59 protein-coding genes and 1 tRNA gene (1 of these 60 only partly in view) are annotated in these 55,167 nt (G+C 65.6%); 45 read left to right on the forward strand and 15 right to left on the reverse strand.

Features of this window, described 5'->3' with window-relative positions; all coding sequences use genetic code 11:
• On the forward strand, positions 1–1,021 hold a 1,021-nt coding region (locus ACREB4_RS11950; protein WP_431588447.1), incomplete at its 5' end, for a helicase-related protein.
• Here the strand turns inward: ACREB4_RS11950 and ACREB4_RS11955 are convergent.
• Both ACREB4_RS11955 and ACREB4_RS11960 read right to left on the reverse strand, forming a co-directional pair.
• Entirely contained in the window at positions 987–2,141 is a 1,155-nt protein-coding gene (locus ACREB4_RS11955; RefSeq protein ID WP_431588448.1) for a GGDEF domain-containing protein, read from the reverse strand. The genes ACREB4_RS11950 and ACREB4_RS11955 overlap by 35 nt on opposite strands.
• Positions 2,138–3,280 carry a diguanylate cyclase gene (locus ACREB4_RS11960; protein WP_431588449.1) on the reverse strand — a complete coding sequence of 381 codons (1,143 nt, stop codon included), beginning with the start codon at positions 3,278–3,280 and terminating at the stop codon, positions 2,138–2,140. The genes ACREB4_RS11955 and ACREB4_RS11960 overlap by 4 nt, the downstream gene beginning before the upstream one ends.
• Before the next feature lie 148 nt (positions 3,281–3,428).
• Between ACREB4_RS11960 and ACREB4_RS11965 the strand changes: the two genes are divergently transcribed.
• The 10 genes from ACREB4_RS11965 to ACREB4_RS12010 all read left to right on the forward strand — a co-directional run bounded on the left by ACREB4_RS11965 (position 3,429) and on the right by ACREB4_RS12010 (position 10,548).
• Positions 3,429–3,968 (forward strand): low molecular weight protein-tyrosine-phosphatase, encoded by a 540-nt coding sequence (locus tag ACREB4_RS11965; protein WP_431588450.1) that lies wholly within the window; start codon positions 3,429–3,431, stop codon positions 3,966–3,968.
• 205 nt (positions 3,969–4,173) lie between these two features.
• Positions 4,174–4,710 carry a Fe-S cluster assembly transcriptional regulator IscR gene (gene iscR / locus ACREB4_RS11970; RefSeq protein ID WP_304790112.1) on the forward strand — a complete coding sequence of 179 codons (537 nt, stop codon included), beginning with the start codon at positions 4,174–4,176 and terminating at the stop codon, positions 4,708–4,710.
• A gap of 104 nt (positions 4,711–4,814) precedes the next feature.
• Positions 4,815–6,035: an IscS subfamily cysteine desulfurase gene (locus ACREB4_RS11975; RefSeq protein WP_431588451.1), complete on the forward strand. Its 1,221-nt coding sequence runs from the start codon at positions 4,815–4,817 to the stop codon at positions 6,033–6,035.
• A 45-nt stretch (positions 6,036–6,080) separates the two neighbouring features.
• Positions 6,081–6,467: a Fe-S cluster assembly scaffold IscU gene (gene iscU / locus ACREB4_RS11980; RefSeq protein ID WP_431588452.1), complete on the forward strand. Its 387-nt coding sequence runs from the start codon at positions 6,081–6,083 to the stop codon at positions 6,465–6,467.
• 88 nt (positions 6,468–6,555) lie between these two features.
• Complete coding sequence (gene iscA / locus ACREB4_RS11985) at positions 6,556–6,873, forward strand: iron-sulfur cluster assembly protein IscA (RefSeq protein ID WP_431588528.1); 318 nt, start codon at positions 6,556–6,558, stop codon at positions 6,871–6,873.
• Positions 6,874–6,946: 73 nt separating this feature from the next.
• Complete coding sequence (hscB, locus tag ACREB4_RS11990; protein WP_431588453.1) at positions 6,947–7,471, forward strand: Fe-S protein assembly co-chaperone HscB; 525 nt, start codon at positions 6,947–6,949, stop codon at positions 7,469–7,471.
• Positions 7,472–7,492: 21 nt separating this feature from the next.
• Complete coding sequence (hscA, locus tag ACREB4_RS11995) at positions 7,493–9,361, forward strand: Fe-S protein assembly chaperone HscA (RefSeq protein ID WP_431588454.1); 1,869 nt, start codon at positions 7,493–7,495, stop codon at positions 9,359–9,361.
• A gap of 4 nt (positions 9,362–9,365) precedes the next feature.
• Positions 9,366–9,704, forward strand: coding sequence for an ISC system 2Fe-2S type ferredoxin (fdx, locus tag ACREB4_RS12000; protein ID WP_431588455.1), 339 nt, complete (start codon positions 9,366–9,368; stop codon positions 9,702–9,704).
• Positions 9,704–10,426: a DNA polymerase III subunit epsilon gene (gene dnaQ, locus ACREB4_RS12005; protein ID WP_431588456.1), complete on the forward strand. Its 723-nt coding sequence runs from the start codon at positions 9,704–9,706 to the stop codon at positions 10,424–10,426. The genes fdx and dnaQ overlap by 1 nt, the downstream gene beginning before the upstream one ends.
• Positions 10,427–10,473: 47 nt before the next feature.
• Positions 10,474–10,548 (forward strand) — tRNA-Val (locus tag ACREB4_RS12010).
• An 82-nt stretch (positions 10,549–10,630) separates the two neighbouring features.
• On the opposite strand, the gene ACREB4_RS12015 is transcribed toward ACREB4_RS12010, so the two are convergent.
• Complete coding sequence (locus ACREB4_RS12015) at positions 10,631–11,497, reverse strand: CPBP family intramembrane glutamic endopeptidase (protein ID WP_431588457.1); 867 nt, start codon at positions 11,495–11,497, stop codon at positions 10,631–10,633.
• Positions 11,498–11,590: 93 nt separating this feature from the next.
• Here ACREB4_RS12015 and ACREB4_RS12020 point away from each other — a divergent pair, with 93 nt between their 5' ends.
• From ACREB4_RS12020 to ACREB4_RS12030, 3 genes are all read left to right on the forward strand, one after another.
• The gene (locus ACREB4_RS12020) at positions 11,591–13,048 is read left to right on the forward strand and encodes an ammonium transporter (RefSeq protein ID WP_431588458.1); all 1,458 of its coding nucleotides are present in this window, start codon (positions 11,591–11,593) and stop codon (positions 13,046–13,048) included.
• 48 nt (positions 13,049–13,096) lie between these two features.
• Entirely contained in the window at positions 13,097–13,435 is a 339-nt protein-coding gene (locus ACREB4_RS12025; protein ID WP_431588459.1) for a hypothetical protein, read from the forward strand.
• Positions 13,436–13,520: 85 nt separating this feature from the next.
• Positions 13,521–14,894 (forward strand): esterase-like activity of phytase family protein, encoded by a 1,374-nt coding sequence (locus tag ACREB4_RS12030; protein ID WP_431588460.1) that lies wholly within the window; start codon positions 13,521–13,523, stop codon positions 14,892–14,894.
• Here ACREB4_RS12030 and ACREB4_RS12035 read toward each other — a convergent pair.
• Positions 14,888–15,478, reverse strand: a complete 591-nt coding sequence (locus ACREB4_RS12035; RefSeq protein ID WP_431588461.1) for a hypothetical protein — start codon at positions 15,476–15,478, stop codon at positions 14,888–14,890. The genes ACREB4_RS12030 and ACREB4_RS12035 overlap by 7 nt on opposite strands.
• A 284-nt stretch (positions 15,479–15,762) precedes the next feature.
• Here ACREB4_RS12035 and ACREB4_RS12040 point away from each other — a divergent pair, with 284 nt between their 5' ends.
• Positions 15,763–17,241: a flavin monoamine oxidase family protein gene (locus tag ACREB4_RS12040; RefSeq protein ID WP_431588462.1), complete on the forward strand. Its 1,479-nt coding sequence runs from the start codon at positions 15,763–15,765 to the stop codon at positions 17,239–17,241.
• Positions 17,238–18,365 carry a flavin-containing monooxygenase gene (locus tag ACREB4_RS12045; RefSeq protein WP_431588463.1) on the forward strand — a complete coding sequence of 376 codons (1,128 nt, stop codon included), beginning with the start codon at positions 17,238–17,240 and terminating at the stop codon, positions 18,363–18,365. The genes ACREB4_RS12040 and ACREB4_RS12045 overlap by 4 nt, the downstream gene beginning before the upstream one ends.
• A gap of 7 nt (positions 18,366–18,372) precedes the next feature.
• Here the strand turns inward: ACREB4_RS12045 and ACREB4_RS12050 are convergent, their stop codons facing one another.
• From ACREB4_RS12050 to ACREB4_RS12060, 3 genes are all read right to left on the reverse strand, one after another.
• Positions 18,373–18,582 carry a hypothetical protein gene (locus ACREB4_RS12050; protein ID WP_431588464.1) on the reverse strand — a complete coding sequence of 70 codons (210 nt, stop codon included), beginning with the start codon at positions 18,580–18,582 and terminating at the stop codon, positions 18,373–18,375.
• Between the two features lie 109 nt (positions 18,583–18,691).
• Complete coding sequence (locus tag ACREB4_RS12055; protein ID WP_431588465.1) at positions 18,692–19,114, reverse strand: hypothetical protein; 423 nt, start codon at positions 19,112–19,114, stop codon at positions 18,692–18,694.
• Positions 19,115–19,218: 104 nt separating this feature from the next.
• Positions 19,219–19,932: a ComF family protein gene (locus ACREB4_RS12060; RefSeq protein ID WP_431588466.1), complete on the reverse strand. Its 714-nt coding sequence runs from the start codon at positions 19,930–19,932 to the stop codon at positions 19,219–19,221.
• A 73-nt stretch (positions 19,933–20,005) separates the two neighbouring features.
• Here ACREB4_RS12060 and ACREB4_RS12065 point away from each other — a divergent pair, with 73 nt between their 5' ends.
• From ACREB4_RS12065 to ACREB4_RS12100, 8 genes are all read left to right on the forward strand, one after another.
• Positions 20,006–20,938: a methyltransferase domain-containing protein gene (locus ACREB4_RS12065; RefSeq protein ID WP_431588467.1), complete on the forward strand. Its 933-nt coding sequence runs from the start codon at positions 20,006–20,008 to the stop codon at positions 20,936–20,938.
• 213 nt (positions 20,939–21,151) lie between these two features.
• Positions 21,152–21,706 carry a DUF2244 domain-containing protein gene (locus ACREB4_RS12070; RefSeq protein ID WP_431588468.1) on the forward strand — a complete coding sequence of 185 codons (555 nt, stop codon included), beginning with the start codon at positions 21,152–21,154 and terminating at the stop codon, positions 21,704–21,706.
• 175 nt (positions 21,707–21,881) lie between these two features.
• The gene (gene coxB / locus ACREB4_RS12075; protein WP_431588529.1) at positions 21,882–23,006 is read left to right on the forward strand and encodes a cytochrome c oxidase subunit II; all 1,125 of its coding nucleotides are present in this window, start codon (positions 21,882–21,884) and stop codon (positions 23,004–23,006) included.
• 43 nt (positions 23,007–23,049) lie between these two features.
• Positions 23,050–24,675: a cytochrome c oxidase subunit I gene (gene ctaD / locus ACREB4_RS12080; protein WP_431588469.1), complete on the forward strand. Its 1,626-nt coding sequence runs from the start codon at positions 23,050–23,052 to the stop codon at positions 24,673–24,675.
• Between the two features lie 13 nt (positions 24,676–24,688).
• Complete coding sequence (locus tag ACREB4_RS12085) at positions 24,689–24,820, forward strand: cytochrome oxidase small assembly protein (RefSeq protein ID WP_431588470.1); 132 nt, start codon at positions 24,689–24,691, stop codon at positions 24,818–24,820.
• Between the two features lie 7 nt (positions 24,821–24,827).
• A complete protein-coding gene (locus ACREB4_RS12090) occupies positions 24,828–25,433 on the forward strand; it encodes a cytochrome c oxidase assembly protein (RefSeq protein ID WP_431588471.1) in 606 nt (201 codons plus the stop codon).
• The gene (locus tag ACREB4_RS12095; protein WP_431588472.1) at positions 25,430–25,639 is read left to right on the forward strand and encodes a DUF2970 domain-containing protein; all 210 of its coding nucleotides are present in this window, start codon (positions 25,430–25,432) and stop codon (positions 25,637–25,639) included. Before ACREB4_RS12090 ends, ACREB4_RS12095 begins: the two co-directional genes overlap by 4 nt.
• A 54-nt stretch (positions 25,640–25,693) precedes the next feature.
• Complete coding sequence (locus ACREB4_RS12100; protein ID WP_431588473.1) at positions 25,694–26,578, forward strand: cytochrome c oxidase subunit 3; 885 nt, start codon at positions 25,694–25,696, stop codon at positions 26,576–26,578.
• A gap of 76 nt (positions 26,579–26,654) precedes the next feature.
• On the opposite strand, the gene ACREB4_RS12105 is transcribed toward ACREB4_RS12100, so the two are convergent.
• Positions 26,655–26,870, reverse strand: a complete 216-nt coding sequence (locus ACREB4_RS12105) for a DUF2909 domain-containing protein (protein WP_431588474.1) — start codon at positions 26,868–26,870, stop codon at positions 26,655–26,657.
• A 48-nt stretch (positions 26,871–26,918) separates the two neighbouring features.
• Between ACREB4_RS12105 and ACREB4_RS12110 the strand changes: the two genes are divergently transcribed.
• From ACREB4_RS12110 to ACREB4_RS12130, 5 genes are read left to right on the forward strand one after another with little or no spacing between them, the layout of a single operon-like run.
• Entirely contained in the window at positions 26,919–27,707 is a 789-nt protein-coding gene (locus ACREB4_RS12110; protein ID WP_431588475.1) for an SURF1 family protein, read from the forward strand.
• Complete coding sequence (locus ACREB4_RS12115; protein ID WP_431588476.1) at positions 27,661–28,365, forward strand: SCO family protein; 705 nt, start codon at positions 27,661–27,663, stop codon at positions 28,363–28,365. The genes ACREB4_RS12110 and ACREB4_RS12115 overlap by 47 nt, the downstream gene beginning before the upstream one ends.
• A 17-nt stretch (positions 28,366–28,382) precedes the next feature.
• Positions 28,383–29,513, forward strand: coding sequence for a COX15/CtaA family protein (locus tag ACREB4_RS12120; protein ID WP_431588477.1), 1,131 nt, complete (start codon positions 28,383–28,385; stop codon positions 29,511–29,513).
• A 28-nt stretch (positions 29,514–29,541) separates the two neighbouring features.
• Entirely contained in the window at positions 29,542–30,456 is a 915-nt protein-coding gene (gene cyoE, locus ACREB4_RS12125; RefSeq protein ID WP_431588478.1) for a heme o synthase, read from the forward strand.
• Positions 30,457–30,462: 6 nt separating this feature from the next.
• Positions 30,463–31,134, forward strand: a complete 672-nt coding sequence (locus ACREB4_RS12130) for an SCO family protein (RefSeq protein WP_431588479.1) — start codon at positions 30,463–30,465, stop codon at positions 31,132–31,134.
• Here the strand turns inward: ACREB4_RS12130 and ACREB4_RS12135 are convergent.
• The 5 genes from ACREB4_RS12135 to ACREB4_RS12155 all read right to left on the reverse strand — a co-directional run bounded on the left by ACREB4_RS12135 (position 31,123) and on the right by ACREB4_RS12155 (position 34,937).
• Positions 31,123–31,980 carry a D-hexose-6-phosphate mutarotase gene (locus tag ACREB4_RS12135; RefSeq protein ID WP_431588480.1) on the reverse strand — a complete coding sequence of 286 codons (858 nt, stop codon included), beginning with the start codon at positions 31,978–31,980 and terminating at the stop codon, positions 31,123–31,125. The genes ACREB4_RS12130 and ACREB4_RS12135 overlap by 12 nt on opposite strands.
• Positions 31,977–32,948 (reverse strand): DUF429 domain-containing protein, encoded by a 972-nt coding sequence (locus ACREB4_RS12140; protein ID WP_431588481.1) that lies wholly within the window; start codon positions 32,946–32,948, stop codon positions 31,977–31,979. Before ACREB4_RS12140 ends, ACREB4_RS12135 begins: the two co-directional genes overlap by 4 nt.
• Entirely contained in the window at positions 32,948–33,376 is a 429-nt protein-coding gene (locus tag ACREB4_RS12145; protein WP_431588482.1) for a BLUF domain-containing protein, read from the reverse strand. Before ACREB4_RS12145 ends, ACREB4_RS12140 begins: the two co-directional genes overlap by 1 nt.
• 10 nt (positions 33,377–33,386) lie before the next feature.
• On the reverse strand, positions 33,387–34,124 hold the full coding sequence (gene folE, locus ACREB4_RS12150; RefSeq protein WP_431588483.1) for a GTP cyclohydrolase I: 738 nt from the start codon (positions 34,122–34,124) through the stop codon (positions 33,387–33,389).
• A gap of 114 nt (positions 34,125–34,238) precedes the next feature.
• On the reverse strand, positions 34,239–34,937 hold the full coding sequence (locus tag ACREB4_RS12155; protein ID WP_431588484.1) for a hypothetical protein: 699 nt from the start codon (positions 34,935–34,937) through the stop codon (positions 34,239–34,241).
• Positions 34,938–35,048: 111 nt separating this feature from the next.
• Here ACREB4_RS12155 and ACREB4_RS12160 point away from each other — a divergent pair, with 111 nt between their 5' ends.
• From ACREB4_RS12160 to ACREB4_RS12185, 6 genes are all read left to right on the forward strand, one after another.
• Entirely contained in the window at positions 35,049–35,807 is a 759-nt protein-coding gene (locus ACREB4_RS12160; RefSeq protein ID WP_431588485.1) for a M15 family metallopeptidase, read from the forward strand.
• A gap of 110 nt (positions 35,808–35,917) precedes the next feature.
• Positions 35,918–36,184, forward strand: a complete 267-nt coding sequence (locus tag ACREB4_RS12165) for a PAAR domain-containing protein (protein ID WP_431588486.1) — start codon at positions 35,918–35,920, stop codon at positions 36,182–36,184.
• Between the two features lies 1 nt (position 36,185).
• Positions 36,186–37,709: a hypothetical protein gene (locus tag ACREB4_RS12170; RefSeq protein WP_431588487.1), complete on the forward strand. Its 1,524-nt coding sequence runs from the start codon at positions 36,186–36,188 to the stop codon at positions 37,707–37,709.
• Positions 37,710–37,725: 16 nt separating this feature from the next.
• Positions 37,726–41,544 (forward strand): type VI secretion system membrane subunit TssM, encoded by a 3,819-nt coding sequence (gene tssM, locus ACREB4_RS12175; protein ID WP_431588488.1) that lies wholly within the window; start codon positions 37,726–37,728, stop codon positions 41,542–41,544.
• The gene (gene tagF / locus ACREB4_RS12180; protein ID WP_431588489.1) at positions 41,541–42,527 is read left to right on the forward strand and encodes a type VI secretion system-associated protein TagF; all 987 of its coding nucleotides are present in this window, start codon (positions 41,541–41,543) and stop codon (positions 42,525–42,527) included. Before tssM ends, tagF begins: the two co-directional genes overlap by 4 nt.
• 5 nt (positions 42,528–42,532) lie before the next feature.
• Positions 42,533–43,327: an OmpA family protein gene (locus ACREB4_RS12185; protein ID WP_431588490.1), complete on the forward strand. Its 795-nt coding sequence runs from the start codon at positions 42,533–42,535 to the stop codon at positions 43,325–43,327.
• 24 nt (positions 43,328–43,351) lie between these two features.
• Here the strand turns inward: ACREB4_RS12185 and tssA are convergent, their stop codons facing one another.
• Positions 43,352–44,443 (reverse strand): type VI secretion system protein TssA, encoded by a 1,092-nt coding sequence (tssA, locus tag ACREB4_RS12190; protein WP_431588491.1) that lies wholly within the window; start codon positions 44,441–44,443, stop codon positions 43,352–43,354.
• A gap of 206 nt (positions 44,444–44,649) precedes the next feature.
• Between tssA and ACREB4_RS12195 the strand changes: the two genes are divergently transcribed.
• From ACREB4_RS12195 to ACREB4_RS12225, 7 genes are read left to right on the forward strand one after another with little or no spacing between them, the layout of a single operon-like run.
• On the forward strand, positions 44,650–45,327 hold the full coding sequence (locus ACREB4_RS12195; RefSeq protein WP_431588492.1) for an energy transducer TonB: 678 nt from the start codon (positions 44,650–44,652) through the stop codon (positions 45,325–45,327).
• 2 nt (positions 45,328–45,329) lie between these two features.
• Positions 45,330–46,112, forward strand: a complete 783-nt coding sequence (locus ACREB4_RS12200; protein WP_431588493.1) for a MotA/TolQ/ExbB proton channel family protein — start codon at positions 45,330–45,332, stop codon at positions 46,110–46,112.
• Positions 46,113–46,122: 10 nt separating this feature from the next.
• Complete coding sequence (locus ACREB4_RS12205) at positions 46,123–46,557, forward strand: ExbD/TolR family protein (protein ID WP_431588494.1); 435 nt, start codon at positions 46,123–46,125, stop codon at positions 46,555–46,557.
• A gap of 28 nt (positions 46,558–46,585) precedes the next feature.
• Positions 46,586–47,794 carry a CaiB/BaiF CoA transferase family protein gene (locus tag ACREB4_RS12210; protein WP_431588495.1) on the forward strand — a complete coding sequence of 403 codons (1,209 nt, stop codon included), beginning with the start codon at positions 46,586–46,588 and terminating at the stop codon, positions 47,792–47,794.
• Positions 47,791–47,985, forward strand: a complete 195-nt coding sequence (locus ACREB4_RS12215; RefSeq protein ID WP_431588496.1) for a DUF1289 domain-containing protein — start codon at positions 47,791–47,793, stop codon at positions 47,983–47,985. The genes ACREB4_RS12210 and ACREB4_RS12215 overlap by 4 nt, the downstream gene beginning before the upstream one ends.
• Before the next feature lie 34 nt (positions 47,986–48,019).
• On the forward strand, positions 48,020–49,879 hold the full coding sequence (gene sppA / locus ACREB4_RS12220) for a signal peptide peptidase SppA (protein ID WP_431588497.1): 1,860 nt from the start codon (positions 48,020–48,022) through the stop codon (positions 49,877–49,879).
• A 22-nt stretch (positions 49,880–49,901) separates the two neighbouring features.
• A complete protein-coding gene (locus ACREB4_RS12225) occupies positions 49,902–50,576 on the forward strand; it encodes a YceH family protein (protein ID WP_431588498.1) in 675 nt (224 codons plus the stop codon).
• 6 nt (positions 50,577–50,582) lie between these two features.
• On the opposite strand, the gene ACREB4_RS12230 is transcribed toward ACREB4_RS12225, so the two are convergent.
• Positions 50,583–51,335, reverse strand: coding sequence for a helix-turn-helix domain-containing protein (locus tag ACREB4_RS12230; protein WP_431588499.1), 753 nt, complete (start codon positions 51,333–51,335; stop codon positions 50,583–50,585).
• Positions 51,336–51,530: 195 nt separating this feature from the next.
• On the opposite strand from ACREB4_RS12230, the gene ACREB4_RS12235 reads away from it, so the two are divergent.
• The 3 genes in view from ACREB4_RS12235 to ACREB4_RS12245 are tightly spaced (at most 30 nt apart) and all read left to right on the forward strand, a layout consistent with a single transcriptional unit that may run on beyond the window.
• The gene (locus ACREB4_RS12235; RefSeq protein WP_431588500.1) at positions 51,531–53,447 is read left to right on the forward strand and encodes an MFS transporter; all 1,917 of its coding nucleotides are present in this window, start codon (positions 51,531–51,533) and stop codon (positions 53,445–53,447) included.
• Complete coding sequence (locus ACREB4_RS12240) at positions 53,444–54,802, forward strand: MFS transporter (RefSeq protein WP_431588501.1); 1,359 nt, start codon at positions 53,444–53,446, stop codon at positions 54,800–54,802. Before ACREB4_RS12235 ends, ACREB4_RS12240 begins: the two co-directional genes overlap by 4 nt.
• A gap of 30 nt (positions 54,803–54,832) precedes the next feature.
• Positions 54,833–55,167, forward strand: the 5' portion of a protein-coding gene (locus tag ACREB4_RS12245; protein ID WP_431588502.1) for a CAAX prenyl protease-related protein. Its footprint extends 373 nt past the window's final position; only the first 335 of its 708 coding nucleotides appear in the window; its start codon is at positions 54,833–54,835; its stop codon lies off the right edge, out of view.

Raw genomic sequence — 55,167 nt, forward strand, 5'->3', positions numbered from 1 at the left:
GCTTGGCGCCATGTACAACGGCGACCGCTCGCGCAAGACCACATTGGTGGAGTACGGATTCCGCCTGCCTTCGGCCCTGGACAACCGCCCGCTGAAGTTCGAGGAGTTCGAACGCAAGATGCGCCAGGTCGTGTTCGTGTCGGCCACGCCGGCCGATTACGAAAAGCAGCACACCGGCCAGGTGGTCGAGCAAGTGGTCCGCCCCACTGGCCTGGTCGATCCGATCGTGGAAGTGCGCCCCGCTGCGCACCAGGTGGATGACGTGCTGCAAGAGATCCGCATTCGCGTCGAGAAGAACGAGCGCGTGCTGATCACCACGCTCACCAAGCGCATGTCCGAGCAGCTCACCGACTACCTCAGCGACAACGGCGTGAAGGTGCGCTACCTGCACTCCGACATCGACACCGTCGAGCGTGTCGAAATCCTGCGCGACCTGCGCCTGGGCACCTTCGACGTGCTGGTAGGCATCAACCTGCTGCGCGAAGGGCTGGACATCCCCGAGGTGTCACTGGTGGCGATCCTTGATGCCGACAAGGAAGGCTTCCTGCGTTCGGAGCGCAGCCTGATCCAGACCATCGGCCGGGCGGCGCGCAACCAGAACGGGCATGCCATCCTCTACGCCGACAAAGTCACCGAATCCATGCGCAAGGCCATGGGCGAAACCGAACGCCGGCGCAACAAGCAGATCGAGCACAACCTGGCGCATGGCATCACGCCGCGCACGGTGAACAAGAAGGTCAAGGAATTGATCGACGGTGTGATGTCCAATGCCGCCAAGGACGACTTGCGCGCGGCCGAGGCCTTGAGCGCGTCCATGGCCGATGCCGAAGTGCTGAGCGAAAAAGACCTGGGCAAGCGCATCAAGCAGCTTGAAAAGCAGATGCTGGAGCACGCCCGCAACCTGGAGTTCGAGAAAGCGGCGCGCCTGCGCGATCAACTCGGTTTGCTGAAGGAGCAGGCCTTTGGCGCCGTTGTCGGCGACCACGTCACGCCGACGCCACCGGTTGCCCGGCCGAAGTGATGCCCCGGGTCAGCGGTGGCTGCAGTTCGGTGCGGTCTCGGCCGCCGCTCTTGGCCCGGTAAAGGGCCTGGTCGGCGCGCTCGATCACTTGTTCGATCGAATCCCGGGCGCTCCAGGTGGCCACGCCACAGGAAAAGTTCACCCGAAGGTCTGGCAGGCTGCGGCTCACCTGGGTGGACCGCAATTGCTCGCGCAGGCGCGTCATCGCGATCTGGGCCTGGTTGGCCTCCTCGGTTTCGGGCATCAGGACCAGGAATTCCTCGCCGCCCCACCGGCCGATCACGTCGGTCTCGCGCAGCACCGCGCCCCCTTGCAGCGCGAAGTTGACCAACACCTCGTCGCCCACCGCGTGGCCGTGGTGGTCATTGATGGCCTTGAAGTGGTCCAGGTCGATCAAAGCGACCGAGAAGTGGTGCCCATTCAACTGCGCCCGCTGCACTTCTGCCTGCAAACGCTCCTGCATGTGGCCCCGGTTGTACAGGCCGGTCAGTCCATCCCGCACGGTGATGCGGCGAAGCTCTTCGGCCGCCGCGGCCAAGGACTGCTTGGCGTGAAAAGCGCGCTCGCGCATCAGCCCGAAGCTGCGCGACTGGATCGTCATCAGCACCAGCACGAAGCAGGAGCCTGCGATCTTCAAAGCTTCGGCGCGCGGATCAGCGTCGCTCAGGCCCAGCACCGTCATGGCGACCCAGGCGGCGATCAGCATGGCGGTGGTGAGTCCGCCGGTCCAGGCTGCCACCTTGGGGCGCAAGCTCAGAAAGCCGAAGACCTGGATCAAGCACAAAGTTTGGAAGGCGACCGAGCGAACCACCGGTGCCACCGCGTAGCTGATGATCATCGCGCCGCTGGCCCAAAGGATCTGGGGCGCCACCAGGCCAGGGTCAGGCCAGGAGCGCGTGATGCCGCTGCGCACCAGCGGGTAAAACACGCACAGCGCCACGGAGATGTAGCCCATGAAGAAATGGGCCGTGCTTTCCGTGATCAGGTGCCGAGGCAAGGCATAGCCGAGCAAGACGAAGATCCAGCACACATAGATGACCATGGACAGCAGGCACAGGCCAAGCCGGGCCCGCATGCGGGGATCCTGGCCCACGACCAGTTCGGACAGCGCGCGAATCATGCGGTCACCGCCACGACCTGGTCACGCCCGCCATGCTTGGCTTGGTACAGCGCGCGGTCGGCCAGCTCCAGCGTCGGCGTCAGGTTCAAGCCCTGGCCATGCTGGCAGGCGCCGGCGGACAAGGTTACACGCAATCCGGGTGCGTGGTCGGCCCAGTCGTGCTCGCGCACCGCACGGCCCACGGCCTCCAGGGTGTTCAAGGCGTCGGCCAGCGCGGTTTCGGGCATCAACAGGAGGAATTCTTCGCCACCCCAACGGGCCAGCGCGTGGGTGGGACCGATCGCGTTCTGAAGCAGGCGCGACACCTCGCGCAGCACCACGTCGCCCGTGGCGTGGCCATGCTGGTCGTTCACGCGTTTGAAGAAGTCGATGTCCAGGATGGCCACACAGAAAGGCCGGCGGCACCGGTGGCTGCGCCGAACCTCCTCGTCCAGCAGGGTCTGGAAATGGCGCCGGTTGTAAAGCTGGGTGAGCCCGTCCCGCACCGACAGGGCGTTCAGTTTGGCCACCGTGCGTTCCAGTTCCACTTTCTGCGCCTTGCGGTGCTGGCTGATGCCCTGGCCGATGTGCGTGACCACCAGCAACACGCACAAGGTGACGCTGGCCATGGCCACGTTGACGAACTCCGCGTCCCTGTCGATGGACGAGGGCGACACTTCCAGGATGAGCAACACGACGCCGATCAGCATCGCGTAGGCGCTGGCGGCGACCACGCGCACTTGCAAAGCGCTCAGCCGGCGCATGTCGAACAGGATGGTCATGCACAGCCATTGCAGTGCCAGCCCGCGTGCCAGCGGGATCAGCGCGTAGGCCAGCATCACCATGCTGGCGTTGAACATCACGCGTTGAAATGCCAGCGAAGGATCCTTGGCGAGCGCCTGGGCCATGCCGGTGCGCACCAGCACATAGAAAGCGCCGATGCCGGCCACGTTGTAGCCCAGCACCGCCGCCGTCTGCCACGGTTGGACAAAGCCCAGCCCCGCGCAGGCCAGCAGCAGCACGGCGATGAACAGGTAGCTGGGCAGCGTCAGCACCAGTCGGCGGACGCCATCCCGCACAGGGCCGATCGGCCCCATGATCGCGTGCGTCAGGGGTGATCGTTTCGGTGCATCGAACAAAACAGGGGGTACGACAACCATCGGGCGCGATCCAGCGGAGCCCCACGGCTCCTGCGTGGATATCGGCCGTTTGTCGCGCACATTGAGCGCCCAGCTTGGTGCAAGGGAGATCAAAGAGGGCGACAATCAAGCCTCATCCACTGCCATTCCTGTCCGAGCTGTGTCCTTTGTGAATGATTCTTCCGAGCGCCAGCCCGCTGGTCCGAAACTGCGGGTCCTCATGGTGTGCATGGGCAACATTTGCCGTTCTCCCACCGCCGAAGCAGTGCTGCGCCAGAAGCTGATTCAGACCGGACTCGATTCCCTGATCGAGGTGGATTCCGCCGGCACGATCGGCTCCCACGTGGGCAGCCCTCCCGATGACCGCAGCCAGGCCCACGCGCACCGCCGTGGGTACAAGCTTCAACACCTGCGCGCGCGCAAGGTGCAGCAAAGCGACTTTCACCAGTTCGACCTGATCCTGGCCATGGACTGGGACAACCTGGCATCGCTGCAGAAAAACTGCCCTGGTGTGGAGGCCCAGAGCAAGCTTCGCCGCCTGACCGAGTTCATCCCCGCCCGGTCTCCTTTCCTGGGCAAGGAAATCGTGGGCGATCCCTATTACGGCGGCCCCGAGGGCTTTGAAGCCGTGCTCGACTTGGTCGAAGCCGCCTGTGAAGGTTTGGTCGATCACCTGCACCAAAGGCTCCGCGCCATGCAGGCTGGCTGATAGCCAGGGGCTATCACGCTCATGGTCAAAAGGTCAGGGAAAGCCCGTGGTCTTGGTTGACTAAATTAGTGGGTTTCTCTATAATTGACTTATTCACTCGGGATTGAATACGCCCTGAGCCCAGCGGTCACCCCGCTCGGTGGTGTTTCTGGTTTACCCTGGCCAGTACTGAGGCGTCTAGATTCTGACCACAAGGAGAAGAGCCATGCGTTTGACCACCAAAGGGCGTTTTGCCGTCACTGCCATGATCGACTTGGCCCTGCGCGAGCACACGGGCCCCGTTGCCCTGGCCGCGATCAGCCAGCGTCAGCAGATTTCACTGTCCTACCTCGAGCAGCTGTTCGGCAAGTTGCGTCGCCATGAGCTGGTCGAAAGCACCCGCGGTCCTGGTGGTGGTTATTCCCTGGGCCGCAAGGCCGAAGACATCACCGTGGCCGACATCATCGTGGCCGTCGATGAGCCCATCGACGCCACCGGTTGTGGCGGCAAGGAAAACTGCATGGGCACCGATGACGGCGGCCGTTGCATGACCCACGATCTGTGGACCAGCCTCAACAACAAAATGATCGAGTACCTCGACTCGATCAGCTTGCGCAAATTGGTCGAAGACCAATTGGCCAAGGGTGTGTCGATCGAAGCCCAGCCCATCAAGCGCGCCATCTCGACGCAACCCGTGGTCAAGCCGATCAAGATCACGGCCCCCAATTCGGTGTTCGCACTGGGGTCAACGCTCGCGAAATGAGCGGCCGGGCGATAATCGCAGGCTTTTCCTGAAGTACCCGCCAGCCCCGGCCTGCCTTGCAGGTGCGTGGGTGGCAACAGCACGAGTTCCCAAGAGTCCCCACTATGGACATGACCCCGCACTTCCCGATCTACATGGACTACGGCGCGACCACCCCGGTGGACCCGCGCGTGGTGGACGCCATGATCCCCTGGCTGCGCGAGCGCTTCGGCAACCCCGCCTCACGCACCCATGCCTATGGTTGGGACGCGGAAGAAGCCGTTGAAAACGCCCGCAAGCAGGTCGCCGACCTGATCGGTGCCGACTCGCGCGAAATCGTGTGGACCTCGGGCGCCACCGAGTCGAACAACCTGGCCATCAAGGGCGCGGCGCATTTCTACCAAAGCCGTGGCAAGCACATCATCACGGTCAAGACCGAGCACAAGGCCGTGCTCGACACTTTCCGCGAGCTTGAACGCCAGGGCTTCGAAGCCACGTACCTGGACGTCGAAGAAAACGGCCTGCTCGATTTCGAGAAGTTCAAGGCGGCGATCCGCCCCGACACCATCCTGGCTTCGGTCATGTTCGTGAACAACGAGATTGGCGTCATCCAGGACATCACCGCCTTGGGCGCCTTGTGCCGAGAAAAAGGCGTGATCTTCCATGTCGATGCCGCGCAAGCCACGGGCAAGGTCGACATCGACATGGCCAAGCTGCCGGTCGACCTGCTGAGCCTGGCCTCGCACAAAACCTACGGCCCCAAGGGCATTGGCGCGCTGTACGTTCGCCGCAAGCCGCGCGTGCGCCTGGAAGCGCAAATGCACGGTGGTGGCCACGAGCGCGGCATGCGTTCGGGCACCTTGCCCACGCACCAGATCGTTGGCATGGGCGAAGCCTTCCGCATCGCCAAGGAAGAAATGCACACCGAGCTTCCACGCATCCAGGCCCTGCAGCAGCGTTTGCTCAAGGGCCTGCAGGACATCGAGCAGATCTTCATCAACGGCGACGTGGAGCACCGCGTGCCGCACAACCTGAACATCTCCTTCAACTACGTCGAAGGCGAGTCGCTGATCATGGGCATCAAGGGCATCGCGGTGTCCTCGGGCTCGGCCTGTACCTCGGCCAGCCTGGAACCCAGCTATGTGCTGCGCGCCCTGGGCCGCAGCGACGAACTGGCGCACAGCTCGCTGCGCATGACCATCGGCCGTTTCACGACCGAAGAAGAAATCGATTACGCCGTGTCGACCCTGAAGGAACGCGTGGCCAAGCTGCGCGAACTGTCGCCCCTGTGGGACATGTTCAAAGACGGCATCGACATCAGCACTATCCAGTGGGCGGCGCACTGACGTTTCGTCAACGCGTTACGCTCACCTCGTTCTTGGAGTACCACCATGGCATACAGCGACAAAGTCATCGACCACTACGAAAACCCCCGCAACGTGGGCGCCTTTGAAAAGGGCGACGAGTCCGTGGGCACCGGCATGGTGGGCGCGCCCGCGTGCGGCGACGTGATGAAGCTGCAGATCAAGGTCAACCCGCAAACCGGCGTGATCGAAGATGCTCGCTTCAAGACCTATGGCTGCGGTTCGGCCATCGCGTCCAGCTCGCTGGTCACCGAATGGGTGCGCGGCAAGACGCTGGACGAAGCGCTCACCATCAAGAACACCCACATCGCTGAAGAACTGGCATTGCCTCCGGTCAAGATCCACTGTTCGATCCTGGCCGAAGACGCCATCAAGGCAGCGGTGAACGACTACAAGGCCAAAAATGCAGCCTGACACTTCTTCCTCCGGTTCGTGCACCAGCGGCCCTGGCAACGGGCCTCTGCCTGAGCTGGCCTCGGCGCAGATCGGTGCGCAAGGCACGGTGTCCTTGACCGACGCGGCCGCGCGCCACATCAACCGCTACCTGGGCCGCCGAGGCAAGGGCGTGGGTGTGCGCCTGGGCGTGAAGACCACGGGTTGTTCGGGCCTGGCCTACAAGATCGAGTTCGCCGACGAGATTGCCCCCGAAGACATCGTGTTCGAGCACTCGGGCGTCAAGATTTTGGTCGACCCGAAGAGCTTGCCTTACATCGACGGCACCGAGTTGGACTTCGCCCGCGAAGGCCTGAACGAAGGCTTCAAGTTCAACAACCCGAAAGAGCGGGACCGTTGCGGTTGCGGCGAGTCCTTCCGCGTCTGACATGCCGTTCGCCTTGGCCGCCAACCCCACCAAGTGGTGGGGTTTTGCTTTGTGACCCGAGCGCTTTGTTGACATGAACCTCGACGCCGACGACTTCACCTTGCTGGGCCTGCCACGATCCTTCGTGCTGGAGCGCCCTGCGCTGGACGCGCAGTGGAAGGCCTTGCAAGCCAAGGTGCACCCCGACCGCTTCGCGGCCGAAGGTGGTGCGGCGCAGCGCGTGGCCATGCAATGGGCCGTGCGCGTGAACGAGGCTTACCAGCGTCTGAAGGACCCGCTCAAGCGCGCGGCCTACCTGTGCGAACTGGCGGGCGTGCCGGTGCAAAGCGAAAGCAACACGGCCATGCCGCCTGACTTCTTGATCCAGCAGATGGAATGGCGTGAAGCCCTGGAAGACGCCGGTTCGGCGGAAGCCGTGCAGGCGCTGGAAAAAGAAGTCTCGGCCCAGCGCGCCGTGCGCCTCGCGCGGATCACGCAGTTGCTGGACGAGCAGTCCAACCCCACGCAAGCCGCACTCGAAGTGCGTGCCCTGATGTTCATCGATCGCCTGAGCGACGAGATCAACCACCGACTAGAACGGTACGAAGACGGCCTTTGAGCTGCGCTTGAGACCCACCCCATGGCCCTGCTTCAAATCTCCGAACCCGGACAATCACCCGACCCGCACCAGCGCCGCATCGCGGTGGGCATCGACTTGGGCACCACGCATTCTCTGGTGGCCTCCGTGCGCCATGGCGTGGCCGAGTGCCTGCCCGATGAGCAGGGCCGCGTGATCCTGCCTTCGGCCGTGCGCTACTTCGTCGATGCGCAAGGCAAGACGCGCCGCACCATCGGTTTCGAGGCCTTGGCCCAGCAGGCCGAAGACCCGCAAAACACCATCGTGTCGGTCAAGCGCTTCATGGGGCGCCGTCTGGCCGATCTGAGCGGTGCCAGTGGCCTGCCTTACCAGTTCGAAGACCAGCCCGGCATGGTGGCCGTGGCGACCGTGGCCGGTGTCAAGTCGCCGGTCGAGGTGTCGGCCGAGATCCTGGCCACCCTGCGCCAACGCGCCGAAGACACCTTCAACGACGACCTGTTCGGCGCCGTGATCACGGTGCCTGCGTACTTTGACGATGCGCAGCGCCAAGCCACCAAGGACGCCGCGCAGATGGCCGGCCTGAACGTGCTGCGCCTGCTGAACGAGCCCACCGCAGCGGCCATCGCCTATGGCCTGGACAACCAGTCCGAGGGCCTGTACGCCATCTACGACCTCGGGGGCGGCACCTTTGACATCTCGCTGCTGCAATTGAGCCGTGGCGTGTTCGAGGTCGTGGCCACGGGCGGCGACTCGGCCCTGGGCGGCGACGACATCGACCATGCCCTGGCCGAAGCCGCCTTGCTGGAAGCGCGCATGGAGGCCGTCACGCCGCAGGACAAGCGCACCGTGCTGGTCGCCGCGCGCCGCATCAAAGAGAAGCTCTCGACCGATGGCCACGCGCACCTGTCGTGCAAGCTGTCGGGCGGCATGCTGTCGGTCAGCATCACCCGCGAGCGCCTGCAAGCGCTGTCCAAACCTTTGATCGACCGCAGCCTGGCCGCCGTCAAGCGCGTGCTGCGCGATGCCAAGGTCAAGCCCGCCGAAGTCAAGGGCGTGGTGATGGTGGGTGGCTCGACCCGCATGCCCGCCGTGCGCGATGCGGTCGGTGCCTTCTTTGGCCAGACCCCGCTGACCGACCTGAACCCCGATGAAGTCGTGGCCCTGGGCGCGGGCATCCAGGCCAATCAATTGGCGGGCAACAATGACAAAGGCGATCACCTCTTGCTGGATGTGCTGCCCTTGTCGCTGGGCCTGGAAACCATGGGGGGCCTGGTCGAGCGCATCATCCCGCGCAACACGCCCATCCCTTGCGCGCTGGCGCAGGACTTCACCACCTTCAAGGACGGGCAAACGGCCCTGGCCGTGCATGTGCTGCAAGGCGAGCGTGAACAGGTCGAGCATTGCCGCTCGCTGGCGCGTTTCGAGCTGCGCGGCATCCCGCCCATGGCCGCGGGTGCCGCGCGCATCCGCGTCACCTTCCAGGTCGATGCCGATGGCCTGCTCAGCGTCACGGCGCGCGAACAGATGTCGGGCGTCGAAGCCTCGGTGGTCGTCAAGCCCAGCTATGGCTTGAGCGACGACCAGGTGGCCGGCATGCTGCGCGAGGGCTTCACCACGGCCGAAGCCGACATGAAGGACCGCTCGTTGCGCGAAGCGCGTGTCGAGGCCGAGCGCATGCTGGAAGCCACGCGCACCGCGCTCGCGGCCGATGGCGACCTGCTCAGCCCGGCACAACGTGCCGAGATCGACGCCCTGATGGGCAAGGTCGGCCAGCGCTGCGACTGGGGCGACCTGGACGCGCTGGAGGCCGCCACCAAGGCCCTGGCCCACGGCACCGAAGCCTTCGCCGCCGAGCGCATGAACCGCGGCATCCGCCAGGCCTTGGCCGGCCGCACCATCGACCAAGTTTGACCCCATGCCCATCATCAAGATCCTGCCCCACCCCATGTTGTGCCCACAAGGCACCAGCTTGACGGTCGCGCCCGGCACCTCCATCTGCGAAGCCCTGCTCGAAAACGACATCGAGATCGAGCACGCTTGCGACATGAGCGCGGCCTGCACCACCTGCCACGTCATCGTGCGCGAAGGCTTCAACAGCCTCAACGAGATGGACGAGACCGAAGAAGACCTGCTGGACCGCGCCTGGGGCCTGGAACCCAACTCGCGCCTGAGCTGCCAGGCCATCGTCGCGGGCCAGGACCTGGTCGTGGACATCCCCAAGTACACGATCAACCACGCGCGCGAAAACCACTGATGTCACGCCAGATCTTCCTCGACACCGAAACCACTGGCCTGAGCCCAGAGTCCGGCGACCGCGTCATCGAAATCGGTTGCGTGGAGATGATCAACCGGCGCCTGACTGGCCGGCACCTGCACTTCTACTTGAACCCGCAGCGGCCCAACCACGAAGACGCGGTCCGCATCCACGGGTTGACCGACGAGTTCCTGGCCGACAAGCCGCTGTTCGCGTCCGTGGTCGACGAATTCCTGGAATACGTGGCTGGCGCCGAGCTGATCATCCACAACGCCAGTTTCGACATCGGCTTCCTGAACGCCGAACTGCGCCGCGTGAACAAGGGCGTGATGGCCGACCACATCGAAGGCGTGCTCGACACCCTGGTGATGGCGCGCGAGATGTTCCCGGGCAAGTCCAATTCGCTGGACGCCTTGTGCAAACGGCTGGAAGTCGACAACACCCACCGGACCCTGCACGGCGCCTTGATGGACGCCGAATTGCTGGCCACGGTCTACATCAACATGACGCGCGGCCAGGACGCGCTGTTGATCGACGCGGGCGGCGAGGAAGAGGGCAGCCAGGCCGCTTTGGACGCCGCGGCCATCGACCTGAGCCAATTCGCCTTGGTGGTGATCGAGCCTTCGCAAGACGAGGCAGCGGCCTTCGAAAAAGCGCTGGCCGACATCGACAAAGCCAGTGGCGGCAAAGCCATTTGGAAATCGCTGGAAGCTGTGCTATAGTCTTGGTCTTCGCTAATACCTCAGGCGAAGCCGAAACATCAGTTTTCGGGCGGTTAGCTCAGTGGTAGAGCACTGCCTTCACACGGCAGGGGTCGCAGGTTCGAACCCTGCACCGCCCACCAAGACGCACCAAGCGCAGCACCAGCCTTGCAAATGAAGATTTGCAAGGCTTTTTGCTTTCTGGACTGACTCATCCACCGTTGTTCAAACCGACCGCATCGGGTAGGTGAACAGCAGAAAGTGCGTGGCGTTCACCAGGAAGTGCGTCAGGATGGCCGCTTCGATGCGCCTTGTCTGCGCGTAAGCCCAGGCATAGGCCAAGCCCGCCATGCCGACCAATGCGGTGTACAGGGGGCCTCCCCCAGCGTGGGCCAGCGCGAACAGCGCGGCGGAAACCAACGCGGGCATCCAGGCCATGCGCGCACGAGATGCCAGCACCCTGGTCAGCCGTTCCTGGAGCCATCCTCGAAAGAACGCCTCCTCGGCCACGCAGGTGAACAGCAGGTTGATGGCGAGAAAGCCGGCCGCGAAAGCGGGCACCTTCACATCCGGCTGCACATGGCCGGTGGCCCAGGCTGCGCCCAGGGTGATGGCGGAAGCGACGGAGAAGGCAAGCAGGGTGGGGCGGACAAGCGCCCGCCATGCGCCCGGCGAATGCAGGCGCGGGGCAAAAAAGACCAGCAGGAACAGGCCCGCGCTGGCCTTGTCGAAGTTGGCGTACAGCGTGAAAGCCGTGGCCTGCGGGCTGGTGCGCACGGCATCGAGCACCTTGGGGTTGTGGAAGCCGGGCAGGGCATGCAGTGCCAGTGCCAGCGACATGGCCCCCGCGGCCAAGGTCCAGGCCCAAGCGCCGCGGTGCCCGACGTGGTGCCGGGCGCCCAGGCACAAGGCCGCCAGGGCCGACAGCGCCACGACGGCTGGCCAGGCGAGCACGCCACTGGCCTGCCCGGCCAGCGTGGCGGCGACGTACAGCACGGCCCAAGGGGCGATGGTGACGCGTTGGCCAAGCGGCCATGACGGCAGCCAGACGCTGGCGATGGACGCGCCAAGCAAGGCGAAAGTGATGAGCACGGTGGTCCCTGTCCCCTTGTTTGAGGGGCGAGTGTATCGGCAGGTTTGTTTCTTGCGATGCATGCCGGCTGTCCATTGACTCTTGCAGTACCGATGCCCCTTCTTCTTCCCAAACGCCACGCCTTGCTGTTCCTGGTGAGCGTTTTGTTTCACTTTGGTGCGGTGGCCCAGACCACGTCGCCCGATGCGTCTGCTTCTGGTGCCTTGGTGGCCTCGCCGACCTTGGCGTCGGAGCCTTCGTCCGCCACCGCCGTGGCGCCCGTGATGGCCAGCGTTGAAGCACCGCCCCGGCCCGCGCCGCAGGCTGCTCCCAGCCGTCCCCAGCGCGTGCCTTTCGCGCAGATCAACGCGGGTGACACGGCCTGGATGATCGTGGCATCGGTGCTGGTGCTGCTCATGTCCATCCCTGGCCTGGCCTTGTTCTACGCCGGCATGGTCCGCAAGAAGAACATCCTGGCCACCATGGCCCAGACCTTCGCCGTGTGCGCGTTGGTCACGGTCTTGTGGTTCGCCGCGGGCTACAGCCTGGCCTTCATGCCGGGGTCGGATTGGATCGGTGGCACGCAGGCCATGTTCCTGGACAGCCTGTTCTTCAACAAGGATGCCGGGCAACTGTCGGTGCACCACCTGGCCCCCACGGTGCCCGAGTCGGTGTTCGTGATGTTCCAGCTCACCTTCGCCATCATCACGCCGGCCTTGATCACCGGGGCCTTCGCCGAACGCATGCGCTTCTCAGCGCTCCTGCTGTTCATGACCTTGTGGTCCTTACTGGTCTACGCGCCCGTGGCGCATTGGGTGTGGGAGCCCGGCGGCTGGCTGGCCAGGCGCGGTGTGCTGGACTTTGCAGGGGGCACCGTGGTGCACGTCAACGCAGGCATCGCGGGCTTGGCGTGTGCGTGGATGCTGGGCCGGCGCGAGGGTTTCGGGCAGGAGGCCCTGATGCCCTCCAACCTGGGCTACACCATGATCGGTGCGTCCCTGCTGTGGGTGGGCTGGATGGGCTTCAACGGGGGCTCGGCCTGTGCCGCCGATGGCCGGGCCGGCATGGCGATGCTGGTGACCCAGCTGGCCGCCGCGGGGGCCGCCTTGAGCTGGATGGCGGCCGAGTGGGCATTGCGCGGCACGCCCACCTTGCTGGGCATGTGCAGCGGTGCGGTGGCGGGCCTGGTGGCCATCACGCCGGCCTCGGGGTTTGTCGATGCCAAGTCCGCCCTGCTGATCGGCGCGATCGCGGGCGTGGGTTGCTATTGGGGCGCAACGGGGCTCAAGCGCTTGCTGGGAGCCGATGACTCGCTGGACGTGTTTGGCGTGCATGGCGTGGGCGGCGCCATCGGGGCCTTGTTGACCGGGGCCTTGGCCTCGCCCGCCATTGGCGGTGTCCAGGGCTCGGTGGTGAACCAGGCCGTGGGCGTCGGCGCCACCTTGCTCTACAGCGGCGTGGCCACGCTCGGCATCTTGTGGCTGGTGGATGGCCTGGTCGGCCTGCGCGTGACGCCGCGGCAGGAGGCGGATGGCCTTGACCTGAGCTTGCATGGCGAGCGCGTCGAGTGACCGTGTGATGAGTCTTGGCAGGTTGTTGTTGTCTTTCAGGAGAACGTGATGCTGGAAAGCGAGAAGTTCGCCATTGCCGCCCATTTGCACGTGACCTTGCGCCGAACCAACGGACGCGTCACCGATGTCGAGTGGATGGTCAAGAGCCCCGAGTACGCACGCGAGGTCATCCGCGTGGCGCGCACGGAAACGCACCCTGATGTGCTGCGCCTGGCCGACAAGCTGGAAGCTGCCTTGCAGCCGGCCGCGCCGCCTCCGAGGGCCTCGACCACGCCTCTGGCGCGGCCCCAGTTCGTGGCCACGCAAACGGGGGCCGACTCGGGCTTCCCAGCCACGGGTGATGAACCCACCGCGGCCCGTCAGCGCTACGTGGGCACCCTGCGCTGAGGTGAAAGGCATCCCTGCCTTGTCAAGGCCTTGTCATGTCCCGTGAATAGGGTCGGTGGGTCACCACGACTTTCACGAGGACGGCATGCATTTTCGAACGACCCTTTCCTGCTCGATCGCCCTGGCCTGCCTGGCCATTTCTGCGCACGCGGCGCCCACCCTGATCGGCTTCGCGAGGCTGGACGCGAACACGTTTTCCGACGGGCCCACCTCCGGCCAATTCGTCGCGGCGGCCAACGGCATCACGCCGCCGTTCGCGGGCCGGCAGCCCGTGCAGGGCTTCTCGGCCGTGCTGCCTGGCCCACGGCCCGGCACCTTCCGCGTCATGCCGGACAACGGCTTCGGCACCCAGGCCAATTCGCCCGACGCGCTGCTGCGCATGTACACCGTCAAGCCGGATTTCCGCACCCGCCATGGAGGCAGTGGCACGGTGCGTCCCGTCTCGCATTTCCTGGGCTTGCCCCTGCGTGACTTCGGGGCCCTGAGCCGCATCACCCTTCGTGATCCCGACCACCGCCTGGGCTTCCCCCTGGTGGCCGATGGCGTGAGCTATCCCTACGCGGGCACGGGCCCCGGCCAGGCCGGCATCCCGGTCGATCCGGTGATCAAGCGCCGCCGCTTGTTGACCGGTGGGGATCTCGACATCGAGTCGGTCCGCGAAGACCGCTGGGGCCACCTGTGGTTCGGCGACGAGTTCGGTCCCTTCCTCGTGAAGACCGACGCCACCGGCAAGGTGCTGCGCCGTGAGGTGCCCTTGCCATTGCCCAGCCTGCCTGGTGGCCAGGACCTCGGCACCAACGCATTCGTGCAATCGCCGCAGAACCCTTACCTGGCGGGCGGGCAGCCCAATCTGCGCGCGTCCAATGGTTTTGAGGGCATGGCCATCAACCGCTCGGGCACCCGCTTGTATCCCTTGCTCGAAGGCCCCATCGTGACCGACCCTGACCAGAAGCGCCTGGTCATCAGCGAGTTCGACATCCAGTCCGAGCGCTACACCGGGCGCACTTTCAGCTACAAGCTGGAGGCGCAAGGCACCAACATCGGCGACATGACGGCGGTCAACGACCACGAGTTCCTGGTGATCGAGCGCAATGGCACGCAGGGCGACCCCAACCTGCCGGGCACCTTCCCCAATCCTGCGAACTTCAAGAAGATCTTCAAGGTCGATTTCGACCAGGTGGGTGTGGATGGCTTCGTCCAGAAAACCGAAGTGGTCGACTTGCTGAACGTGGCCGACCCCGATGACCTCGATCGCGACGGTTTCAAACGCTTCACCTTTCCCTTCGTGACCATCGAGGATGTGTTGATCCTGGATGCGCGGACCTTGCTGGTCATCAACGACAACAATTACCCGGGCAGTGGTGGGCGCACCCTGACCGCACCCGATGGCACGGAGTTCATCCAGGTCCGGCTGGACGAGGCACTGCGCGTGTCACCCGCGCCGTCCCGCGGTCACTGAGCGGCGTTGTCGGCCATGGCGGGCTCGGCGACGAGGGGCCATGGCTGATCGGCGTTCACGAAGTCCGAGTGGCTGACCTCGCAGACCTGGACCTTGTCGCCCACCGCGAACACGGACAAGCGGCCGTTGGCGTCATCGTCATCGACCTCCACATCCCGGTCGACCACGGTCACCACCAGGCAGGCGTGCAGCTCGGTCAGGCCCCGGCTGGGCTGCGGGCCCATCACCGAGTTCAGTTGATGCAGGGCGGGCTTGAGCACCTCGACGGGCAGGCTCATGAAGCACCGCGAGCCTTGTCGGCGCAGGACGTGCTCCAGGTAGCCCAAATGCTTCAGCACCTTGCGGGAGCCCACGTGCCGGTCCAGCACCTGGGCGATCGCGGCCTGCATGCGCTGGAGCTGGGCGGCGTCCACGCCCAGCACAGGCGGGGGTTTGGGCTGGGTGTCGATCCGGCCCGGCGGATTGGCGGGCAGTGGCTTCGGCGCGGTGTTTTTTGGGGCGTCCCGCAGTACCACGTGAATCTGGCCATCCCGGCGCTCCAGGCGCAGCTGGGCCACGAACAAGCCGCGCACCAGTGTCACCACGGGTGTGAACCATCTGGTCCTGGATGGGTGGGGATCGGGAGCTTTTGCCATGGGATGGGGTGGACCGGGTGCTCCATCATCGCTCGGGCCCCCTGAAGATCAAAAGCTTTGACGGGCCCTGGGCCTGTTTCCGTCCACTGCGTCACGCAAATGGCGCGCGGCGCTGGGGCCCCTTGAGCGAGGGGACGCCAGGGTATTCATGGATGACTTGTGAGTTTCTTCACGAATAATCGAGAAACGGTGTTTTTTTCCGATGCCCTGTTTCCTGCTTGAAAAGGCCCGCCATGACCCAACCCACCATCCACCGCCGCCATGTCCTGACGGCCTTGACGGCTTCGGCCGCCTCCACCCTGATGACGGGCGGGCAGGCCCAGGCCGCCACGGGCGCCACCGCCCTCGGAGACTACAGCACCGATGTCGTCATCGTCGGCGGTGGCTACTCCGGTCTGGCGTGCGCCCGCGCGCTGGTCGCGGCGGGCCGACAGGTCCTGGTGCTGGAAGGCCGCGACCGCGTGGGTGGCCGCTGCTGGAACCAGAACCTGCCGGCGCCTTTCGGAAGTTACGTGGTCGAGGGCGGCGCCGCCTTCATCGGTCCCACCCAGGACCGCATGTATGCCCTGGTGCAGCAACTGGGCCTGAAAACCTACCCCGTCTACGACGAAGGCAAGCTGATCAACTACGCGAACGGCAAGCGCAGCACCTACACCGGTGTGCTGCCCTGGTCCAACCTGCTGGCCACGGGCGAGACGGCGATCACCATGCTCAAGCTCGACGCCATGGCCAAGCAGGTGCCGCTCGACACCCCCTGGACGGCCGGGAAGGCCGCCGAATGGGATTCGCAGAGCATGCAGACCTGGATGGACCGCAACCTGCTCACCAACGATGCCAAAAGTCTGTTGCGCCTGGCGGTGTTGTCCCTGGTGTCGGTCGAGCCCCGCGACATCTCCTTCCTGTACCTGCTGCACTACATCCACTCGGGCGGCGGCCTGACCAGCCTGCTCAGCACGCAAGGTGGCGCGCAGCAGGATCGCATCGTCGGTGGGTCGCAGTCCATTGCCCTGGGCATGGCGCGTGAACTGGGCGGCCGCATCCTCTACCGCGCGGCGGCCCGCTCGGTCAGGCAGGACGGTGGCGGCATTGCCGTCACGGGCGATGGCTTCACCGTCCGCGCGCAGCACGCCGTGGTGGCCATGTCGCCGTGGATGGCCTCGCGCCTGAGTTACGAACCGCTCGATGGCCCGACCCAGCTGCGCCTGCAGATGATGCAGCGCGTGCCCATGGGCTCCGCCTGGAAGGTGCACGTGGTCTACGACCGTCCCTTCTGGCGCGATGCCGGCCTCAGCGGCCAGGTGACCAGCGATGCTTTCCTGCCCAAGATCGTGTTCGACACCACCCCGCCCACGGCCGGCGCCCCTGGCGTCATCATGGCCTTCATCGATGGGCAGGATGCGCGCGATGCGGCCCTGCTGTCGCCAGCCGTGCGCAAGGCCAAGGTGCTGGAGGCGCTGGCCGTCTTCTTCGGTCCCAAGGCTGCCACGCCACTGGCCTACATGGAAAACAATTGGCAGGCCGAAAACTTCAGCGGCGGTGCGCCCACCGGCGTCTTCCCGCCCGGCGTGCTGACGGGGTTCGGCCCCAGCCTGCGCGCACCCATCGGCAAGCTGCACTGGGCCGGCACCGAAACCTCGGCCATCTGGACGGGCTACATGGAAGGGGCCGTGCGTTCAGGCGAACGCGCCGCGCAGGAAATCATCAACACATGACCGCGCCCGTCATCGTGGTGGGAGCCGGGCCGGCAGGCTTGGCCATGGCCGCCTGCCTGCAACAGGAAAAAGTGCCCTGCCTGGTGCTGGAACAAAACGACCAGGTGGGCTCGTCCTGGGCGGGCCACTACCGGCGTCTGCACCTGCACACCGACAAAGCCCATTCGGCCTTGCCTTTCTTTGATTTCCCCAAGTCTTATCCACGCTATCCCTCGCGCCAACAGGTGGTGGACTACCTGAACGCCTACGCCCACTACCACCAGATCCGCCCGGTCTTCGGCCAGAAGATCATCCGCGCCCGCCGAACCGATGCTGCTTGGGAGGTCCGCAGCCAGGACACCGTTTACCGCAGCCAGACCTTGGTGGTGGCCGGGGGCCACAACCGCGAGCCTCAACGCCCCACCTGGCCCGGCGTGGACCACTACCGGGGCCAATTGCTGCACAGCGCGGCTTACCGCGATGGCGCGTCCTTCAAGGGCCAGCGCGTACTGGTGGTCGGGCTGGGCAATTCGGGCGGCGAGATCGCCATCGACCTGCACGAGCACGGCGCGCGGCCCACCCTGGCAGTGCGCAGTCCGGTCAACGTCATCCGACGAGACATCTTCGGCATCCCCTTCCTGACCTTTGGCATCCTGCAAAGCAAATTGCCACCCGAACTGGCCGACGCCATGAATGCGCCCTTGATTCGACTGCTCGTCGGCGATCTGACGCGCCATGGCCTGCAGCAACCCAAAGAGGGGCCCGTGACACAAATCCGCCGCCATGGCCGCGTGCCCTTCATCGACGTGGGCACCGTGCAACTCATCAAAAAGGGGCTGGTGCAGGTCCGGCCGGGCATCGGGCAGTTCACCGAGCAAGGCGTGGTGTTCACCGATGGGCGGGCGGAGTCCTTCGATGCCGTGGTCCTGGCGACGGGCTACCGGCCCAATGTCCAGTCATGGCTGGAGACAGGCGACGGGGTGTTGGGCGAGGGCGGGGCGCCGCTGCTGAGCGGGCAGGCCCTGAGCCACGCGGCCGGGCTGTATTTCTGTGGTTACCACGTCTCGCCGACCGGCATGCTGCGCGAGATTTCGCAAGAGGCCAGGCAGCTGGGGCGCCTCATCGCCCGGACGCACGCTCCCTAGGATTCGATCATTCGCCTGGGCGAACAGCACCGCGCCTCGAATAGCGCAGCTTCAGTTCACGGAACAGGGGAACGCTGAGCAACAGCGCAGTGGAGGTGCAGGCCGCCATGGGCGCCAGCGAATCGCAGTAGTCCATCAGGCAGGCGCCCAGCATCACGAAACCCAGGCCCAGGAAATACAAATTCACGGCATGGCGCTGGGCAGAAGCTGCATTCATCGGCATTTTTTACACTCGCTTTCAAGTGGCGCCTGCAAAAAACGACGCGCTTGACCATTGTGGGTTTTCAGTCCTGCGCTTGATCGCGGCAGATGCGCCACTGAAACCTTCATTGACCGGCCTTTGGCCATTGAGCGCGGATTTCCTCCAGCAATTCCCGGCATAGTTGCCGCTCGTCAGCGTCGGCGATGTCGGGCCGGTTGCAGGGCGTTGCCGACAGTTTGTTCAACGATGCATCCCGATCCTTGATGTAGAGCATCTCCAGCACGCGGGCGCCACCGGCGTCCAGGATGGCCTTGGGCGTGCCGTGAACTTCCCAATAGGTGATGCGGGCATCCTTGTCCTGGCAAAACCAATAGGCGGCCAAGCCGTGGTTTGAGGACACGAACAGGCTGGGGCGGTCGGTGTGGCGCTCGATGGGTTTGCCCACCGGGGTGGTGGACAAGGCCCAGGTGGACGGTATGCAGTCAGGCTGGGCGGCCTGGGCTGCAAGGGCGGTCGCCGCGAGGATGAGGAAAATGACGGCACGCATATGAGAGGGCTCCACTGACAAGCCGTTGTGCGCTCTCGTGAGCGCAAGGCTGGAATGGATGGGCAATCGGCGTGCCCATGAACGAGCTGGGGACATGGATGCGCTCACGCGCCGGGTGTCGGGGTGCGGGCCAGCACCCACACCGACACCTGGCGCACGCCGGCGTCTTGCAGGGTCCGGGTGATTTCGTCGAGGGTGGCGCCCGTGGTCAGGACATCGTCCACCAGGGCGACATGCCGCCCGGCCAGTGCCCGCCGACACGACTGGGTCACTTCGAACGCGCCGCGGATGTGCTGGCGGCGATCGTCGGCCTCCAGCGTCATCATCCGGGGCGTGTCTTTCACGCGGCGCACGGCCTCGGGCAGGGTGGGGATGCCCATCTGGCGAGACAGTTGGCGGGCCAGTTGCCACGACTGGTTGAAACCGCGTTCGCGCAGGCGGGCCGTCGACAGCGGCGTGGGAATGAGCCATTGGGGGCGCCTTCGGGGCGGCAGTTGGCCCAGTCGGTCGGCCATCAGTTCGGACAAGGGCTTGGCCAGGGCCACGTCGCCGTTGAATTTGAACTGCGCGATCAACTCGCGCCATGGCGAGGTGTAGTCCACGGCGGCGATGGCGCGGTCGAACTCGGGAGGCTTGTCTTCGCAAGCCAGGCACTCGGGGCGTCCTGCTTTCAATGCCAGGGCGCACCGCCCGCAGCGCAGGCGAGGCGCGGCGAAGGCGGAGAGACAGTGCTGGCACACGGCCTGCCATTGCGCCTGGCGGCACACCAGGCACAGACCGGGCCAGGGCAAGCGCCAGGAGGCGGGCAAAGAAGGCATCCAGTCAATATACTGAGCGCCCCGCGCGCTGGACATCGCCCAGTGGAGGGTCTCCTTGCCGCTCCCGGTGCCCATGCCTGCTCCCTCTTCCGCCCCTGTCGCTCCCCAACGCCAAGCCTTGTTGCACCAAGCCCGGCGTCTGTCGCGCCTGCCCGAGGCCTCTTGGTTGAACCAGGAAGTCGCGCGCCGCCTGTCCGCCAAGCTGGAGATGATCCTGGTGCAGCCCCGGCAATGGCTGGACTGGGGCGCTTTCCTGGGCGGCGGGGCTTCCGAAGTGCAGAACCGCTATCCCCAGTCCCGGCGCTGGATCGTGGAGCCTCTGCCCGAGTTGATCGAGCGCAGCCGAGCGCAATGGCGCGCCCAGGCCACCAAGACCTGGTGGGCGCCCTGGCGCCGCGAGGCCGAGCCCATCGTGTCCGCCGATGCCACCGAAACCGCGCCGTGGGGTGATCAGGGCATCCAGATGCTCTGGGCCAACATGGCGCTGCACGCCCACCCCGACCTGCCCGCCTTGTTGAAACAGTGGCACGGCATCCTGGCCGTGGATGGGTTCCTGATGTGTTCCGGCCTGGGCCCGGACACGGCCCGCGAGTTGCGCCAGCTCTACCGCGAGTTGGGCTGGCCTTTGCCCACGATCGATTTCATCGACATGCATGACCTGGGCGATGCCCTGGTCGAGGCCGGATTCGCCGACCCGGTCATGGACATGGAGCGCATCACCCTGACCTGGGCCAACGCCGAAGACATGCTGGCCGAATGGCGCACCTGGGGAGGCAATGTCGCCCAGGGACGCGCTGCTGGTTGGCGGACGCCACGTTGGCATGCACGCCTGACCGAGGCGCTCACCCAGGGCTTGAAGCGCCCGGACGGTCGCCTGGGTCTGACGATCGAGCTGGTGTATGGCCACGCCTTCAAGCCCGCTCCCCGCCTGCCCCTGGCCGCCGAGACCCGTGTGTCGCTGACCGACATGAAGGCGATGATCAAGCACGGCACGCCGAAAACCTGAAAGGCGCGAACTGCCAGCCCGTTGCGAATCGCGCAAAATCACGGGTTAGCCATAGCAAAAGTAAATTCCCGGCAAGTTGAGATAGCCGCAGACGGCGGCTAAAATGGCCGGATCACTGAAGGCCGAGCCCCCACAAGGCTGTCCTTTTTCCGGGTGTTTTGCCCCCTTTCAGCCCTTTGTGGCCTTGGAGCCGTGGCGTAAATGCCTGCCGCCTTGTCCCCAGTTCCCCTGATGTCCTCGGCCGCCCTGCGCTTCGGGGTGTGGCGCCCCTTGCTGAATCTGGTGCAAGGTGCGGCGTCCATGGCGGCGCCTGATGCGTCTGGCTGGCGGGTGGAATGGCTGCTCCAGCGCGATGGCGCGCTCAGCGCACGGCAAGTCTGGTCGGTTTACGCGGCCCTCTGTCTGGTGTCCATCGGGCTGGCGGGTGGTTTCTGGTATTTCGGGGCAGCCTTCGTGCTGCCCTTTGCCTTCATGGAAATGCTGGCCGTCATGGCCGCGGTCCTGATGTACACCCGACACGCCGCCGATCGCGAGTACATTGCGATGCGCCCCAGCCTGCTGCGGGTCGAACGCCGAAGCGGTGGCCGCACCAACTGTGTCGAATTCAACCCGCGCTGGGTGCGCGTCGAGCCCGATCGGGACGATGGTTCCCTGGTGCGCCTGTCCGGGCAAGGTCGCAGTGTGGTGGTCGGTGAATTCGTGCAACGCCAGCATCGGCGCCAGTTGGCGGATGAATTCCGCTGGGCGCTCAAGCACCTGGAGGACTGAGGCGCCTGACCGTGATGACAAGGTTGTCGCGTTCCTGAGCCTGGCCCCCTCCCGCCAGCAGACCACTCCTACAACAGTTCAACCATAGACGAGCAAAGAAATGATCAAGGATCTTGGGCATCAGGTGAGTCGGTGGTCCGCAGGACGGGCGGTCGGTTGTGCGGCGGGCTGCGGACTGGCGCTGGCGTCTTTGGTGGCCAGTTCCGCGGCCTGGGCGGTCAACGACCTGCCGGGGGGCCCGGCGGTGCGCCAAATGGACATGCAACCGCCCGCCACGAAGATCGCCTTGGAGCAGCAGGATCTGCACTACATGATGCTGTGGATTTGCACGGCCATCTTCGTGGGTGTTTTCGGCGTGATGTTCTATTCCATCTTCAAGCACCGCAAGTCCAAGGGTGCCAAATCGGCCGATTTCCACGAGTCCACCACGGTTGAAATCGTCTGGACCGTGATTCCTTTCCTCATCGTCATCGGGATGGCCTTGCCCGCCACCAAGGCCGTGGTGGCCCAGAAAGACACGACCAACGCCGACCTCACCATCAAGGCCACGGGCTACCAATGGAAGTGGGGTTACGACTACCTCAAAGGCGAAGGCGAGGGCATCGGGTTCCTCTCAACGCTGGACGCTTCGCAGCGCGCCCTGTCCGACGCCGGCACGCCGCAGGGCGACAACTACCTGCTGAAAGTGGACCGCGCCCTGGTGGTGCCCGTCAACAAGAAGGTGCGCATCATCACCACCGCCAACGACGTGATTCACTCCTTCGGCGTGCCGGCCTTCGGCATCAAGCAGGACGCCATCCCCGGCTTTGTGCGCGACACCTGGTTCCGCGCCGAGAAAATCGGCGATTTCTACGGCCAGTGCGTCGAGCTGTGCGGCAAGGAACACGCCTACATGCCCATCCACGTGAAGGTGGTCTCGGAAGCCGACTACAGCATTTGGGTGCAAGCGCAACTCAAGGAAATGCAGGCCAAGGCTGACGACCCGAACAAGGTCTGGACCCAGGAAGACTTGATCGCCCGTGGCGAGAAGGTCTACACCGCCAACTGCGCGGCCTGCCACCTGCCCACCGGCAAGGGCGGTGGCGCGATCAAGCCACTGGACGCCTCGCCCAAGGTGCTGGACGCTGACAAGACCGTTCAAATCAAGGTGGTGCTCAATGGCCAGAACAACACCATGCCCTCGTGGAAACAGCTGTCGGACACCGAGATCGCCGCTGTGATCACCTACACCAAGAATCACTGGTCCAACAAGACCGGCCAGGTTGTGCAGCCCGCCGAAGTGCGGACCGCCCGTCAGTGACCCGTCGCTGACCTCACCTGACAAGACAAGCAAAGGATTCGACATGAGCGCAGTCATTGATCACGGCGGCCACGCCCACGGGCACGACGACCATGCACACGACCACCCACACGGCTGGCGCCGCTGGGTCTTCGCCACCAACCACAAGGACATCGGGACCCTGTACCTGCTGTTCTCGCTGACCATGCTGATGGTCGGCGGCGTGCTGGCCTTGTGCATCCGCGCCGAGCTGTTCAAGCCCGGCCTGCAGCTGTTCAACCCCGAACTGTTCAACCAGTTCACCACCATGCACGGCATCATCATGGTGTTCGGCGCCATCATGCCGGCCTTCGTGGGCATGGCCAACTGGATGATCCCGCTGCAGATCGGCGCGTCCGACATGGCCTTCGCGCGGATGAACAACTTCAGCTTCTGGCTGCTGATCCCCGCCTCGCTGCTGCTGGTCGGTTCCTTCTTCATGCCCGGTGGCGCCCCCGCCGCTGGCTGGACGCTCTACGCGCCGCTGACCCTGCAGATGGGCCCTTCGATGGACGCCGGCATCTTTGCCATGCACATCATGGGCGCCAGCTCCGTCATGGGCTCGATCAACATCATCGTCACCATCCTGAACATGCGCGCGCCTGGCATGACCTTGATGAAGATGCCGATGTTCTCGTGGACCTGGCTGATCACGGCCTACCTTCTGATCGCCGTGATGCCCGTGCTCGCTGGCGCCATCACCATGACGCTGACCGACCGCCACTTCGGCACCAGCTTCTTCAACCCCGCTGGCGGCGGCGACCCGGTGATGTACCAGCACATCTTCTGGTTCTTCGGCCACCCCGAGGTCTACATCATGATCTTGCCGGCCTTCGGCATCGTCAGCCAGATCATCCCGGCTTTCGCCCGCAAGCGCCTGTTCGGCTACGAGTCCATGGTGTACGCCACGGCCTCCATCGCCATCCTGAGCTTCATCGTGTGGGCCCACCACATGTTCGCCACCGGCATGCCCGTGACCGGCCAGCTGTTCTTCATGTACGCCACCATGCTGATCTCGGTGCCCACGGGCGTGAAGATCTTCAACTGGGTGGCCACCATGTGGCGCGGTTCCATGACCTTCGAGGCCCCGATGGTGTGGGCCGTGGGCTTCATCTTCGTGTTCACGATGGGGGGCTTCACCGGCCTGATCCTGTCGATGGCCCCGATCGACACGCAACTGCAGGACACCTACTACGTGGTGGCCCACTTCCACTACGTGCTGGTGGCGGGCTCGCTGTTCGCCTTGTTCGCCGGTTTCTATTACTGGGCGCCCAAGTGGACCGGTGTGATGATCCCCGAGTGGAAGGGCCAGTTGCATTTCTGGTGGTCGCTGATCGCCTTCAACGTCACCTTCTTCCCGATGCACTTTTTGGGCCTGGCCGGCATGCCCCGGCGCTATGCCGACTATCCCATGCAGTTCGCCGATTTCAATGAGTTGGCGTCGATCGGCGCCTTCGCCTTCGGTTTCGCGCAGGTGTATTTCATCTTCTTCGTGATGATCCCGGCCATGCGTGGCAAGGGTGTGCCCGCGCCCGCGCGTCCCTGGGATGGTGCTGAAGGCCTGGAGTGGGAGATCCCCTCGCCAGCGCCCTTCCACACCTTCGAGAACCCACCCAAGCTGGACCCGACCGCGACCCGCGTGATCGGTTGAACAGGCGCCCGACATGAGCCTTCCCACACCTGAAGACCGCAAGGCCCTGCGTTCGCGCAATTTGCGCCTGGGCCTGATCCTGGGCTCGGTGGCCCTGGTCTTCTTCGTGGGCTTCATCACGCGCCTGGTCGTGTTCAAGCATTGACGGCGCCATGAGCAACACGCCCGCCACCCTGTCGGCCCGGAGGCTGCACCTGCGCCAGGCCAATCTCGGCATGGTGGGCAAGTTGCTGGTGGTGACCTGCCTCATGTTCGCCTTCGGCTATGCCATGGTGCCCATGTACAAGACCATCTGCAAGGCGCTGGGCATCAACGTGCTGTCGCTGACCGAGCAGGTGATTCCCGGTGCCTCGGCCAAGTCCCGCCCCAACACGCAGGTCGACACGAGCCGCACCATCTCGGTCGAGTTCGACGCCAATGCCCGCGGGGTCTGGGCGTTCAAGCCCGAGGTTCGTTCGCTCCAGGTGCACCCGGGGCAGTTGACCACCGTGATGTACGAGTTCCGCAACACGCAGAACCGCACCATGGCCGCGCAGGCCATCCCCAGCTATGCCCCCAAGCAGGCCACCGCGCACTTCAACAAGCTGCAGTGTTTCTGCTTCAACGAGTACATCCTCAAGCCGGGTGAGACCAAACGCTGGCCTGTGGTTTTCGTGATCGATCCCCAATTGCCCAAGGACGTGGCCACCATCACGCTGTCCTACACCTTTTTTGAAGTGGGTGGCAAGGTGCCGTCGGCGCCCAAGGGGGGCGTGTGAGCGGCCCAAAGGGGTCCTTCACGCAAACGGTCAAGGCGGTGGCCTGGTCGTTTTTCGGTGTTCGCAAGTCATCCGGGCAGGCGCAAGATGTGGCCAAGATCAAGCCCCTGCACCTGATCATCGCCGGCCTGCTGGGCGGGGCGCTGTTCGTGGCGGTGCTGGTGTTGCTGGTGCGCTGGGTCGTGTCGAGTGGCGTGGCGCATTGACGGTGTTTCAGGTGTTCATTTTTTTCTTCAAGTAACGGTATCCAGGAGAACAACATGTCGGCAGCGGTTCCCAAAGGGCAGGCTCCCTACTACTTCGTGCCAGGCCCGTCCAGCCATCCCGTGATGGCGGCCACCGGTCTGTTCTTCGTCATCCTCGGCGCGGGGCAATGGGTCAACGGCGCGGAGTGGGGTCCCTACTCGGTGGCCTTTGGCCTGGCATGGTGGGCCTGGACGCTCAAGCGCTGGTTTGGCGATGCCATCCATGAAAGCGAAAGCGGCCAGTACAGCGACCGCATCGACGTCTCGTTCCGCTGGAGCATGGCCTGGTTCATCTTCTCCGAGGTGATGTTCTTCGCGTCGTTCTTCGGGGCGCTGTTCTGGTCACGTCTGTATACCGTGCCGGTGCTGGGCGACATCCAGAACGCGCTGCTGTGGCCCGACTTCAAGGCCATCTGGCCCAGCGTTGTCGCTGGCGCGACGGCCTCGCCGGCCGGGACGGTCGAAGCTTTCCGCACCATGGGCCCGTGGCCGCTGCCCACGATCAACACGGCGCTGCTGCTGACATCCGGCGTGACCCTGACCATCGCCCACCATGCCCTGCGCGAGAACCACCGTGGCAAGGCCATCGGCTTCATGTGGCTGACCGTGCTGCTGGGCTTCGCCTTCCTGGGCTGCCAGGGCTACGAGTATTACGAGGCCTACCACCACTACAACCTGAAGCTGTCCTCGGGCATTTACGGCTCGACCTTCTTCATGCTGACGGGCTTCCACGGTTTCCACGTGTTCGTGGGTGCGTTGATGCTGCTGTTCATCACACTGCGCTTGCAAAAAGGCCACTTCACGCCCGAGCGGCATTTCGGCTTCGAAGGCGCCGCCTGGTACTGGCACTTCGTGGACGTGGTCTGGCTGGGCCTCTACATCATCGTCTACTGGTTCTGAGCGGGGGAGGTCGGGCTCGCGCCAGATGCGGGCCCGTCGAACCAGAAAGAGCGCCCGGGTGGCGCTTTTTTTTGGATCACAGGGGAATGCCGGTGGGGTGGATCCAGCCCATCTTGTAGCTGAACAGGATGAACAAGAACAAGGACACCGACAGGGCCACGCGCAAGGCCAGTGCATGCAGCATGCGGTTGCTCTTGGGGCTGCCATCGCGGCCATCCTTGAGCAAGGCCCGGCCGGCCAGCACGAGCGCGGCAATGATCGCCAGCAAAGCAAAGGTGATGATGATTTTCATGGTGGGACATTATGTCCATGACGGCCAGGTCGTCCGAATGGACGCCAGATGAATCCGCGCTGGCGCCGTGGCCTGGTGCTGGTGGCCGCCGTGCTGGCGGTGGGCCTCACCGTGTCCCTGGGGCGCTGGCAAATGCACCGCGCCGACGAAAAATTGGCGCGGCAGGCGGCGGTGGCCGAGCGCGAGTCCTTGCTGCCCTTGAACAACGCGTCCCTGCCGTGTGACGAAGCCGCCTGGGCCGGGCAGGCCAACCGCCGCGTGGTGCTGACGGGCCAATGGCTGCCCCAGCACACCTGGTTGCTCGACAACCGCGCCATGGCGGGCCGCGCGGGCTTCTATGTGGTCACGGCGCTGCAACTCAGCGGGCGCGGTCGCTGTGCTTCCCCGGTGGTGCTGGTGCAGCGTGGTTGGGTGCCTCGCCATGCGCAGGACCGGACCCAGGTGCCGGCGTTCATCACGCCAGTGCGTCCGGTTCAGGTGGTGGGGCGTTTGATGCCCGAGCTGTCCCGGGCCTTCAGGCTGGGCCCCGATTTGGCCCCATCCCATGCCATGGGGCCCCGCATCGTCCAGAATATCGACTTCGCGGCCGTGCCGGCCCAGTTGGGCCGCGGGGTGATGCCTGGCGCGGTGTTGCAGTTGCAACCCGAGACCTCGGAGTCGGGCGAAGTTTTCTCCGACCCGTCCGGCTTTCCCCTGCGACGCGATTGGCCCGTGCCGGCCGACGGCGTCGGCAAACACCACGCTTACGCGGCCCAATGGTTCGCCATGGCCGCCTTGATCACAGGACTGTATGTCTGGTTTCAACTCATCAGCCCCCACCGCCGCCGAGCGCCATGATCCCCTGGTGCAGATGAGCGTGCACAGCCTGCCTTCGGCGCCGCAAGCCGACCTGGCGCAGCGCACGCGCATGGGCCGCTTGAAGATGTTGATGGTGTGGGCCATTTGCGCCGCGCCCGTGGTGGCCTCGTACTTCACCTATTACGTGGTCCGCCCCCAGGGCCGGGCCAATTACGGTACCTTGATCCAGCCCCCGCGCGAGATGCCCGCCGACGCGGCCTTGCCCCTCCGTGATGCGCAGGACCGCGCCGTGGCCGCCTCCTCGCTGAAAGGCCAGTGGTTGTTGGTGACCGTGGCGGGCGGCGCCTGCGACCAGGCCTGCGAGCAGCACCTTTACTACCAGCGGCAAGTGCGCGAAACCCTGGGCAAGGACAAGGACCGCATCGACCGCGTCTGGTTCGTCACCGACGAGGTGCCGGTGCGCGAAGCCATCAAGCCTGGCTTGCAGGGCACCACGGTGTTGCGCATCCCTTCCAATGACCTGGCCCGCTGGTTCAGCCCCGAGCCAGGGCAGCCCTTGAGCGCGCACTTCTACCTGGTGGACCCCAAAGGCGCCTGGATGATGCGTTTCCCGGCGCAAGCCGACATGAGCAAGGTCAAGCGCGACCTGAGCCGCCTGATGAAGGCCAGCGACTCTTGGGACGAGGCCGGCCGCTGAGGCCGCCGGAGCTCGCCATGGGTGGTTGGATCGATTGGAACCCCGCGTTGGAAGTCGCCCTGGTGGGCGCGCTCGTGGCCTTGCTGCCCTTGCTGTGGGTGCTGGTCAAAGGTCGGCGTGAAGGCTTGCAGGGTTGGCCGGCCTGGCAACGCGCCCTGACGCTGGCCACCTTGTTCCTGACCCTGGACTTGGTGGTGTTCGGGGCTTTCACGCGGTTGACGGATTCCGGCCTGGGTTGCCCGGACTGGCCGGGTTGTTATGGCCACCACAGCCCGGTGGGCGCGCGCAGCCTGATCGACCAGGCCCAGGCGCTGCTGCCCAGCGGCCCGATCACGCATGGCAAGGCCTGGATCGAGATGATCCACCGCTACCTGGCATCGGGCGTGGGTGCCCTGATCGCGGGCCTGATGGTGGCGGCCTGGTGGGGGCGCCGGCGGATCGGCAGCCTGTCGCCCTGGTGGCCCACCTTGACCTTCGTGTGGGTCTGTGCGCAGGGGGCCTTCGGGGCGTTCACCGTCACGCTCAAGCTTTATCCGCTGGTGGTCACCGGGCATTTGCTGGGCGGCTTGCTGGGGGTGGGTCTGTTGACGGCGCAGGCGCGGGTGATGGACGCGGCCAATCCCACGCGCACCGGGGCCTGGCGCCGCTCATCCCTGCGCGCTTGGGCGCTCGCCGTCCTGGTTTTGGCGGTGGTCCAGATGGCCCTGGGCGGCTGGGTCAGCACCAATTCCGCAGTCCTGGCCTGCAGCGAAGTGCCTTTGTGCCAGGGCCAGTGGTGGCCCGCCATGGATTTTGAAACGGGTTTTCGCCTGTTGCGCCCTTTGGGCGGCGATGGCCTGGGGGCCCAGATCACCCTGGCCGGCTTGACCGCGATCCACATGGTGCACCGCCTGGCGGCCGTGGTCGTGCTGCTGGCCATGGTGGCCCTGGCCTGGGGGCTTTGGCGGGCCCGGCACTGGCGCCGCGAGGCCGTGGGCCTGTGGGCGCTGGCGACCTGGCAACTGCTCACTGGCCTGAGCAATGTGGTGCTCGGCTGGCCTTTGGTGGCCGCCTTGGGCCACACCCTCGGCGCGGCCCTGCTGGTGTGGTGGTTGGTGCGTTTGCTGGTACAACCGCGCGCAGCCCCGTTTTCGCCGCGCAGCTCTTAAAATCGGGCCTGACCCCCGCGAAGCCCCCATGACCGATTCCCTAGCCTCCAGCCCCACAGCGATGAGCCTGCCATCGCGTTTCAAGCAGTTTTACGTGCTGACCAAGCCGCGCGTGGTGCAACTGATCGTGTTCTGCGCCGTCATCGGCATGTTGCTGGCGGTGCCGGGCATGCCCACCCGGGCCGAGGGCCTGACGGCGCTGGCCGCCTGCATCGGCATCTGGCTGGTGGCGGGGGCGGCGGCGGCTTTCAACTGCCTGATCGAGCAGCAGATCGATTCACGCATGAAGCGCACCTCCTGGCGGCCCACGGCGCGGGGCGAATTGACCCGCACGCAAACGCTGTTGTTCAGCGCCGGGCTGTGCCTGGTGGGCTCGACCATCCTGATCCTCTGGGTCAATGCCCTGACGATGTGGCTGACCCTGGCCACCTTCGTGGGCTACGCCATCATCTACACCGTCATCCTCAAGCCCATGACGCCGCAGAACATCGTCATTGGTGGCGCCTCGGGCGCGATGCCGCCGGTGCTGGGGTGGGCGGCCATGCGCGATTCGGTCGGCCCCGAGGCCTGGATGCTCTGCCTGATCATCTTCCTGTGGACCCCGCCGCACTTCTGGGCGCTGGCCCTGTACCGCGTCGAGGACTACGCCCGCGCGGGCCTGCCCATGCTGCCGGTGACGCATGGCAACGAATTCACGCGCCTGCACGTGCTGCTCTACACCTTCATCCTGCTGGCGGGCACCTTGCTGCCTTTCGTGTACCAGATGAGCGGCTGGATCTACCTCGTGTCGGCCGTGGTGCTGGGGCTTTGGTTCCTGGCTTATGCCTTCCGCCTGTGGCGCCGCTACAGCGACGAGCTGGCCCGCCAGACCTTCAAGTTCTCCATCATCTACCTGATGCTGCTCTTCGCGGCCTTGCTGGTGGACCACTACGTGCCGATCTGAGACCCCATGCGCAAACCCAAGACCCTTTCGACCCTGGCCTGTTCAATCGCATGCGCCTCGGTGCTCGCCCTGGCCGGGTGTGATCGCCAAGGCGCTGACAGCGGCGCGGGCGGTGGTGCTTCCGCGCCGCAGGGCGTGGTGGCGCCTGCCAAGGCCTCGTCCTTCAAGTCGGTGGACCTCACGGGGGCCGAGTACGCTCGGCAGTTTTCGCTGACCGATGTCGATGGCAAGAAGCGCACCTTGGCCGACTTCAAAGGCAAGGTGGTCTTCGTGTTCTTTGGCTTCACGCAGTGCCCCGAAGTCTGCCCCACGACCATGGCCGAGTTGGCCGAAGTGAAACGCCGCCTGGGCAAGGATGGTGACCGCCTGCAAGGCGTGTTCATCACCATCGACCCCGAGCGCGACACGCCCGCCGTTCTCAAGGAATACCTGACGGCGATGGACCCGAGCTTCATCGGTCTGCACGGTTCGCCGGATGAGATCAACGCGGCATCCCGCGAGTTCAAGGTCTTCTACCAGAAGGTGCCCACCCAGGATGGCAAGGGCTACACCATGGACCACACCGCCGGGGCCTTCGTGTTCGACCCCAGTGGTCAGATCAGGCTGTTCGTGCGCTACGGCCTGGGCGTGGACGCCCTGACCTCGGACATCCGGCAGTTGCTCGCGTCAGGCGGCTAGCAGCGTCAGGCTTTGGCGGCCGGTCCATTCCTCGCCGGGTGACAGCGTCTTGGGTTGCAGGATGCGGGCGGCTTCCACGCACAGCATGTGTTCCCAGTCTGGCGCTGGCATGTCACTCAGGGCCGCGCATTTGTCTGGGCCCGGGTTCCACACCACGGCATCGGGCAGGTTGTCCGACTGGATCCGCAACTGCCGCTTGCCCTCGGTGAGCAGCAGGCTGCTGGCCTTTTCGTAGATGCGGTCGATCTCGCCGGAGAAGCTCTTCTCGGGGTGTTCTTCCGTGGCCTCGGCGTTGCGCAGGTTGTCGATGTAGGTCAGGCCTTGAAGCCCGTGAAGCCTTGCGCGGGCCAGTTCGGACACGGCCAGGTAGGTGTGCAAGGCGGCTGAGAACGGCCAGACCGTGCTGCCGCTGTTGCGCACGTACAGCTCCAGTTCGAGTTGCGAGCCGCTGACGGACACGGTCAGTTCCAGCTCGAAGCCGTGTGGCCACAGGTCGCGGGTCTCTTCGCTGTCCGACAAGCGCAAGGTGGCCTGCGAGTGGGCCGTGCCTTGGCGCTGGCTTTCCAGTTGCCAGGCGCGGTTGCGCACGAAGCCGTGGCGCGGCAGGCTGCGGTCGGGGCCTTTTTTCTCGAACTGCGGAAAGATCACCGGGATGCCGCCGCGCACGGCCTTGCCGGCGCTGTAGTCGGCGGTGGGTGACAGGTAAAGCTGTTCGGTGCCGCCCGCGGGCACCCAGGACACCACGTGGGCGCCATGCAGCAGCACGGTGGTTTGCGCACCATCGGGCGAGCGGATCAGGAGGGCCGGCTGGCCATGGTGGTCGTGGAAAGAAGTCGGTTCGGTCATGCGGTGAGTATCCACCCTTCGACAGGGTCGACCGACTTGGGCAGGCCCCATGAGTGGGTGGCGCCGCCCTGTTCGCCCTCCCGCTGCGCCCAGGCCGCTTGCACCAGGCACAGCGCGGCATCCAGGCGGTCGCCCTTGGCGTCGGCCACGAGAAAGTCGCGCTGGCCGGGCGTGAGCTTGAGGCGCAGGTTCAGGCGGGTGCGGCCTTGCTCCAAGGCATCGACCAGGTCCATGCGGGCGATGAGGCGGGCCTGTTGTTGGTCGGGCGGTGCGGTGGCGTCGCTCTTGTAGCTGCGCCGGCCCAGCACCTCGCCCGACAGAAAACCGGGGTAGGCCTCGAAGGCCAGCGCATCGGGGCGGCCCTGGCGCAGGCCGGGCAGGCTGAAGTCGGCATCGACCAGGCGGACCAGGCCTTCGAAATACATCTTGCCCACGGGCACATAGCGTGTCTGCAGGGGGCTGGTGCTGCTGATGCCTTTGACGGCCATGTCGGTGGGGCGGTGCAGCAGCTTGGGGCCATCGCCCCGACCGGTGTCCCAGGTCTGGCCCCAACCGTCGACCAGGCGCTGAAAGCCTGCCCGGTCGCCGCAGTGGGCATGCAGTGCGCGGATCAGGGTGCCGGTGGCGGTGGGCGCGTGGCCGGGTTTTTCAAGCAGGGATCGGCGCAAGGCCGCCAGGTGCTCCGCCGGGAAATCAGCCGGCGGGTGCGCGCAGAGCGCCTGCACGAAAGGGCGCGGCAAGCCAAAGGGAAAGTCGCAGGCGGCCAACACACCGTGGGTGTTTTCCAGCACCTGTTCCAGCCCGGCCAGGGTGGTGACTTCGTCCAGCTGGTCCAGCCTGACGACCAAGCCCGCGCGCCGGCCCCAGGCCAGCGTCAGGGGTTTGCGGGGCGAGGGCGCGCACGAAAAATCCAGGCCCAGCAGGGTGCCGGGCACGGCGCCGGCGTGGCCGGCAGCTTGCTCGGCCATCAACCCTGTTTGCAACCGATGGAGGCGGTGACGATCAATTCGTCGAGCAAGGCCAGCGACACCTTGCCGGGCACGGCGTAAGGATCGAGCACCGGCCGTTCAGAGTACTTCAGCAAAATCGAAGGATTGACCTTGCCGAGGTTGACCTGGCCCATGGTCCAGCTGGCGAAGCGGCGTTCATCGATCTCTTCGTAGTCCAGCAGGATGACGTTGCCGTGGCGCGGGTCGTTGGCGATCTTCGTGTACAGCTGGTTGACGGCGTCGCGCCCGCCTTCCAGCAGTTGCATGAAGATGTCGCCGCTGTGGCAGAGCAGGCCGGTCACGCCCAATGCCAGGTTGTTCTTGCGAGACGAAGACAGGATGGTCTCGATGGTGTCGGGGGCCAGGGGCTTGTGGGCCCGGCTGGCGTAGAGCAGTCGAACGAGCATGGTGTGGACCTCAGCCTTTCTTCTGGTTGACCAGGGCAAGGAATTCGCGGCGCAGGTTGGGGTCCTTCAGGAAGGAGCCGCGCATCACGCTGTTGATCATCTTCGAGTCCATGTCCTTGACGCCGCGCCACTGCATGCAGAAGTGGTCGGCCTCCATCACCACGGCCAGGCCGTCGGGCTGCATGCGCGATTGCAGCAGGTCGGCCACTTGTGTGACGGCCTCTTCTTGAATTTGCGGGCGGCTCATGATCCAGTCGATCAGGCGCGCGTATTTGGACAGGCCGATCAAGTTGGAATGCTCGTTGGGCATCACGCCGATCCACACCTTGCCCATGATGGGGCACAGGTGGTGCGAGCAGGCGCTGCGCACGGTGATGGGGCCGACGATCATCAGCTCGTTCAGGCGTTCCGCATTGGGAAATTCCGTCACGGCGGGGGCCTTGTGGTAACGGCCCTTGAAGATCTCGTGCAGGTACATCTTGGCCACACGGCGGGCGGTGTCCTGCGTGTTGTGGTCGCTGTCGGTGTCGATCACCAGGCTGGACAGCACGCCGGCCATCTTGCCCTGGACCTCGTCGAGCAGCTTTTCGAGCTCGCCCGGCTCGATGAACTCGGCGATGTTGTCGTTGGCGTGGAAGCGCTGCTGCGCTTGCTTGATGCGTTCCCGGATCTTGACGGACACGGGGGTGCCTTCTTCATCGTCGGTGTCGCGGGCCGCGTCGATGGCGCGGAGGGTGGGGAGGGTCATGACGCGCTTTCAAGGCCTGGCGGGCAGGCAGTGGGCAGATGGCCGATGCTATCAAGCCCGGCGACCTTGTGCGCATTCAACGGTGGGCAGCCCCGTTTTAGCGGGGTCATGTCTTCAGTTTTTGAGGTTGGCGGGCTGCTTGGGCACGGCCTTGCGGCCCGTGTGCGCGAACATGGCCTCCAGCAGGGCCACGTCTTCGTCCTGGCCTTTGCTGGCGGCTTTTTGGGCCATGCTGGATGGGGATGTGGTCGTCACGGTGGGCGTGACCTTCTCGGCGCGGCTGGCGGAGCCGGATGGGTTCGGCGCCGGCAAGGGCGCTGCCGAAACGGGGGCCGCCGCCGGCATGGGGCCTGGCGTTGCGCTGACCGTGGCGGTCTCGATCACCGCGGGACCGACGGCTACCGGGGGCAGACTCGCCACCTTGGTCAAGGCGGTGTCGCTCACAGCCTTGGCCTGTGGCACGGCGGGCTGAGTTGACGTGTGCGCGAGGGCAGGCTTGTCGTCCTGGATGACCATGACGAAGCCGGCCAGCAGCGCCACCACGCCCACGCCCATCGCGCCCCACAGGGCGCCCTGGAGCCAGCTTCGGCGGTGGGATGGGGATTGGCGGGGCCGGCGTCCGCCCTTGGTGCGGCTGGGCCTGGTGGCCTGGCGAGTCGATTCGAGCGTCGATAGAATGCGCACCCGTCGGGTGTCCTCGGGGGCGTCGTCGTCGTCCATGCCCGCGAAGAGGCTGGGCCGGTCGAAGCTGGGACGCTGGCCGGCGCCAAGTCCATGTGGTGGGACCGGATGGTCGCCCTGTGGGTAGCTCAACGCCAACTCCCTGTGTTGATTTTTTGTGGTTTCGCCAAAGCGCGGATTCTACGAAGCGTCGGGCGTGGCGATGTGGCCAATCGTCTTTTTGCAAACAATCGTTACAACAATATGCTGGCAGGGTGGGTTCTGGGTTACTTCGTGCTGGGCTGTCTGGGCTTGGCCTGGTGGATGTTTCCGCCATGGCGCCGCGCAGTGTCAGCTTGGGTGGGGTCCGCTTGGCAGAGACGTGGACAAGGGCCGGCGCGGGCGGTGTCGTGGGCTTTGCTGGGCACTCTGCTGCTGGTCTTGCCGGCGGCTGGCGTCTGGTGGTGGGGCGGCGGTTCGCAGGGCGGGCGCACGCTCGAAGCCTTCGACGACACGCTGCTTGACGATGGCAACCACCACGTCGCACGCCTGCTGCAAGGTGAACAACTGGTGCCACCACCGCCCTTGCCCCCGGAGGCTTTCACCACCGCCGAAGTCGAGGTCGTGCGCCCCATGCTGTCCGGCGCCGACCGCCGCTGGGACCGCATGGACGAAGCCTTTGTTCAGCGCGTGTTGATGGTCTTCAAGGTGATGAAGGAGCGCCATGGCTACGACATGGCCTTGCTGGAAGGCTACCGCAGCCCTGAACGCCAGAACCTGCTGGCCGCCCAAGGCGCGCACGTGACCAATGCAGGGGCCTGGCAAAGCTACCACCAGCATGGCCTGGCGGCGGATTGCGCCTTCTTGCGCGACGGCAAGCTGCTCATCTCCGAGAAGGACCCTTGGGCCCTGCGTGCCTACCAGTTGTATGGCCAAGTGGCCGAGGAACTGGGCCTGACTTGGGGTGGCCGCTGGCGCCTCATGGACTTCGGCCACGTCGAGTGGCGCAGAAACAGAAAGTAACACCGACCGCCCCAACGGGGGGGAAAGGCCACGGACATCCGCCATTAGACTGCGCCCCTGTCCGCTGAGAGTGCGGACCACAAGATGCACACATCAGGGAGTCAGACGACATGGGGCGTCCTTTCATTGTTCTGGGAGACAGCACCGATCACGGCGGTACCGTGGTGGGCGCCTCCGGCGTGACCGACACCCATGGACAGCGCATCGCCCGCGTGGGCGACCAGGTCACCTGTCCCAAGCGCGGCCACGGCACCACGGTGATCGTGACCGGCGATGCCACCATGATCATCGATGGCCAACCGGCCGCGCGCCATGGCGACCAATGCGCCTGTGGCGCCATCTTGATCGCAGCCCAGGCGGTGTCGACCGGCATCTGACATGAGCAAGGTGTTGAAGGCGGGCTTGTTGTGCCTGGTGGTCGGTGCCTTGGTGTGGCTGGTCACCTTGTGGCGTTGGCAGACGGCGGACCACGATGCCTCGGGCGCCGAGATCGTGGGGCAGTTGTTCGTGCTGCCACTGGTGCTGACCGCTGCGTTGCTGGTGGCCGTGTGGGGCGTGGCCCGTGTGCGCGCAGACGCGGCCAGGCCGGTGGTGGCCGCGCCGCTTGTCCGCCCTCGCCAAGCGATGGCCGATGTCCCTGGTGCCGCGTCGGTCGATGAACGGCGCTTCAGCGTGGCGGTGTTGCAATCGGCGGTGAACCTGTCGGTGGGCGATTCTCCTGCGCAGGCCTGGGGACAACTTCAGTCGGCCACTCAGCGCCCATCGCTCGACCCGCATCTGCAAGACGTCGATGGCGCGCCAGTGTTCACCGCCCGCCTGCCCGACCTGGCGGTGGGCGACCTGCGCGACAGCCTGCCCTCCGACGTGAGCGACCGCGTGGTGCGCGCGCTGGCCTTGCTGCAATCGCCGGCCGATGACCTGATCGCCAAGGCCTGCGAGCTGGCCGAGGACTGGCCCGCCGAGCCTGGCGTGCCCCTGGCGCATGAGCCCTCGCCGGACCGACCCGCGCACCTCAGCGGCATGGCCCCACCGGTGTCCGAGGCCGTGCGCCTGGCTTCGCGCTTGCCCAGGTTGAACATCCGCCTGGCCGTGCCCTCGGCCTGGAGCGATGCCGAACGCGAACACGCTTCGGCCTGGTTGCGCATGCGCTGCACCTTGCTGGCCGATGAATGCGCTGCCTTCCGCCACTCACCGCCCACGCCCCACGTGCATGTGCTCGACCATGCCGATGGCCTGTGGACGCTGCTGGACCAAGAGGCCGTGCAGTGGTCACGCGAGGCCGCGCCCCAATGGAGCCTGGTCCTGGCGGCCGACAGCGCCATCGACGAGACCGAGGTCGAGCGTCGGCAGGTGGTGGGCGAACTTTTCACCAGTGCCCACCAGACGGGCCGCATCCCCGGTGAGGCCGCCGCCGGATTGTTGCTGGCCACGGCCCAATGGCCTGGCCTGAACGGTCAAACGCCTTTGCCCGCCCGCCTGTTCAGGCCAGTGCGCCTGCGCCGGAACAAGTCGGCCGATGCCGCGGGCCGTGTCGGGCCAGCTGTGTTGCACGACGCCATGTCGCAGGCCTTGACGTTGTGCGCCGCCACGCCCGACCAGCTGTCGCACGTGCTGGCCGATGGCGACCACCGTGCCAGCCGCACCGCCGAAGTGTTCGAGGCCCTGCAAACCTTGGCCCCGGCCCTGGACCCGATGCTGTCCGTGACCCGGGTGGGCGAGGCCTGTGGTGACCTCGGCTTGGCTGGCGCCTTGGTGCCGGTGGCCCTGGCCGCCGACCTGGCCCAACAAGACGACGAGGCTGGCGTGACGCTGGCCTTGCTGGTGCAGGCCACGCACGAGCGTGTGGCATTGGCGTTGACCCCCTGGACTTGGACGCCGACGCCGGCCCAAGCCACGACCTGACCGATCTGGACCGAACATGCAGAGAATCTGGCAGTTTTTTCTCAACCCCAAGGTCCTGACCGTCCTGGGTGTCGCCGCGCTGGCGACCTTGTTGTTCCTCGGTGCCGACACGCTGCAAGTCGGCCTGATCTGGGCCGGCCTACTGCTGGGCCTGATCCTGCTGGCCTGGTTGCTTGTCTGGGTGGTGCGTCGCTCGCGTGCGGTCAAGGCCTCCTCGCAGTTGGAGCAGGCCTTGCAGGCCGAGGCCGACAAGGCGGTCAAATCGGCGGGCAAGGACAAGCGCGATGAGGTCCAGGCCGTGCGCGAGCGCATGACCGAAGCCGTCAAGCTCATCAAGTCGTCCAAGTTGGGCGAAACCTCGGGCTCGGCCGCCTTGTACGAGTTGCCCTGGTATGCCGTCATCGGCAACCCCGCCGCGGGCAAGAGCTCGGCCGTCGTCAAATCGGGCCTGAAGTTCCCGTTTGCCGACAACACCGAGAACGTCATCCAGGGCATTGGCGGCACGCGCCACTGCGACTGGTTCTTCACCACCGAAGGCATCTTGCTGGACACGGCCGGCCGCTACGCCGTGCACGAGGAAGACCGCAGCGAATGGCTGGGCTTCCTGTCGCTGCTCAAGAAGCACCGGCCCAAGGCGCCCATCAATGGCGTCATCATCGCGGCCAGCGTGGCCGAGTTGGGCGCCAACAAGCCCGAGTTCGCCATCGAACTCGCCCGCAAGCTGCGCCAGCGCGTGCAGGAGTTGACCGAGAAGCTCGAGGTCTTCGCGCCGGTCTATGTGGTCTTCACCAAGGCCGACCTCATCTCCGGTTTCGTCGATTTCTTCGAAGACCGCGACCGCGGCGAGCGCGACAAGGTCTGGGGCGCCACCTTGCCCTGCGACCCCACTGGCAAGCTGGATGCCGTGGCGGCCTTCGACCACCACTTCGAAGAACTGTACGAAGGCCTGAAGGAAGCTTCGGTGGCGCGCATGTCGCTGCACCGCGGTGAGCAATTGCCGCCGGGCGTGCTGACCTTCCCGCTGGAGTTCGCCGCGCTGAAGGCTTCGCTGCGAACCTTCATCACCACCCTGTTCGAAGAAAACCCCTACCAGTTCCGGCCCATCTTCCGGGGCTTCTATTTCACCAGCGCCGTGCAGGAGGGCCAGTCCACCGGCCGCGCCAGCGAGCGCGTGGCCGAGCAGTTCGCGCTGCAACTGCAGCCGGGCTCGGCGTCCAAGGTTTACTCACAGAGCGGCTTCTTCCTGAAAGAGCTGTTCTCCCGGGTGATCTTCGCCGACCGCCAATTGGTCCAGCAGTACACCAGCCGCCAGAAGTTGCACCTGCGGTATGCCAGCTTCATCATCGGCGTGGTGCTGCTGGGCGCTTTGCTCGGCACCTGGACCTGGTCCTACCTGGGCAACCGCCAGTTGGTCAGCAATGTGCAAGCCGACCTGGCGAAGGCGCAGCGTGTGCAGGAGGACCGCGTGGACCTGCAATCGCGCCTGGAGGCCCTGGAGATCCTGCAGGACCGGCTGTCGCAGATGCAGCACTACCGAAGCAGCCGGCCCTGGTCCCTGGGCCTGGGGCTGTACCAGGGGCAGGCCATCGAGGCCCGCCTGCAACAGGAGTACTTTGCCGGCCTGCAGGCCGTGATGCTCAAGCCCGTGGAGCAGTCCATCGCCGCTTACCTGTCCGACGTCAATGCGCACGCGGCCGAGCTCCGTCCCTTGCAACGCGCGGGCGAGGTGGTGGCGGCTTCACTGCCCACGGCCGGGGCTTCATCGGCCCAGCCCGCGGTGGCCTCCCAGGCTTCGGCCAACGAGTCGGCCTACGCCAGTGCGTCCAGCACCAACGTGACCGAGGCCTACAACGCCTTGAAGGCCTACCTGATGCTGGGCGATCGCTCGCGCCTCGAATCCGGTCACATGAGCGACCAGCTGACGCGGTTCTGGCGCTCCTGGCTGGAGGCCAACCGGGGCACCATGCCGCGTGAACGCCTGATCCAGAGCGCCGAGCACATCATGTCCTTCGCCCTGGCGCAGATGGCCGACCCCGCCTTCCCGCAGCAAGACCTCAACCTCGGGCTGCTCGACCAGACCCGCGAAAACCTGCGCCGCGTCATCAAGGGCATGCCGGCCCGTGAACGCGTCTACGCCGAGATCAAGGCACGCGCCGCCACGCGCTTCGCCCCGATGACCGTGGTCCGCTTGATCGGCGATGCCGACCGGCCCATCGTGGCGGGCAGCTACGCCATCTCCGGCACCTTCACCAAGGAAGCCTGGGACCAGTACGTCAAGGACGCCTTCAAGAACGCCGCCAACAACGAACTGCAGGCCACCGACTGGGTGCTCAAGACCGCCTCCAACGACGACTTGACGCTGGAAGGCAGCCCCGAGCAAATCCAGAAGGCGCTGACGCAGCTCTACAAGCTGGAGTACGTGCGCGAGTGGCAGAAGTTCATGCAGGGCATCACCGTGCAGGAGTTCGGCAGTTTCGAGAAAGCCGTGGTGCACATGAACCGCCTGGGCGACCCGGCCGCTTCGCCCGTGGGCCTTTTGCTCAAGACCTTGTATGAGCAAACCGCCTGGGACAACCCATCGTTGTTCAACGACAAGCTGGCCCTGGGCCAGCGCGGATTCCTCGATTGGTTCAAGCAGACCATCCTGCGCATGGCGCCCTCGGCCGTGCCGGTCAATGTCAACGTGACCATGGCCACCGCCGACATCCCCCTGGGGCCCATCGGCAAGGAGTTCGTCGGCCTCAACCGCTTGATGATGCCTCGCGATGGTGGGACGACCCTGGTGCGTGGCTACCTGGATGCGCTGTCCAAGATCCGCACCCGCTTCAACCAGATGAAGAACCAGGGCGACCCGGGGCCCGCCTCGCGCCAGTTGATGGTGCAGACGCTGGAAGGCAGCTCCGAACTGGCCGAGGCCTTGAAGCTGGTCGACGAGCAGATGCTCAATGGCATGAGCGACTCGGCCAAGGCCACCTTGCGGCCCTTGCTGGTGCGGCCGTTGATGCAGGCTTTCGCCGTCATCGTGCGGCCGACCGAGTCCGAGCTCAACCGTGTCTGGATGGCCCAGGTGTTCGAGCCCTACCAACAGACGCTGTCCAGCAAGTACCCGTTTGACCGCGGTTCGAAAGTCGAGGCCAGCCCGGTCGAGGTCGCCAAGTTCTTCGGTTCCGAAGGGGCCATCGCGAAGTTCGTGGAGCAGTCGCTGTCGGCCTTGGTGGTGCGGCGCGGCGACACGGTCAGTCCGCGCACCTGGGCGGACATGGGTGTTCGCTTGCTGCCGGATTTCTCGGGCGGTCTGGCGGCTTGGGTAGCGCCTTTGGGCGGGCAGGGCGCATCGTCGTCGGCGGGTGGGGGTGGTGCGGCCGCCGATGCGCAGACCGTGTTCGAGCTTTTGCCGCAAGCCGTGCCTGGCTTGACCGAGTACACGGTGGACATCGATGGCCAGCAACTGCGCTACCGCAATGGCGTGGCCACCTGGTCGCATTTCGTGTGGCCGGGTCCGGGCACCCCAGGGGTCAAGATCTCGGGCGTCACCTACGACGGCCGCACCGTGGAATTCTTCAGCGAACCTGGCCGCTATGGCCTGGAGAAAATGATCAACACGGCCCAGCGCAAGCGCAACGACAGTGGCGCCTTCGAGCTTCGTTGGCCGCAGGGCACGCTGGCCGTGGCATTGCAGTTGCGCATCATCTCCAATGCCGCGGCGCCTGTCCCGGCCACCACGACCGCGGGTGCGGCCGCTGCTGGCGGTGGCCGCCCGGGGGCCCTGCCCGCCATGGTCGCAGGGGGCGGTGATGACCAGGTCGCAGCGCTGGCGCCGGAGCTCAAGCCATGAGCACCACGACCGTTCATTCGACCGAGGTGCTCTACTTCGGCAAGCTGCCTTCGCGGGGTGACTTTGTCCGCAGCGCGCACCACGCTTCCGTCATCCAGAGCCTGGACCAGTGGCAGGCCCAGGCGATGGAGCGCTTGTCGGCCGACCCGCGCTGGAAACTGGTCTACGACCAATCCCCCGCCGTGCAATTCGCCATCCTGGGGCTCCGCAGCCAGGTGGGACTGGCGGGGTATTGGCTGGCCAGCCAGGATGCCTCGGGGCGGCGCTTTCCCTTCATCACGGCCGGTGTGTTCGATGTGAGCAGCCCAGTCGACTTCATCCGGCACGGGCCTTTGGTGCTGGCGCGTTTGTGGGCCCGCCTGGAACAAGTGGCGCGTGTGGCCCACGCGGCCACCGACCTGGCCCATGCGCAGGCCAGCTTGACGGCGCCCATCGACGTTGAGCTCAAGTCCGGCGCACCGCGCCTGGAGTTGCACGATTTCCTCGACACGCACACGGTGGCCAGCCTGGAACAGATGCTGGCGGCCTCAGGCGCACGGGTGTCGGTGCGCCAGACCTTGCTGGCCCTGGGCATCCTGCTGCAGCCGGTCATGGCGCAAGGCGCGGGCAAGCTGCACAAGGGCCTGCGCCTGCCGCTCACCGTCGATGCCAACCTTCGCTGGCCCGTGGCGTGTTTCTGGCTGTCGCTCATCCTGGGCTTCTTCAAGCGCATGGACGCCGAGCTGGGCCTGTTCGTGACCACGCACGGCGGCCATCCCCAGATGATCCTGGGCTTCCAGGGCGCCTCGGCCGCATCGCTGTGTGCCGTGATCGACCCCGAAGCCCTGGAGCGCGACACCGTCTGCGTGACGCAGGCCGACTGGGTGGAAGACTGCCTGGAGGACGACCACGGTCTGCGCAAGCTGTCGAACTACCTGCTCGACCCCGCCTTGTCCCTGGCCCAGGCTTTGCGCACTTTCGAAGAAATTTTCCTGGGAGTATGACGATCATGAAGCACGCCAATTTCCTGGCCGCCTTGCCCTTGGCCTTGTGGTGTCTGGCGGGCGTGGCCCAGACGCCGGACGGCTCCACCGGTGCGCAAGTGCTGGGGCCCAACCAGGTGGTGGTGGCCGGCACGGTGCCTGACGAGGCCACGCGCATCCAGGTGCTGTCGCGGCTGCGCGAGCTGTATGGTGCCGAGCGGGTGGTCGACCAGTTGACCCTGGGAGCCGTGGTGGCCCCGCCGCAATGGTCGCAGCACCTGCAGAAGGTGTTGTCGCCTGCCTTGAAGCAGGTCAGCCGTGGCCAGTTGAGCGTGCAAGGCAACATCATCGACCTCAAGGGCGAGGTCTCGAACGAAGCCGTGCGCCAGCAAGTGGCCAGCGAGATGGCGTCTTCGCTCAACCCGACCTACACCGTGCGCAATGGCTTGCGCGTGACCGCCCAGGAGCAGAGCCTGGTCGATCAGACCCTGGGCAACCGCATCGTCGAATTCGAGGCTGGCAGCGCGGTGCTGCGGCCAGCGGGCACGGGCATCCTGGACGAGATGGCGCTGGCCTTGTCCAGGCTCAAGGGCAAGAAGGTCGAGGTCATCGGCCACACCGATGCGCAAGGCGGGCGGGTCGCCAACGTCGCCTTGTCCTTGGCACGCGCGCAGGCGGTCAAGACCTACCTGGTGGGCAAGGGCGTGGTGGCCGATTCGATCGGCACCACGGGGCTGGGGCCCGAACGGCCCGTGGCCAGCAACGCGACCGACGAGGGCAGGGCGCGCAACCGGCGCATCGAGTTCAGGGTCGAGCCCTGAGCCACCAGACCCTGGCGGCAAGGCTCAGAAGCTGGCCTCGCCGTCTTCGGGTTCCACGCCCAGCAGTTCGTGCAGGTGGGACATGGCGCCCTGGTCCTTGACCACCTTGCGCAGCCATTCGTGCAAGGGCATGTCGCCCCACTTGACGGCTTTTTCGGCCAGGTAGGCCACCGGGCTGTGCGGTTCGGTGCGGCGGAAAAACGCCGCCACGTCGCGCAGTTGTTGCAAGGCTTGGGCGCGGCTGCGCAGCGGCCCCTTTTGAGCGCTCTGGGCCGCTGACAAGGCGTCGAGGCCACCATCCGCTTGGTCAGCCAGGGCGTCCTGTTCTTCGTGGGCTTGGTCGGCGCCAGTGTCCGACAGGGCGCCCACTTCGCGGGCCAGTCGTTCGATGTCGTGCACGGCGCTGGACAGGGCTTCCTTGGCCGCGGCGAAAGAAGGACCCTGCTGGCCCAAGCTGGCATCGACCTGCGTTTGCCAGGCCAGCAACTGCTGCTCGCAGGCCTGAACCGTCTGGAGCGTGGCCCGCAGTTCGTCCTTGGGGGTTTCGCGCAGGGCGCGCATGAACTGTTCCAGCGTCAGCCGATCGGGCGTTTGACCACGGGCCTCCTGCGGAAACCGTTCCAGTTGATTCTGCCAATGGTGGGCCGCCGCCATGTCCTGCAGCGAATAGACCGCGCCTTGCCGGCCGCGTGTCAGGGGCCGCGTGTTCACCAGGGTCACCAGGCGTTGCAGCAGCCAGGTCATGTTGCCCACGCGCTGGTCCATGTCGCCGTCGTCGGCCTGCGGATGCAGTTCGTTCCAGTACTGGGCACTCAGGGCCGTGCACAACTGCAATCCTTGCAGCAAACCGGCATAGCCTTGGGTGAGGGCCAGGGCTTCGGTCAGCCACTGCGCCAGCCGCAAGTCCTTGGTCTGCTCGCTCAGCAGCCGGGTGCATTGGCGCACGACGCCAGGCCAGTCGGCCACTTTCAGGGCGGTCACCCACTCACCTTGGTCGAGGGTCGGATCGTCTTCGCGCCGCATTTCGGCGATCTGGTCAAAATCCGTGGAGAAAGACAAGTCTGCGCCGCATGGCAGACCGCCGGCGATGGGGGCCAACAAGGCTTCGTGGTTCATGGGATCCCTGGTGTATTCGTCGTCAGCCAACGATTTTCCCATGAAGGAGGGTGTGGGCCAGCTTTGGGAAGCACCCCCCGCAATGGGTGGATTCAAGCGCATTCCACGTAATGATAGTGATTATCAATTGCGACAAATGTTAGAATCGCCAGATGTTGTTGCCCCAGTTATCTTTGGCCTCTGGTGACCACGCGCCACGCGCAGACTTGTCTGCCGGTCAGCGCGGCTTGCTGACCGCTGGCGCCGTGCTCTTGCATGGCTTGCTGGCGATCGTGGTGTGGCATTCGTCGACCATCCCCGACATCCCGCCCGAGCCTGCGCCCCTGATGGTGAGCCTGATCAGCAACGAGGTGGTGCAAGTGGCGCCGCCAACCCCGCCGGTGGCCGAACCGCCCAAGCCCGTGCCGCCCAAGCCGGTGGCCACGCCGCCCAAGGTCCAGCCGACCGTGGTGGCGTCCAACCGCGCACCGGCACCGCAAGACATGGTGGTGCCGGCCGCCCCCGAACCACCCGCCCCCACGCCGCCACCCGTGCAGGCCGCCCAGCCCACGGCGCCCGTCGCCACGGCCCCCGAGCCCGTCACGCCGCAGGCGCCCAAGGTCTTGCCTTCGTCCGGCGTGAAACCCTTGGTCCCGGCCAAACCCATTTACCCGCCGGCATCGCTGGAGCTCGGCGAATCCGGCACGGTGACGATGATGTTGCTGCTCGATGAACAAGGCCGGCTCAAGGACATCCAGGTGACCAAGTCTTCGGGCTATCCCCGGCTGGACCGGGCGGCGATCGCCGCGGAACGACTGGCTCGTTACGCGCCCTACATTGAAGCGGGCGTGCCACGCAGCGTCTATGTCCCCCACAGCATCACTTTCAATCTTGACGAGCGTTGACCATGAACGAAACCACCACACCCGCCACCACCGCCGTGGTTGAGGCCGCCCCCGTCGCCCCCCAGATGGGTTTCGGCCATTTCATCAAGAACACCGACGCCGTCGGTCAAGGTTTGTTCGTGATCCTCGTGGTGATGTCCCTGCTGTCCTGGGCCCTGATCATCACCAAAGGCGTGGGCCTGCTGGTGCGCCAGCGCCGCAGCAAGACCTTCCTGAACTTCTTCTGGAACGCCACCTCCCTGGAAGCGGTCCAGCATGAAATCTCCACCCATGGCGTCAGCGAGCCCTTCGCGCACCTGACCTCGCACGCCATGCATGCCCAGGTTCACCATGCCCGCTATGGCGCGGCCAAGCTGGAGGAAGCCGGTTCGGCCCAGGACTTCCTGACCCGCACCATCAAGAAGGTGCTGGACGAAGAAACCATGCGCCTGGAAAGCGGTCTGGCCGTGCTCGCCACCATCGGTGCCACCGCGCCTTTCGTGGGCCTGTTCGGCACCGTCTGGGGCGTGTACCACGCGCTGCTGGCCATTGGCGCCACGGGTGCCGGCACGCTGGACAAGGTCGCCGGCCCGGTGGGCGAAGCGCTGGTCATGACCGGCGTGGGCCTGGCCGTCGCCATCCCCGCCGTGATGGGCTACAACTGGCTGACCCGCAGCAACCGCGTGTGGGGCGCCCGCCTGGACGCCTTCGCGTTCGAGCTGTTCACCTTCCTGTCGACCGGCCAGACGCTCAAGACCAATGCCAACGTGCACCCGCTGAAGACGAACACCACGTCGGGCAACTGAGGAGAAGACCATGGCTTTCGCCAGTTTTGACAGCAAGAGCAGCGGCGCGCCCATGGCCGAGATCAACATGGTGCCGCTCATCGACGTGATGCTGGTGCTGCTGGTCATCTTCATCGTGACCGCGCCCTTGCTCAGCCATTCCGTGAAGCTCGAACTGCCCAAGGCCAGCTCCCAGGTGGTGTCGGCCAAGGCCGAGAAAATCAACTTCTCGATCGACGCCGATGGCGTGCGCTACTGGAACGACCAGCCCTTGACCCGCGAGGAAGCCGCCCAGCGCTTCGTGCTCGAAGGCCGCAAGACCACCCAGCCCGAGATTCACCTGCGCGCCGACCAGGCCGCGGCGTACAAGGCCGTGGCCGAAACCCTGGCCGACGCCTCGAAGGCGGGCCTGAGCAAGATCGGTTTCGTGACCGACCCGGAGCCGACGGCCGCCGTAAAGAAGTGAGGCGGCGAGGGGAGTAGGATCGGCGCCCATGAACGCGCAGACTTCTTCTCCCACCATCCCGCCGCAGGCGCTCGCCGGCCTCAAGGTGGTCGAATTGGGCCAGCTCATTGCGGGCCCTTTTGCTGGCAAGACGCTGGCCGATTTCGGGGCCGATGTCATCAAGGTCGAGCCGCCGCCCAACGCCGATGGCTCGGGTGGCGATCCCTTGCGCCAATGGCGCATGCTGCACCAGGGCACCAGCGTGTGGTGGCAGGTGCAAAGCCGCAACAAGCAAAGCGTGGTGCTCGACCTGCGCACGCCCGAAGGCCGCGACACCGTTCGCCGACTGATCGACGAAGCCGACGTCGTCATCGAGAACTTCAAGCCCGGCACCATGGAAAAATGGGGCCTGGGTTTTGAGGACCTCTCCCGCAGCAATCCTGGCTTGATCATGCTGCGCATCAGCGGCTATGGGCAGACTGGTCCCTACCGTGAACGTCCGGGCTTCGCGGTCGTGGCCGAGGCCATGGGCGGCATGCGCTACCTCAACGCCGAGCCCGGCCGGGTGCCGGTGCGCGCCGGGGTCAGCCTGGGCGACACCCTGGCCGCCTTGCATGGCGTGATCGGCGTGCTGCTGGCCTTGCAGGCCCGCCATGCCAGCATCAGCGACACGGCACCCAAAGGGCGGGGCCAGGTGGTCGACGTGGCCTTGTACGAAGCCGTCTTCAATTGCATGGAAAGCCTGCTGCCCGAGTACAGCGCCTTCGGGGCCGTGCGGCAGCCCGCCGGTTCGGCCCTGCCTGGCATCGCGCCCAGCAACGCCTACCCCTGCGCCGACGGCATGGTCGTGATCGGCGGCAATGGTGATTCCATCTTCAAGCGCTTGATGATCGCCATTGGCCGCACCGACCTTTCGGTGGACGCAGAACTGGCCACCAACCCGGGCCGTGTCAAGCGCGTGGCCGAGATCGACGAGGCCATCGCCGAATGGACCTCGCGGCGCGCGGTGAGCGAGGTGGTGGACGTGCTCAACGCGGTCAGCGTGCCGGTGGGCCGCATTTATTCCGCCAAGGACATCGCCGAGGATCCGCACTACCAGGCGCGCGACATGATCGTGCCCGTGACCACGCACGATGGCCTGACCGTGCAGGTGCCGGGCGTGATTCCCAAGCTGTCGGGCACGCCAGGGGTCATCAGCCGCCGGGCGCCCACCTTGGGCGAGGACACCGAGCGGGTGCTGGGCCTTCAACGACCGTGAACCTGCCGCCCCCGCCCCCGACCGTGCCCAGCCCCTGCACCAAGGTGTGCCGCATGGAAGGGGCCGTGTGCGCCGGGTGTGGCCGCACCCTGGACGAGATCGCCCGCTGGCGCACCATGAGCGCCGAGGAAAAACTCGCGGTCCTGGCGCGCCTGGCCAGAGAAGGTTCGGCCAAGGGCGCGACGGGGTAAGCTTCGGATTCGTTTCCCAACGGCTGGAGCCTGAATGTCCCACCCCTCTCGCAGTTCCGCCTTGTCCTGGTTTGGCCGCTTGTGGTCCTGGCTGGATGCTGGTCGCCGCCTGGTCCTGAACCTGGTGTTCCTGGTTCTGATCGTGGCAGTGGTGGTCGCCTTGTTCAAGAGCCGCGGGCCTGCCTTGTCGGACCAGACTGCGCTGGTGTTGGACCTGCATGGCCTCATCGTCGAGCAACAGGCCGACGACTTGCGCTCGACCGCCTTGCAACAGGTGCGTGGCCAGGACGTGGAAAGGATGCGCCTGCGCGACGTGCTGACCGTGCTGGACGCGGCGGCCAAGGACACCCGCATTGAGCACGTGGTGCTGGTGCTCGACGATTTTGAGGGCGCGGGCCTGGCCACCTTGCGTGAAGTGGCCGCCGCGCTGGACCGCTTCAAGGCAGGCGGCAAGAAGGTGATCGCCTGGGGCAGCAGCTACGACCAGCGCCAGTATTTCCTGGCCGCGCACGCCAGCGAGGTCTACTTGCACCCCATGGGCATGGTCTTCCTGGAAGGCTTTGGCCGCTACCGCAATTACTACCGCGATGCCCTGGACAAGGTCGGTGTCAACGTCAACCTGATCCGTGTGGGCACCTACAAGAGCGCCGCCGAACCCTTCATCGCCAACGCGCCATCGGCCGCTGCCAAGGAGGCCGAGTCCTTCTTGTACAAGGACCTGTGGAGCACCTACACCGACGGCGTCGAGAAGGCCCGCAAGCTGCCGGCCGGCGCGGTGATGCGCTACATCGATGGCGCCCCCGAAGGGCTGGCGGCGGTCTCGGGCGATGCGGCCAAACTTGCTTTGCAGGCCAAGCTGGTGGACGGCCTCAAGACGCGCGATGAGCTTCGCGATTGGCTGGTCAAGCGTGGCATCAAGGACGCGGATCCGGTGAAAGGCTTTCGGCAGATCGGCCTGTCGGACTACCTGGCGCGTCAGCGGCCCGCGCTCACTGGCGATGCCGTGGGCGTGATCGTGGCCGAAGGCGAAATCGTCGACGGTGTGGCGCCCATGGGCATGGTGGGCGGCCGGTCCACCGCCAGCCTGATCCGCAAGGCGCGCGAGGACGACAACATCAAGGCCCTGGTGCTGCGGGTCAATTCGCCAGGCGGCAGTGCTTTTGGTTCGGAACTGGTGCGCCGCGAGCTGGAGCTGACGCGCCAGGCCGGCAAGCCCGTGGTGGTGTCGATGGGCGACCTGGCGGCATCGGGCGGTTACTGGATCGCCATGGCCTCGGACCAGGTCATCGCCGACCCGGCCACGATCACGGGCTCCATCGGCGTGTTCGCGTTGCTGCCCACGGCCGACAAGGCCATGGACAAGCTGGGCGTGCACACCGATGGCGTGCCCACCACCTGGCTGGCTGGCGCTGGCGACCCGCGCCGGCCTCTGGACCCGCGCTTTGCCAGCATGGTGCAATCCAGCATCGACCACGTCTATGCCGACTTCACAGGCAAGGTGGCGCAGGCGCGCAAGACCACGCCCGAGAAAATCAACGAGGTCGCGCAAGGCCGGGTGTGGACCGGTCAACAGGCCAAGGAGCGAGGCCTGGTGGACAGCCTGGGCTCGTATGGCGATGCCTTGAAAGCCGCCGCCGTGCGCGCCAAGCTGTCGGAGGGCTACCGCGTGGCCTACATCGAACGCGAGCCCGGCCGAATGGCAGGGTTGCTGCGGGCCCTGGGCGGTGATGCGGCGGTGGCCTGGGGCCAGCAGGTCAAGGCCGGCCTCATGCCCCTGGGAATGCCACCCCAACTGACACGCGACCTGCAGCGCGACCTGGGCCTGCTGGCCGAGGTGGTGGATGGCCGCAAGCCTTTCAGCGTCAGCGCGCACTGCCTGTGCGAACCCTATTGAGAAAGGCTGAAAGACGCTCCCCATGAGAACACTGACGAACCTGGAAGCCCGCGTGCTGGCCGTGCTGGTTGAAAAGCAGCACACCGTGCCGGACAGCTACCCCTTGTCGCTCAATGCGCTGACCCTCGGCTGCAATCAAAAGACGGCCCGCGACCCGGTCATGCAGGCCAGCGAGGCCCAGGTGCTGCAGGCCATCGAAGGCTTGCGCGAGCTGAGCCTGGTCAACGAGGTGAGCGGTAACCGGGTCGTGCGTTTCGAGCACAACGCCGCGCGCGGCTTGGGCGTGCCCAGCCAGGCGGTGGCGCTGCTCACCTTGCTCAGCTTGCGCGGGCCGCAAACCTCGGCCGAGCTGCGCCTGCACACCGAACGGCTGCACCGCTTCGCCGACGTGTCCTCGGTCGAGGGCTTTCTGGACGAGTTGGTGGCGCGCACGCCGCCCATGGTCGCCAAGTTGCCCAGAGCGCCGGGGGCGCGCGAATCGCGTTGGGCGCACCTGTTGTGCGGCGAGGTCAGCATGCCCGTGTCCACCCTGGCCACAGGGCAGGGCGAAGAGGCCGTGCTGGCCGAAGAGCTGCTGGCCTTGAAGGCGCGCCAGGCCGACATGGACGCCGAGCTCACCCAGCTGCGCGCACTGGTGCTGCGCATGGCCGACGAACTGGGCATGAAGCCGCAGGATTCGGCCGCCAACGAGCCTTGACGAAGCTCAGCGCTGGCCTGAGGCCTGCGGTCGCCACAAGTCAACGAAGGCCTTGAACCACCAAGAGCGCAAGCCGATCACCAAGGTGTACGGCTTGCGCTGGCTGGCCGGCAGGCGTTGGTCGGCCAGGTGTTGCTGGGCGAAGTCCTCGGCCACGCGCTGCAGCCGTTCGGCGAAAGGTTTGGCCAGGCTTTGGCCGATGGAGCCATGCACCAGCAACAGCAGCTCGTCATCGCCCTCGAAGCTCCCGGCGAAGTATTCGTCGACCACATTGCCCCGGAAGAAAGCCATCACCGGCCCATGCGGCCGCCAGCGGAAGGTCTTGGACACCTTGAGCCGGTAACGGTTCAGCGGCCGCAGTTCGATGATGCCCAGCTTGTCGAGCTTGGCCAGCAGCCGGAAACATTCGGTCTCGGTGATCTCGTAGGTCGAGACGATCTGCTCGAACGTCCATTGGCTCAGGCAGCAGATGGCCATCAGCAACAGCTTGCGGTCGGCCACCACGGCCTTCTCTTGCGCCAGGGTCAACTCGCGCTTGAGTGGTTGCTGGTCGGCCACGCGGCGTGCCAGGTCGGCGAAGTCGAGCTTGAGCACGCGGCAGATGTCGTCGATGCGTGACAGGGGCATGTCGCCCTTGGCGAAGACGCGCTTGATGCTGGACTCGGCCATGCCCAGCCGCTCGCCCAGTTGCGCGTAGGTGATGCCGGCGGATTTGAGTTCCTGCTTCAGCGTGGTGACGAGGTCCTGGGTGGTGCTCATGGCAAGGCTGGTATCGGGAAGTGATACCCAGTATGCATGGAATCGCTACCTGGTATTGATCGGTTGACCCTGCCGGTTTGGTTTGCCCACAATCCACCTTGCTGATCGGGTGATCAAACGGGCCACATTTCCCTATACATTTCATTTCGCCTGACGACACACCATGCCTGCAGCATCCGTGAGAGGAACAAGATCTTGAGCAACATCCCCGGTCAAGCCACGCCGCCCAGCGGGCAGTTCGCCCTCCTGGGTCAGCGCCGCTTCGCACCATTCTTCTGGACGCAGTTCCTCGGCGCGGCCAACGACAACCTGTTCAAGTTCGCCTTCACGGTGCTGGTGACTTACCAACTGCGCGTGTCCTGGCTGGACGCCAAGATGGCCGGCCTGGTCATCGCCGCGCTCTTCATCCTGCCCTTCGTGCTGCTGTCGGCCACGGCGGGTCAGTGGGCCGACAAATACGACAAGGGCCGCATCATGCGGGCCATCAAGCTGCTGGAGGTCGCCATCATGGTGGTGGTGGCGCTGGGCTTTTTCACCCAGAACGTGCCGTTGCTGCTGGGCTGTGTTTGCCTCATGGGCCTGCATTCCACCTTCTTCGGCCCCGTCAAGTACGCCTACCTGCCGCAGCACCTGAGCGCACGCGAGCTGACGGGCGGCAACGGCATGGTCGAGATGGGCACCTTCGTGGCCATCCTGCTGGGCAATGTGGGCGGTGGATTGCTGATGAGCATCCCCGAGACCGGTGTGCACTGGGTGGCGGGTGCCTGCCTGGCCGTCGCCTTGATCGGCTGGCTGACCGCCTTGCGGATCCCGGCCTCACCTTCGGCCGAGCCAGCCTTGAAGCTGAACTGGAACCCGGTCACCGAAACCTGGCGCAACCTCAAGCTGGCGGGCGAGTACCCCAGCGTGTTCCGATCGCTGCTGGGCATCTCGTGGATGTGGTTCTTCGGCGCGGTCTTCCTGGCGCAGTTCCCGTCCTTCGCGCGCGATGTGCTGGGCGGCAACGAGCAGGTGGCTTCGCTGCTCCTGGTGGTGTTCTCCGTGGGCATTGCCATCGGCTCGCTTTTGTGTGAAACCTTCTCGCACCGCAGCGTCGAGATCGGCCTGGTGCCGATCGGCGCGGTCGGCATGTCGGTGTTCGCCTTCGACCTTTACCTGGCCAGCCGTGGCCTGACCCATCCATTGGGCAGCCTCATGTCGGTGGGCGAGTTCGTGGCCCAGCACGCCCACTGGCGCGTGATGGCCGACCTGGCCTTGCTGGCATTCAGCGCGGGTTTGTACAGCGTGCCCATGTACGCTTTGATCCAGCTGCGCGCCCAGCCCAGCCACCGCGCCCGCATCATCGCGGCCAACAACATCCTCAATGCGCTGTTCATGATCGTGAGCAGCCTGATGGCGGGATCGCTGCTCGGGGCTGGCCTGTCGATTCCCGAGGTGTTCGGCGCCACGGCCGTGCTCAACATCGTGGTGGTGGGCTACGTGTTCTGGCTGATGCCCGAGTACATCCTGCGCCTGGTGATGCTGGTCGCGGCCCGCATCGTCTACCGCCTCAAGGTGCGCGGTGAAGACCACCTGCCCACCGATGGCGCGGCCATCCTGGTGTGCAACCACGTGAGCTTCGTCGATGCGGTCATCCTGGGCGTCATCAGTCCCCGCCCCATGATTTTCCTGATGGACCACCGCATCTTCAAGACGCCCGGCCTGGGCTGGTTCTTCCGCGCCGTCAAGGCCATCCCCATCGCGCCGCAGAAAGAAGACCCGGTGGCTTACGAGCGCGCTTTCGAGCGAGCCCGCCAGGCCCTGAGCGATGGCGAGTTGCTGTGCCTCTTTCCCGAGGGCGCCATCACGCGTGACGGCAGCTTGCAGCCTTTCAAGGCCGGCATCATGAAGATCCTGGAGACCAACCCGGTGCCGGTGATCCCATCGGCCTTGCACAACCTGTGGGGATCGAGCTTCTCGCGCATCGACGGGGTGGCCATGGCCAAGCCCTTGCGCCGCGGGATGTTCAACCACGTGGGCCTGGTGGTGGGCGAGGCCATCCCGCCCGGGCAGGTCACGCCTGAGGGCCTGCAGGCCCGTGTCCAGGCCCTGCTGAACGAGCCAGCACCTTGAAGCCCGAGCAGCCGCACCAGTTCCGGCTGCTGAGGCAGCGGCGTTACGCACCGTTTTTCTTCACGACCTTTTTGGGGTCGATGAACGACAACCTGCTGAAGTTCTCGGCCACCTTGCTGCTGACCTACCAGTTGGCGGTGCCCTGGTTGCCGCCCACGCTGGTCGGGCCGCTGCTGGGCGCGATCTTCATCGCCCCGTCCCTGCTGCTCTCGGCCACGCTGGGTCAATGGGCCGACCGCTGCGACCTGGCCTGGTTGATCCGCCTGGGCAAGGGCCTGGAGGTGCTCATGATGGCGCTGGCCGCCTGGGCCTTGTGGCAGCGCGATGTGCCCCTGATCCTGGCGTGTGTGTTGCTGGCAGGGGTGCACGTGTCGCTGTTCTCCACGGTGCGCTACGCCTACATTCCACAGCACCTGGGACCGCATGAACTGACGGGTGGCAATGGCGTGCTGGAAATGGGCATCTTCCTGGCCATCCTGATGGGCACCTTGGCGGGGGGCGTTTTGATCTCGCCCGATGTGGGCGGCACCTGGGTCGTGGGCCTGGCCATCGTGGCCATGGCTTTGCTGGGGCGCCTTGCCTCGCACTGGGTGCCCAGCACGCCTGCGGTGGCGCCGGGTCTGAAGATCCACTGGAACCCGGTGGCCGAAACCTGGCGCAACCTGCGCCGCTGCCATGAAGACCGCCTGATGTTCGCCTCGATGCTGGGCATTTCGTGGATGTGGTTCTTCGGGGCGGGCTTCCTGGCCATGTTCCCGGCGCTCAGCAAAGAGGTGCTCCACGGACAGGAGGGTGTGGCGGCCTTTTTGCTGGTGCTGACCTCGCTGGGCATCGGTGGCGGGGCCTTGATGTGCGAAGGCCTGTCCCGGGGCAAGGTCGAGCTTGGCCTGGTGCCCTTGGGCGCCTTGGGCATGGCGGTGTTCGCGGTGGAGATGTCGCTGGCCGTGCAGGCCTTGGAGCAGGCCAATGCCCTGGTCGACCGGCCACCCTGGACGGCCGCGCAGTTCGTGACGAACCCCGCGCACTGGCGCTTCCTGGCCGACCTGCTGCTGATGGCCCTGTCGGTGGGCTTGTTCAGCGTGTCCTTGTACGCCCAGATGCAGGCGCGGGCCGAGCCCAGCCACCGCGCCCGCATCATCGCGACGAACAACATCCTCAACGCCCTGTTCATCCTCCTCAGCGCGGTCATGGTCGGGGGCTTGAGCGCGGTGGGTTTGAGCATGGGCCAGCTGTTCGGCGCGCTGGCGGTGGTTCACACCGTGGCGTGCTCGCTGGCCTTTGCCTGGCAGCCTATTTTCGTCAGACACGCCTTGTATTGGGTGCGTCACAGGCTTGGGTCACAATCGCAGGCCTAACTCAACTCTTCGAACATCATGGGAAGCTTCTTGTCGCGTTCGGTCCTGGCCCGTGTGCTGCCATTCGTGTTGTTCATGGTGATCCTGGCCATCCGTGGCCACGTGCCGGCCGATGGCAGCTTGGGCATCGATCCGCGCTGGATCTACGGAGTGTCGGTGCTGGTGGTCAGCGCCAGCCTGGTGTTCTTCTGGCGCGACTACCAGGAGCTGGCGCGTGGCACCTTGCCCTCGGCCAAGGAGCTGTTGCTGGCGGTGGTCGTGGGCGTGGTGGTGTTCTACCTGTGGATCAACCTGGCGCAGCCCTGGATGATGACGGACAACCTCATGGGCATGTTGTTCGGCACCAAGGATGTGGGCGCGGCCAC

The organism is Aquabacterium sp., assembly GCF_050725395.1.
Taxonomy (GTDB): domain Bacteria; phylum Pseudomonadota; class Gammaproteobacteria; order Burkholderiales; family Burkholderiaceae_C; genus Aquabacterium.

Coding starts and splice junctions, on each gene's coding strand:
- ACREB4_RS11955 (WP_431588448.1), bottom strand. CDS start 2,141: ATGATTCGCGCGCTGTCCGAACTGGTCGTGGGCCAGGATCCCCGCATG.
- ACREB4_RS11960 (WP_431588449.1), bottom strand. CDS start 3,280: ATGGTTGTCGTACCCCCTGTTTTGTTCGATGCACCGAAACGATCACCC.
- iscR (WP_304790112.1), top strand. CDS start 4,174: ATGCGTTTGACCACCAAAGGGCGTTTTGCCGTCACTGCCATGATCGAC.
- ACREB4_RS11975 (WP_431588451.1), top strand. CDS start 4,815: ATGGACATGACCCCGCACTTCCCGATCTACATGGACTACGGCGCGACC.
- iscU (WP_431588452.1), top strand. CDS start 6,081: ATGGCATACAGCGACAAAGTCATCGACCACTACGAAAACCCCCGCAAC.
- hscB (WP_431588453.1), top strand. CDS start 6,947: ATGAACCTCGACGCCGACGACTTCACCTTGCTGGGCCTGCCACGATCC.
- hscA (WP_431588454.1), top strand. CDS start 7,493: ATGGCCCTGCTTCAAATCTCCGAACCCGGACAATCACCCGACCCGCAC.
- fdx (WP_431588455.1), top strand. CDS start 9,366: ATGCCCATCATCAAGATCCTGCCCCACCCCATGTTGTGCCCACAAGGC.
- dnaQ (WP_431588456.1), top strand. CDS start 9,704: ATGTCACGCCAGATCTTCCTCGACACCGAAACCACTGGCCTGAGCCCA.
- ACREB4_RS12020 (WP_431588458.1), top strand. CDS start 11,591: ATGCCCCTTCTTCTTCCCAAACGCCACGCCTTGCTGTTCCTGGTGAGC.
- ACREB4_RS12025 (WP_431588459.1), top strand. CDS start 13,097: ATGCTGGAAAGCGAGAAGTTCGCCATTGCCGCCCATTTGCACGTGACC.
- ACREB4_RS12030 (WP_431588460.1), top strand. CDS start 13,521: ATGCATTTTCGAACGACCCTTTCCTGCTCGATCGCCCTGGCCTGCCTG.
- ACREB4_RS12040 (WP_431588462.1), top strand. CDS start 15,763: ATGACCCAACCCACCATCCACCGCCGCCATGTCCTGACGGCCTTGACG.
- ACREB4_RS12045 (WP_431588463.1), top strand. CDS start 17,238: ATGACCGCGCCCGTCATCGTGGTGGGAGCCGGGCCGGCAGGCTTGGCC.
- ACREB4_RS12050 (WP_431588464.1), bottom strand. CDS start 18,582: ATGAATGCAGCTTCTGCCCAGCGCCATGCCGTGAATTTGTATTTCCTG.
- ACREB4_RS12055 (WP_431588465.1), bottom strand. CDS start 19,114: ATGCGTGCCGTCATTTTCCTCATCCTCGCGGCGACCGCCCTTGCAGCC.
- ACREB4_RS12060 (WP_431588466.1), bottom strand. CDS start 19,932: ATGCCTTCTTTGCCCGCCTCCTGGCGCTTGCCCTGGCCCGGTCTGTGC.
- ACREB4_RS12065 (WP_431588467.1), top strand. CDS start 20,006: ATGCCTGCTCCCTCTTCCGCCCCTGTCGCTCCCCAACGCCAAGCCTTG.
- ctaD (WP_431588469.1), top strand. CDS start 23,050: ATGAGCGCAGTCATTGATCACGGCGGCCACGCCCACGGGCACGACGAC.
- ACREB4_RS12085 (WP_431588470.1), top strand. CDS start 24,689: ATGAGCCTTCCCACACCTGAAGACCGCAAGGCCCTGCGTTCGCGCAAT.
- ACREB4_RS12090 (WP_431588471.1), top strand. CDS start 24,828: ATGAGCAACACGCCCGCCACCCTGTCGGCCCGGAGGCTGCACCTGCGC.
- ACREB4_RS12100 (WP_431588473.1), top strand. CDS start 25,694: ATGTCGGCAGCGGTTCCCAAAGGGCAGGCTCCCTACTACTTCGTGCCA.
- ACREB4_RS12105 (WP_431588474.1), bottom strand. CDS start 26,870: ATGAAAATCATCATCACCTTTGCTTTGCTGGCGATCATTGCCGCGCTC.
- ACREB4_RS12110 (WP_431588475.1), top strand. CDS start 26,919: ATGAATCCGCGCTGGCGCCGTGGCCTGGTGCTGGTGGCCGCCGTGCTG.
- ACREB4_RS12115 (WP_431588476.1), top strand. CDS start 27,661: ATGTCTGGTTTCAACTCATCAGCCCCCACCGCCGCCGAGCGCCATGAT.
- ACREB4_RS12120 (WP_431588477.1), top strand. CDS start 28,383: ATGGGTGGTTGGATCGATTGGAACCCCGCGTTGGAAGTCGCCCTGGTG.
- cyoE (WP_431588478.1), top strand. CDS start 29,542: ATGACCGATTCCCTAGCCTCCAGCCCCACAGCGATGAGCCTGCCATCG.
- ACREB4_RS12130 (WP_431588479.1), top strand. CDS start 30,463: ATGCGCAAACCCAAGACCCTTTCGACCCTGGCCTGTTCAATCGCATGC.
- ACREB4_RS12135 (WP_431588480.1), bottom strand. CDS start 31,980: ATGACCGAACCGACTTCTTTCCACGACCACCATGGCCAGCCGGCCCTC.
- ACREB4_RS12140 (WP_431588481.1), bottom strand. CDS start 32,948: ATGGCCGAGCAAGCTGCCGGCCACGCCGGCGCCGTGCCCGGCACCCTG.
- ACREB4_RS12145 (WP_431588482.1), bottom strand. CDS start 33,376: ATGCTCGTTCGACTGCTCTACGCCAGCCGGGCCCACAAGCCCCTGGCC.
- folE (WP_431588483.1), bottom strand. CDS start 34,124: ATGACCCTCCCCACCCTCCGCGCCATCGACGCGGCCCGCGACACCGAC.
- ACREB4_RS12160 (WP_431588485.1), top strand. CDS start 35,049: ATGCTGGCAGGGTGGGTTCTGGGTTACTTCGTGCTGGGCTGTCTGGGC.
- ACREB4_RS12165 (WP_431588486.1), top strand. CDS start 35,918: ATGGGGCGTCCTTTCATTGTTCTGGGAGACAGCACCGATCACGGCGGT.
- ACREB4_RS12170 (WP_431588487.1), top strand. CDS start 36,186: ATGAGCAAGGTGTTGAAGGCGGGCTTGTTGTGCCTGGTGGTCGGTGCC.
- tssM (WP_431588488.1), top strand. CDS start 37,726: ATGCAGAGAATCTGGCAGTTTTTTCTCAACCCCAAGGTCCTGACCGTC.
- tagF (WP_431588489.1), top strand. CDS start 41,541: ATGAGCACCACGACCGTTCATTCGACCGAGGTGCTCTACTTCGGCAAG.
- ACREB4_RS12185 (WP_431588490.1), top strand. CDS start 42,533: ATGAAGCACGCCAATTTCCTGGCCGCCTTGCCCTTGGCCTTGTGGTGT.
- tssA (WP_431588491.1), bottom strand. CDS start 44,443: ATGAACCACGAAGCCTTGTTGGCCCCCATCGCCGGCGGTCTGCCATGC.
- ACREB4_RS12200 (WP_431588493.1), top strand. CDS start 45,330: ATGAACGAAACCACCACACCCGCCACCACCGCCGTGGTTGAGGCCGCC.
- ACREB4_RS12205 (WP_431588494.1), top strand. CDS start 46,123: ATGGCTTTCGCCAGTTTTGACAGCAAGAGCAGCGGCGCGCCCATGGCC.
- ACREB4_RS12210 (WP_431588495.1), top strand. CDS start 46,586: ATGAACGCGCAGACTTCTTCTCCCACCATCCCGCCGCAGGCGCTCGCC.
- sppA (WP_431588497.1), top strand. CDS start 48,020: ATGTCCCACCCCTCTCGCAGTTCCGCCTTGTCCTGGTTTGGCCGCTTG.
- ACREB4_RS12225 (WP_431588498.1), top strand. CDS start 49,902: ATGAGAACACTGACGAACCTGGAAGCCCGCGTGCTGGCCGTGCTGGTT.
- ACREB4_RS12230 (WP_431588499.1), bottom strand. CDS start 51,335: ATGAGCACCACCCAGGACCTCGTCACCACGCTGAAGCAGGAACTCAAA.